We start from the raw sequence: 57,328 nt of genomic DNA, 5'->3' as shown, positions 1-57,328 counted from the left end.
GCCATGTTCGTTGGCGGCGCTCAGCACATTGACGCCGTCGGTGATTCCCTCAACTGATATTCCGCGGCCGGCGAAGCGTTTGACATTGTGGAGGCGAAGGGCGGTGAGTTTCATCGATCGATCGCCTCGCAATAGGAAAACAGGCGGATCAACGCTTGGCGCGCCACGTTCCTGTCGTCGCCGGAACGGGCCTCGTCGAGGCTTTCGGCAAGCAGCAAGTCCGCAGCATCGCGCAGTGCACCGGCTCGGTCGATGGTCTCGAGATCATCGCTCTCGCAGTCGGTCCCCAAAAGGTCGGTATCGATCTCCAGATGCGCAAATTCCGGCGCGACCTGCTCCAGCAGGCTGATCATTGCCGTCCGCCCGTTCAACCGGGCACGGCCGGAGAGCGCGACGCTCAACAGGGTTTGTCGCCGCGCGAACGGTTCCGGCAGCGCGGCCTTCAGCACTTCAACACCGTCTTCCGATGCCAGCAGAGGAAGGTGCAATGTCTGCCAGGAAAAGCTGGCGGTCGTCACGGCCGTAGTCGTCGGCATCGCCCCCTGCCCGGCAATGGAAACGACCATCGCCTGCCCCGGCCGGTCATGCTTGAAACGGTCCGGCTCGGGCGCGCCGCTATAATATGTTCTGGCGTCCACCGCCACCGATCCGTGCCAATCGCCAAGCGCCATGTAGTCGAGGCCGGCCAGCGCTGCGCGGTTCGGCGCAATCACGTTGGTGGCCGTGGCATCCTCGGAAAATTCCTGGATAGGGCCATGGGCGAGGCCGATGCGGATAGCGCCGTCCGGCGTGGCGGCGCCCGTCATCCATTCGGTCAGGTCGCGACCCGGCCTCCTGGTCGTGCAAGGCGCCGGCAGCAGGATGACATCAGGTCCAAGCGGAAGAGGCACCGCTTCCGTCGCCAGGATGACATTGTCGGGCACCACGCCGCGCGCAGCACTCCAGAGCTGATCGGCCAGAAGCGAGTCGTGATTGCCCGGAAGCAAGACCCAGCGCAGCGGTGAATTCCGGGCCATCTCGCCAAGCGCCTGACGAAGCACGGCAGGCGTCGGCGTCTCGGTATCGAAGGTGTCGCCGGCGAGCAGGATGACACCAGCGCCATGCTCTCGTGCCGCACCGGCAAGCCTGGCGATGACACCATGCCGCGCCTCGCGCAGGCGCCCTCTCAAATCCTCCGGAAGATTGCCAAATCGCTTGCCAATATGCAGGTCCGAACTGTGCAGGAAGGAAAACATTAATCAGCCATGTTTGCGATGCGCTGCGAGCTTTCGAACATGGCCAAAGACCTCTCGTCCGCAGTTCTGTGATTCGTTGTTCCGAGGCAGACCATGCCTCCCGGCTATGGGCGAGGCAAGTCCATCCTGGCCGAGCAAGCGGTTATCCAATGTTTGTCTAATTTTGAGCGGTGCACGACACCCATCCCGTCGCCGTACAGGAATTATGCAGGCGGGGTGATCGACCACGTCGGCGAAGGCATCGTCTATTATCCAAGGGTTTTACCTGCCGACGGAAATCGAACAGTTGATCCCATCATCACTGGCCCTAAGTCACCTGGTTGAACACTACCATCTTGTCGTCGGCCATCTCTTCCATCGTCCAGGGAATGCCGCCGACCCCGTATCCTGACTGCCTGCGTCCGGCGAAAGGCATCCAATCGGTGCGGAACGCGGTGTGGTCGTTGACGAGAACGGCCGCTGCATCCAGATGTTTTGCCGCCCTGAGAGCAATCGCTATGTCGGCGGAAAAGACGCTCGCCTGGAAGGCATAAGGCAGCGAGTTGGCAATGCGGATCGCTTCGTCGAGGTCGCGGTAGCCGTAGACGCAGGTCAGCGGTCCAAAGACCTCGAGCATGGATACTTTCGCCTCAGTAGGCGGGTCCAGCAAAACCGAAGGCAGAAGTGTCGTCTCGGACATCCGCCCGCCTCCGATCTGTCTGGCTCCGGCGTCCGTCGCCTCCTTGATCCAGGTCGTGACGCGGTCTGCCTCGCGTGGCAGGATGAGCGGACCTACCTCGGTTTGCGCAAGCTTGGGATCACCGACATGCAGGACTGCCACCCTGGCAGCGAGCGCCTCGGTGAAGGAAGCCAGAATATCTTCGTGCACGAAGAGACGCTGGGCCGACACGCAGACCTGCCCGGCGTGATAATAGCCGCCTTTGACGATGGTGCCGACGATCGCATCGACATTGGCGCTGCGGTCGACGATGACGGGTGCTGCTCCACCATGCTCAAGCGCGCATCGGGTGCCCGGCGGCAGCTTACCCTTGAGGTACCAGCCGACCTTGGCGGAACCGATGAAGCTCAAAAACGCGACGCGACGATCGGTCGCGAAGGCTTCGGCAAGCGCATTGTCCTCGGTGATGAGGGTCTGGCACCAGCGTTCGTCGAGACCGGCCTCCCAGAACAGCTTGACGATCTCGATGCAGGAAATCGGGGTTGTCGCTGCCGGCTTGATGATCACCGGGCAACCCACGGCGATCGCCGGCGCGATCTGATGGATGATGAGATTGAGCGGATGGTTGAAGGCCGATATCGCCGCCACGACGCCGATCGGCTCCTTGGTGGTGAAGGCCCATCGGTTCGCGCTGGCTGCAGTCAGCCCCATGGGGATTTCCTTGCCGCCGAAATTGCGCAGCTCGTCCGCCGCATTGAGGAGGCCGTCGATCCCGCGCGTCACCTCGATGATCGCATCCGTCAGCGGCTTGCCGCCTTCACGGGCGATCATCATCGCAAAACGATCGCGGTTCTCCTGCAAAAGCGCCGACGCCTTTCTGAGGATCGCCATCCGCTGATGCGCGGGCAGCCAGCCGTCGCGATCGGCGAAGGCGTTGGCGGCGATCTGAAGCTTGCGTTCGAGCGCGGCCGCGTCATCGGCCGGCAGCTCGGCAATCGGTTCGCGGTCGAACGCCTGGTAGACCTTCATGGCAAGCGGCATCTCAGACCTCCAATATCTGGGGGAGCCGTTCACGAAGCTCCTTCACCAGCACGCGTTCGTTCTCCGAATAGTCGACTGGCACATTCACCAGATGCACGCCGCCGCCGGCGAATGCCTCTTCGAGCACCTGTTTGAACCGACCGATATCGTCGACCCTGGTTCCCTTGGCGCCGTAGGATTCGGCATATTTCACGAAGTCGGGATTGCCGAAGGTCATCCCGAAATCCGGGAACTCGTCCACCGCCTGCTTCCAGCGGATCATGCCATAGGCATTGTCCTCGATCACGAGGACAACGAGATTGAGTTTCAGCCGGACGGCGGTCTCAAGTTCCTGGGAGTTCATCATGAAGCCACCGTCACCGCAGATCGCCATGACCCGTCGCTCGGGGTATAGCATCGAGGCAACCATCGCCGACGGCAGTCCGGCTCCCATCGTTGCAAGAGCGTTGTCGAGCAGCAGCGTGTTCGCCATCCGCGTCCGGTAGTTGCGGGCAAACCAGATCTTGTACATGCCGTTGTCGAGCGCCAGGATGCCGTCATGCGGCATCACTTCTCTTATATCGTGGACCAGCCGCTGTGGGGTGAAACGATCCTCCGTAGCCCGCGCGGCGATGCGCTCGAGAATGCGCTCCCGCAGGTGGAGAAGCGCCTGCGCATTCGGCAGCTTGCCCTCGAGGCGATCCGCCAGCGCCTTCAGCGAGGGGCCGATGTCGCCGATGACCTCGGATTGCGGGAAATAGACCTGCTCGACGGTCGCCGGCTGATATCCGATATGGACGACCTTCGGGCCGCCCTTGCCCATGATGAACGGTGGCTTCTCGATGGTGTCATGACCGATCGTGATGATGAGGTCGGCCTGTTCGATGGCCTCATGGACATAATCCCGCTCCGACAGCGCGGCGGTGCCCATGTAAAGTTCGGTTCCACCCGGCACCGTTCCCTTGCCCATCTGGGTCGTGAAGAACGGGATGCGTGTGCGGATCACGAATTGGGCGATGTCGGAGGTCGAGCGGGGACGGGAGGCGGCGGCCCCGAACATCAGAAGCGGACGTTTGGCTGCGGCAATGAGGGCGGCAGCGCGATCGAGGGCCGCATCGCTTGCCGTCGGCAGTTCGAGCTGATGCGGCGCAATCAGCGCCACCTCCTGGCACTCTTCGGCCGCGATATCTTCCGGAAGCTCGAGATGCACCGGCCCCGGTCTTTCCTCCTGGGCGATGCGGAACGCCTCCCTGACCGTCGTCGGGATCATCTGCGGCGACACGATCTGCCTTGCGAGCTTGGTCAGCGGCTTCATCGACGCGACAACGTCGACCACCTGGAACCGCGCTTGGCGGGACGAGAGGATGCCTTTCTGACCGGTAATCATCACCATCGGCATCGCGCCGAGCAGGGCGTATGCGGCACCCGTCGAGAGGTTCAGGGCGCCGGGCCCGAGCGTCGTCAGGCAGACGCCGGGCTTTCCTGTCAGGCGGCCATAGGTCGCGGCCATGAAAGCGGCTGCCTGCTCGTGTCGGGTGAGCACGAGCTCAATCGACGACTTGCGGATGGATTCGACAACGTCGAGGTTCTCTTCGCCGGGGATGCCGAAGATGCGATCGACACCTTCGTTCTCAAGCGCTGCCACTAGAAGATCGGAGCCTTTGGTCATGGATGTGTGCCTGTGCTGTTTGGTTTGAGGCTTCAAGAAAGGAAGGACCCCTCGAAGATATGTTCTTTTTCGCGCTCGTCCATGCGTTCGACGTCATCGGTGGTTGCCCTCAATCCTGGTAACCGAGAATTTGCAGATAGGATTTGCCGCGGGAATAAAAAAGCTCTCCGCAGTTCTGCCGGCAAACAGCTCTGACTGATGATGTGAGATGTTGCCGTTAGGCCGGCATCTCACGCGGTTGCCGGCAAGAGATCAGGTCCCTCGCTGTAAATTGCGAGCACCGCCTATAGCTGAAACGACCACTCTCGCGACCCGTCGCTTTCTCGCTGATACCGAAACGCCCCAAGTCCGTTCGCGCCGCATCGACTGTGGGCGCGATAGGCCTGTCTTCTGTGCGAGCTGATAAAACAGATTTTGCTGAAAACGATCGTGAATGCGAAGGGGCTCTTGCGAGGAAGTTCTGTCGACGCCGGGTCACCGTAGCTGCAGTTGCTGTCGGATAATGGGCAAGGCCAAGGTGATGAGCGCGGCGAATACCATGACGACGCCATACGGAATCTTCCGGCTCGCCCGAATTTCCTCGATGCGCATGAAAAAAGCGAGGTGTGCGACGGGCAATGGCACCGGCAGCCGCAGGGCCAGCAGTGTGACGATGCCAAGGACGAGGAGGAAAAACGAAAACGGCAGCATTCCATGCCATCCGACAAAAAGGCCGATCGGCAGAAAAAGCTTGGCGTCCCCTGCACCAAACAGCCGGAACGCCCAGAGCGCCACTCCGAGCATAAACATCAGCAGACCGGCCCCGACGTCGCCGCCAATTCCGCTCGAGGCAAAGAGAGCAGCGCCGACGTCCTCGGAGCCAAGCATCACGGCCACCGCGCGCAGGGCATAAAGTGTCACGAGCGCAAGCACGATCGTGTTGGGGATCTTCCATGTGCGGAAATCGGTCCAGGCGGCGTAGAGAAAAAGTAATACTGAAATCGAACTAATAACATCGAACATTTTCAGCATAGTATCCAACCTTTTTGGGTTATTATACCCTGATTTAAAGTTGAGTTCCAATAAAATCCGATGAATTAGTCGGTTTTTACGAATGGACCCGGGACTTTCGTCTTAACCATAAAAGTATAGATGCCGATCGCCAGCGTATAAAACAATTGACTAAATTAGAGTTAAGAGATTACTAATGTTCCCAGTCGAAGAGGCGGTCTCGACGACAGGGCGGCCGGGGGAAATTACGGCGCACTACTTACCTGGGAGGTAAAATCTCGATGAAAGCACTTGTAAACTGCGTACGCGCTTTCGCGCGGGAAGAAGACGGCGTCGCACTCACTGAATACCTCATTCTGCTTGCCTTGCTGGTCGGCGGCGTGATTACGGCGGTGACATTGGCCGGCACCAATCTGGCTGCCGTTTGGACGGGATGGGCAGGGTGGTTCACCACCAAACTGGCTGTCCCAGCCTGATATTGGCGTTCTAAGAAGGGAGGGGTCTTTGTTAACCCCTCTCCTCTAAATTAGCAAAAATGAATGGATGCACTCCGTCCAGTGTAGCGAGTAACCGCGATGCGTTCTTCAACGATTTTAAGTCTCGTTATTGCGTTTGTACTTGCCGCCGCAGCAGTTTTCGGCATGCGCGAGTATCTCTCCGATCAGAAGGCCCGGCTGCTGGCGATGAACGGCGTGAAGGCCGAGGAACGGACACTCGTTGTCGCCGCCAAACCGATGCGCTTCGGTGACCGGATCCGGCCCGAAAATCTCAGAGCCATCCCATGGCCCTCCAATGAAACACCCGCAGGCTCGTTCGTCAGCATCGAGACGGTCGTCGGCAGCGATGCCCAGCCGCGCTATGCCATGGCGGCGATCGACCCCGGCGAGCCGGTGCTATCCTCGAAAATCACCGGTACCGGCGAACGCGCCACGCTGTCGGCGGCCCTCGACCAGGGCATGAAGGCCGTTTCCATCCGCGTCAACGACGTGCTCGGCGTTGCCGGCTTCGTCAGGCCTTCCGATCGCGTCGACGTGCTTCTGACGCGGGTCGTACGCGAGCCGGCCGGCAACGACCAGACCTTCGTCGACGTGCTGCTGCAGGGCGTCAAGGTCCTGGCGGTGGACCAGACGGCCGACGAGCGCAAGGACGAACCATCAGTCGTGAAAACCGTGACCTTCGAGGTTACGACCGATGAGGCGCAGCGCCTTACCCTCGGCTCCAGCATCGGCACGCTCTCGCTGGCGCTTCGCAATATTGCCTCCGCGTCTATCGAGCAAACCCGGCCGATCACCGTCGCCGACCTTGGTGGCGGGGCGATGGCGACGGAACTAGGCAATGATCTGGAAAAGAATAAGTTGCCAGAACCTGAAAAACAAGTGCAGATTGTGGAGCCAAAGGTCGAACCGGTATTGCCGGTCGAGCCGAAGTGGGTGACGGTGGGGGTCTGGAACACGACGAAGCGCGAGGAGCACAGAGTCGGCCTGGTCCAGTGATGTTTAGGCGGCATGCCGCAGATGCGGCCAGCCGAATGAGGGGGCAACAGCAGGCATGGCGGATGGCAAGAGAAGAATCGCAAGTACGAAAAGCCTTGCGGCACTGGCGGCAGTGTTTTCGGCCTGTGTGTGTTTAGGTCCCGGATTTGCCGGCTGCGCCAACGCACAGGAAAAGTCGGTCACCTTAGGCAAATCGGTCCAGCGTGTGACGTTGCCTCCGAACGCGACGCTGACGCTCAACACCGGCCAGCCCTTCGGCGATCTCGTCATCGGCAGCGCCGATATGATTGACGTGGTGCCGCTTTCCGACAAGTCGCTGTTCATTCGCGGTAAGAAGGTCGGCGCCACCAATATCTCTGTCTATGGCGACGACAAGTCGCTTCTCGGCGTCATCGATGTCCGCGTTGCCAGCGATTTCAGCGAAGTCGCCGCCGCCATTCGCTCTGCCGCGCCCTCGGCCCGGGTTATAGTGGCCAATTCCAACGACCGCATTCGCCTGACGGGTATGGTTCGTGACGGCGTCGAATTGCAGCGGGTGATCGAAATTGCCCAGTCCTATTCCGATCAACCAGTGCTGAACCAGTTGCGCGTCAGTGACAGCCAGCAGGTGATGCTGGAGGTCCGTGTCATCGAAGCGTCGCGCCAGACGGGTCGTGACCTCGGGATCGGTTGGTCCGGGCGCGGCAACAACGGCATCGGCAAGGCAACGACCAGCCAGGGTATCAGCGTGGACGATGATGGCAGCCTCGTCCGTACCCTCGTCGACCCCAAGGGTGCGGCAACCGGTATGGTGCCCTTCGGCCAACTGATCGCCAAGGTTCTGGAAATTTCGGGCGGCCGCATCGACGTGGTCATCAACGCGCTCGAGCAGAAGGGTTTGGTGCGTCGCCTGGCTCAGCCGAACCTGATCGCGATGAGCGGCTCGACCGCCAGTTTCCATGCCGGCGGTGAAGTGCCGATCCTGAAGACGACCAACAACGGCACGACAGTGGCCACCGAGACGGATTATCGCCCCTTCGGTGTGCGGCTGACCTTCAAACCGGTGGTGCTTGACGACGGTGTCATCAATCTGGAAATCGAGCCTGAGGTTTCCGAGCTTGATACGTCGATCAACGTCAACGGCAATCCGGGTTTCATCTCGCGCGCGGCCAGCACCACGGTCGCACTTCGCGACGGCCAGAGCTTTGCCATGGCGGGCCTGCTGCAGTCGATCAATGCCAAGGACATCCAGCAATTGCCGGGCCTCGGGAAAATACCGATCCTCGGCGCACTGTTCCGTTCGACGAGTTTCCAGAAGAAGGAATCCGACCTGGTTATCGTCGTCACCCCGCACATCGTGCGGCCGGCCCGCCCGGGTGAGGACCTCTATAGTCCGCTCGATCAGACGCGGTCGTCCAACGACGTCGAGCTTTTCGCGCTCGGTGTCCTGGAAGTCGACAAGGACATGCTCCGGCGCTTTCGCAACGGCGAAGGTGTGACCGGGCCTTATGGCCATCGTCTCGACCTGAACCAGGGAGGGCAGGTTGTTGCTACAAAACGCTAAGCGCGCCCTTCTCGTCCTTGCCGCCGCCGGCCTGGTTTCCGGCTGCGCCGACTACATGAACCATCGCGACTCGATTACCTTCGGGGCCGGGAACGCCATGGAAGCAAACAAGGCCATCCATACCGAGGACCCGTTCCCGCCGGAAGCCCAGCGAACCCGTATCGCAAGCGACGGCAAGGTGATCCGCAGGGTGATGACCGAGTACCAGAACGGTGGGGTGGGGGTCATTCAGCCGTCGCCCGCTATGGAGGCCAACGGTGCGTCCAATGGGGCCACCATCAGCCAGTAGCGGTTCGAAAGGCATGAACGGCGGCAGCGCGCCGGAAGGGAAATGCACGAAACAGGGTCGTCACGACGAAAGCCGTGATGGGGGTAGGCCAATGCTGAGCAGGGTTGTCAGACGGTTCTGGAACGATCATCGTGGCTATGTCATCGCCCTGACGCTCATTGCCATGCCTATGCTTCTCGGCTTTTCGCTGCTGGTCATCGATGTCGGCCGCAGCAGCAACCTGCACACCGATCTCCAGAACGCGGTCGATGCAATGGCGCTCGCCGGAGCCCGCGAACTCGACGGCCGCGACGATGCCATTTCGAGGGCGCAGACGGCGATCGAGAAAATCGCCAATAGCGCGGCTTTTTCCGGGGGCGGGGCCGGCATGTCGCTTGGCTCGCATATGACCTTGACCTATGACGCCGGAAACGACGCCGGGAGCACTGTAAACGTGCTTTTTCTGAAGAGCATCCCGGCCAACGACGACACGCCCATTCCGTCTTCGATGGAAACGACAGGGGCCAGCGAAGCGTCCTACGCCTGGGTCATCGCCAAACCGCAGGCGATGCAGACGATCTTTCCGGTCCCGGTTGGCTTCACCCGCAATACGATCAATATCGCTGCCGATGCCGTGGCGGTATACCACGCCAGCGCCTGCGACGTGACGCCGATCTTTATCTGCAATCCGTTCGAGCCCGCGGGGAACACGAGTGAAAGCGCCAGCGACGTTGCGGCCGCGGCCTTGCACACCAATTTTGCCGCCGGCAATCTCTACGGGCGGCAGATCGAGCTTCACAGCACCTCGGTGTCCAATCCCGGTCCCGGCAATTTCGGGTTCCTGCGCACTCCCTTGGGCAATGGCGCATCCGTGCTGGCGGAGGCTCTTGCGACGGGCAATCCCGGCACCTGCTACACACAGGATAGCCTCGATACGGAGACCGGCGCAAAGGCGGGGCCGGTCGAGGACGGCGTGAATACGCGCTTCGGCTTTTATTCCTCATCGTTCAACAAGGCGAACGGAGATTATCGTTACAGACCTGCGCAAAATGTGCGCTCCGCCCAGTCAATCACCGGCAAGAAGGGCTGCGATACTTACGATCCGGTCACAGTCGGAGCCGTTGTCGGCGATGCCACGAAGGCACTGCCGCTTGGCTACGGAGCTGCCATGACCTCGCTTTCCGGCGGCAAGATCAGCAGCGGCAACAATTGGCAGTATACGACCTATTGGAATGTCGCTCAGGGAACGGCCGTGCCCTCGGTGAGCACGGTGCTTAGCAACTACTCCAGTTATCCCCCGCAGGCGACCGGAGCACCAAGCCAGCCCTCCGCTTACGATGTTTATCGCTACGAGCTTGCAAGCCCGTCTCTCATCAGCCATGCCTCGGCGAATGGTGAGACCGGAACACCGGCAACGGGCGGCCAGTGCTATAGCGGTCCGGACCTTTCGAACTATACGGCGGCCGAATATGGTGATCGCCGCGAGATCTTCTCAGCCGTCGTCAATTGTGGCTACGAAGCCTCGGTCGGCCACCTGAACGGTCACAAGGCGACGCGCGCCGTGGCCTTCGCGCGCATGTTCCTGACCAAGCCGGCGATAAAGGATTCCGGCGAACGTTACCTTTCCCTGGAGATGATCGACATCAGCGGCAAGGGTGGCCGTGGTACGCTTGACGAATTCCTGCGGGAAGAAGCGGAACTGGTCAGATGATGGCGCTCCGCAATTTTATCCGGCATCGGCTTTGCCTCGGCTTCTGGCGGCGGCAGGAAGGCGCGGTGCTTGCCGAAGCGCTGCTCGCGATCCCCTTTGTGACGATCTTTGCGGCGGGGATACTCGAGTTTGGCAGCATCTTCTGGCAGCGCATGCAGATCGACGCAGGCTTGCGCGATGCCGGACGTTACCTTTCGCGGTGCCGACCGGTGTCGGGAACCTATGTGCCGACATGCAATCAGGCGACTGCGAAGACGATCGCCTTTTACGGAACGCAAACACCCGCGGCAGGCGCCATACCCCGCGTCCCCGGCTGGAATAACCCTGCCGACATCACCATCACTGCGCCGGATGCGGACGGGGACATCACCATTTCCACCGCTCATCTCTACCAGACCTCGCCGGTGTTCGGCTTTCTGGGAATCGGCGCCATCACCATCAGTTCCTTCCATGAAGAGAGATACATCGGATGGTGACCTCTAGGGCAATCAAGGCATTCTGGCAGGATAGCAGTGGTGTCAGCCTTGTCGAAGCATTGCTGACCTTTCCGATCGTCATGCTGGTATTCGCCGCCTTCATCGAGTTCGGCTATGCCATGTCGCAGTGGAATCAGACGGTCAAGGCACTGCAATATGGCGCCCGTCTGGCGGCGGTATCCGATCCGCTGACCACGAATTTCAATGCCGTTTTCCCAACAGATGCCGCCGATCCACTCAACAACGGCAAAGCGGCGCCGAACGATGCAACAATATCTTCGACCTGCGGACCGGCTCTTGCAAACTGCACGGCGGCATTGAACCGGATTGTCCGGGGAAGCGACGGCGTTTGCAACGCGGGTACTGATCCTCGCCCCGGCATTTGCGACCTAAATTGGCGCATCACGCCGGATAAGCTGATGGTCACCTATCAGCGATCGGGGCTCGGCTATTGGGGGCGGCCGGACGGGCCTGTGCTGACGATGCGGCTGGAGGTGCGCAACATCACCTTCGATCTGCCGGTTCTCGGCGGCCTGTTGGGACTGAACGACGTCACCATCCCGGCCCATCCGGTGACGATCACGACGGAAGATCTGAAGACGTGCTCAACCTGCTGACTCCTTAAATTACGCGTAGGAAAGCGAAAATGACAGCGCACATGAACATTGCCGCATCTACCAAGATCCTGGTCCTCTCCGACGATCAGGCTGCAGCGAGCTTCATGCTCGATACGTTCGGGTCGCTTTCGCGGTACGATGTCCGCCATCTCGCGCTGAAGGCGCTCGCGGAAAAGGGCCGGTTCGATCCGGCGCAGTTCGATCTGATCGTTCTCGACGTCGACAATGGGACATTGCTGCAGCAGCCGGAGCTTTTCACGTTTCGCACCAGCTATCGGGACATTCCGCTCGTCGTGGTTTCCGAAGACCTGCCTGATGACATGCTGCGGCTGCTCTTCCGCCTGAACGGCAATGACTGGCTGAAGAAGCCACTCGAGCGCCGGGCACTGATCGACATGATTTCGACCCATGCGCCGGGCACCGGAGCGAGCGACAGCCGGGTGCATGCAGTGGTCTCGGCCGTCGGCGGCGCCGGCGCCAGCGTGATCGCTTCGTCGCTTGCTCATGTACTGGCCCAGCCGACCAAGAATTCCACGCCGCGGATTGACCTGTTCGACACGGATTTTTGCTCCGGGGCGCTTGGCTATTATCTCAACCTTGTCAACGACTACGACTTGAAACCCGTCATCGCCAATCCTTCCCGGGTCGATCTGGAATTCATCGATCTGGTCCGAAAGCGGCATTCGGGGGGCTTTTCACTGCTGTCTTTCAAGCAGCCATCCGTCCTGCTGGCGCCGAGGGGCCGTGAACTCGTGTTGCGTATGCTCGACGTGGCCGCCTTCGAAAGCGACCATACCATCATCGACGTTCCCTACTATGACACGCCATGGAAATACGAGGTGCTCACTTCGGTCAACAGCATCTGCATCGTCACCGAAATGACGGTCCCGGCGCTTTCTCAAGCCAAGGATCTGTTTGCCAATCTGGTACGGTTGCGCGGCAGTTCGGATCAGATGTTCATCGTCATCAACAAATACCGCGCCAAACTTTTCGGCCTCGGCCTGCGTCGACAACAAACGGAGAAGATATTCAAGGATATCCCGACGCATGTCATTGCGGATGACTGGGAGACTTTGAGCGAGGCGGTCAACCGCGGTGTGCTGCCATTTCAGGTGAATTCCCGAGCGCGCTTCTGCGGCGCGGTCGGTAAACTTGGAGCATTGGTGCGATGAAGGCAGTTGACAGTGGGCGCATAAGGTCCTGCGTCGGCCTTGCGGTTCTGGTCGTTCTGACGGTTGCCGGGGATGCCGCGGCAGGCGGTCTTGTACCACGAAGCCTTGGGCCGACGACAAGCACCGTAGTGACGATCGAAAAAACCTACGCGGCTGGAACGATCGTCGTCGTCAGCGCGAATCGGACGCTGGATCTCGTCATCTCCGAAGGACGCGCGATCCGTTACAAGATCGGAGTCGGGCGAGACGGATTTCGCTGGAGCGGCACCGTCAAGGTTGGACGCAAGGCAGAGTGGCCCGACTGGCGCCCGCCTGCCGAGATGAAGGCGCGCTCGGCTGGACTTCCGGACCTGGTACCCGCCGGACCGCTCAATCCTTTGGGTGCTCGCGGGATCTATCTCTACAAGGGTGGGACAGACACGCTCTACCGCATTCATGGAACGAACGAGCAGTCGACGGTCGGCGGTTTCGCGTCATCGGGCTGTTTTCGCATGAGCAATGCCGACGTCATCGATCTCTACAAGAGGGTGAAAGTCGGTTCCACGGTCATTGTAAATTAATCGTTCAGGGGTGGGCACATGGCGAGCGGTATCATGGGGCGTTTTTACAAGCAGGGGGAGCCGGAAAGCCGGGAACTGGAGGCGGCCAAACCGTCTTTGGTCGGCGCAGTTCAGAACATGCCCGCCCAACCGGCCTCTGATAACGCCGCGGCGAGTGGAGAAGAGGCTTCGCTCGGGCCGGACATGGTTTCCGAGCGGGTCAATCTGCACCGCTACCTGCTCGATCGCATCAACCTCGGGATCCTCGACACGCTCGACAACGAGGAGATCGCCACCGAGATCCGGCCGTTGGTCAAGGACTATATCCGGACGAACAACTTTCCGCTGAACGCCAAGGAAATCAATGATCTGATCCGCGACATCACCGACGAGATGCTCGGGCTGGGACCGATCGAGCCGCTGCTGGCCGACGACACAATCGCAGATATTCTCATCAACGGCTACAACAGCGTCTATGTCGAGCGGAGCGGCAAGCTCGAGAGCACCGCCGTGCGGTTCAAAGACGAGGACCATCTCCTGCGGGTGATCAACAAGATCGTCTCGGCGGTTGGCCGCCGCGTCGACGAGTCAACGCCGATGGTTGACGCCCGCCTCAAGGATGGCTCGCGTGTCAACGTCGCCATCCGACCGATCTCGGTCGATGGACCGCTCGTTTCCATCCGCAAATTCACGCGCAAGCCGCTGACAATGGAGCGCCTGGTGCAATACGGCGCCATGGCCGATGCAATGCGCATCCTTCTCAGCGCCGCGGTCAAGGGCAAGGTATCGATGGTCATTTCAGGCGGCACCGGTTCTGGCAAGACCACCTTGCTCAACGCCCTCTCGTCGCAGATTTCTCCAAGGGAGCGCCTGATCACCATCGAGGATGCGGCCGAGCTTCAACTGCAACAGCCGCATGTCGGGCGCTTGGAAACCCGACCGCCGACACTCGACGGACGCAACGAGATCCGTCAACGCGAACTTTTGAAAAACGCCCTGCGCATGCGCCCCGACCGCATCATCGTCGGCGAAGTCCGCGGCGACGAGGCGTTCGACATGCTGCAGGCAATGAATACCGGCCACGAGGGGTCGATGACGACCATTCACGCCAACACGCCCCGCGACGCGGTCGGCCGACTTGAGCAGATGGTGGGCATGGCAGGGATGCCGATGTCGCAGTTGAGCATTCGCTCGCAGATATCGTCCGCCATCACCATGATCGTGCAGGTCCAGCGCCTGAGCGACGGCAGCCGCAAGGTTGTCTCGATCTCCGAGATCACCGGCATGGAGGGCGAAGTCGTGCAGATGCAGGAGATTATGAAATTCAAGAAACTCGGCACCGATGAAGGCGGGCGAATCCATGGAGAATTCCGCGCCACCGGCATTCGGCCGCGGTTCGTCGAGGAATTTGCCGAACTCGGGATCGAGATCCCTGTGACGATTTTTGATCCCGGCAAACCGCTGCAGACGGGACCTGTCCAATGATCCTGCTTCTCCTTTACGCGGCCGTTTTTACCGCCGCCCTTGTTGCTGTCGAAGCGATCATGCGCGGCTATTTCAAGACATCCGAACGCCACCGCGCTGTAAACCATCGGCTGAGCTTGCTCGAGGTCAGCGATGATCATCGCAAGACCTATAGTGATATGCTCAAGGAGCGCGGGGCCGGCGGCAGTTGGCGGCAGACCCCCCTGATGCAGCGGCTGCTGCAGTTCTACGCCCAGTCGGGAATCAAGTTCGATGCCAAGCGATTTGCTCTCTTCGCGATCGCGGGCGCTCTTTTGACGTGGCTGGTCGTTCAGGTCCTCCTGCCGAGCACTCTGTTCAGAGTGCCCGCCTTTCTGCTGATCTGCCTTCTCATCCCCGCACTCGTCGTCTGGCGCGCCCGGGTGCGCCGCATGAGGAAATTCGAACAGAAGCTTCCTGAAGCGCTCGATGTCGCCAATCGCAGTTTGGCCGCCGGCCATCCGTTGCCGGCGGCGATTTCCCTGGTGGCACGAGAGATGCCTGATCCAATCGGCACCGAGTTCGGCATCCTCACCGATGAACTCACCTACGGCGTGACGCTTGACGATGCTCTCGTCAACTTGGCGGACCGGGTCGGCGTCGAGGATCTGAACCTGCTTGCGATATCGCTGAGCGTACAGGCGGGAACCGGCGGCAATCTGGTGGAGATCTTGCAGAACCTTTCGAAGACGCTGCGAGACCGGACGCTGCTGAGGGCAAAGGTCAGGGCGATTTCCTCGGAAGGACGCATCACGGCGATCTTCATGTCAATGTATCCGTTTCTGCTCTACGTGATGATCAAGATATTGTCGCCGACCTACTTCGATCCCGTCTGGGAGAGCGGCCACGGAGCCATTGTGGTGAGCGTGCTGCTCGCCGTCATGGCGATCGGGAATATCATTCTCTACAAGATGGTAAACTTCGAGTACTGAGGCGGTCATGTCGAGTGAGTATGGAATTTACCTCATCGTCTTCTTTGCAGTGCTGATATTTTCTGCAGCAGCGTCGGAATTGTTTTTTCGACAGCGCGAGGTCTCGGTTCGGGTGTCGAAGAGCTCGGCGGCAACAGGCGAGGAGTTCCACCTTGGCGATACGACGATCGCCGATCTAGGCGAGGCGGAAAACCGCCTGATCCGTCGCTATTTCGAGATTACGCGACGTGACACCAATGCGAACTCCACCCAGAACCGGCTGATCAGGGCAGGCTATTTCGCCGCCGGCGCCGTGACCACCTTCCAGGTGGTTCGCGCGGTGGTCTGTATCAGCGTCCTGGTCGCGGCGGTCTGGGCTCTGAACTGGGCCATACCGGACATGTCACGGTTCGCTACGCTGATCGTTGCGATGTTTGCTGCGGGCATGACCTTTATTCTGGTCAACATCTATATCGACCGGCGCGGCGCCGCCAAGGAGAGGGAATACCGCCGCCTCTTTCCCGATTTCATGGATATGCTGATCGTCTGCCTCGACGCAGGCATGAGCATTGAGGCGGCGGCGAACCGTGTTGCCCGGGAATTCGTCGACAAGCGGCAGGACTTCGGCCTGCACCTCTCGATCATGATGCTGGAAGTACGAGGTGGCCGGCGATTGCGCGAAGCGCTCGCCAACCTTGCCGTCCGCCTGAGGATTGATGAAGCCCGGGCGCTATCCGTTCTGTTCCGCCAATCGGAGGAGCTCGGGACCAGCGTAACGCAGACGTTGCGGGTCTACTGCAAGGAAATGCGCGACCTCCGCATTATTCGCGCGGAGGAAAAGGCAAACGCCCTGCCGGTCAAGATGCTGCTGCCGCTCGGCGCGTTCCTTTTTCCGGTAAGCCTCATCATCGTTCTCGTTCCCGTTGTTATCCGTGTCATCAGTCTTCTTCTCAGCATGAACCCCGGCGGTTGAGCCAAGCGAGGTCGTATGCAGTATTCGCTCGAACAGGATCGTAACGATGCCATCATCTCTGTCGATCCGCGCATGCCGATGGCACCGACAAGCCTGGAGCAAGCCGGACTGGATCCGTCGTTCCTCCTTCGGCTGGCGTCAAAATGTGCAGCCGAGCAGGATACGACCACGGCATCTCATCTGGCCGACCGGATGAAATTGCCGAAAGTGGTCGTCAATATCCTGATCAAGGAACTCGTGAAACTCGCATACCTCGAGGCGCGCGGCCTGGCTGGCGAGGATGTCAGATCCGATATTCGATATGCGCTTTCCATGAAGGGGTTCGAATATGCCCACGCGGCGTCCCGTCAAAGCCAATATGTCGGGCCGGCGCCGGTGTCGCTGGACGCGTTCTGCCGGCAAGTCGGTTTGCAGTCCATCCATGACGAGCGTGTAACGCCAGAGCGGCTGACCGAGAGCCTTGACGGGCTGGTGCTCTCAGACGCCTTGGTCGAAAAGCTCGGCCCGGCCATCAACTCCGGTCGCTCTATCCTGCTTTACGGACCACCCGGAAACGGAAAGACGAGCATTGCCGAGCGGACGTCGCAACTGTTTCGTCAAACAATCTGGGTGCCCTATGCCATCGAGGTCGGCGGCCATGTCATTAGTTTCTATGACGAAGCCGTGCATCATCCTGTATCGGAGGCCGACACACAATCCCATCCGAAAGCGGATCAACGATGGATCGAATGCCGCCGTCCGGTGATCAAGACGGGCGGGGAATTGACCCTCGATCAGCTCGATCTCACCTTCAACGCAGGGCCAAATGTCTATGAAGCGCCCATCCACTTGAAGGCATCAGGCGGCGTTTTCATCATCGACGACTTCGGGCGTCAACAAGTGGCGCCGCAGGCGCTTATCAATCGCTGGATTGTGCCGCTCGAGCGCGGATATGATTTCCTGACGCTGCACACCGGCAAGAAGTTCAAGGTTCCCTTTGACGAGCTGGTGGTATTTTCGACGAATATCGCACCGAAGGATCTTTCTGATGAGGCGGGCTTGCGGCGCCTCAAATACAAGATCTTTGTGAACACTCCGTCGCGCGACGAATATATCAGAATCTTCAAATCGTATGCCAGCGGCACCGGATTGGTTGTCTGTGATCCAGACCTGAATCTGTTCTACGATCGCAAGTATAAAGGTGATGTGCAAGCGTCTTGCTATCATCCCAAATATCTTCTGGATTTCGTCAGTTCTTACTGCGAGTTCAACGGCATAGCCGGAATCGCGTCGCTCGGTATGCTCGAACGGGCGTGGGAAGGTGTATTTACGTCGGAATGATGCGGGCTTGTCACTGGCACGGCGTGTTCGTGGACAATGTGTCCAACGCAGATTTGATGACTTACGGGGGAGTAAACGAATGACCAGCATTCCGGGTATTGAGGTTGAAGCAGACCGCCCAAAACCAAACAATTTGCGAGAGATAGAGCAGCGGGGCTCAAAAAGCCCCCTACTCGTCGGTTTGCTGCTGATGCTCTTGCCTGTGAATGCTGGCGTTCTCATCTATACCGCCAAAAACTCGGCGGATGTTCGCGAGAGCCGCGAGACCATCGCCGCGCTTAAAAGGTCCATCGATGGCCTGAGGGGACAAATGGAAAAGCAGTCGCGCAACATCGCGGATAATGCCAAGGCTGACGAAGTCGCACTTATCCGCCAGGGGATGGATGGGCTGCAAAAGACTATGATGAACGAACGGCGAAACGACACAAGCGGTCTTCGCATGGGTTCAGCTTTGGTCCTTCGCGCACCCGGCAAGGAGCCAGCACAATTTTTCGCACCCCGTGCCGCCCCAGCGGAAACTCTAACTCCGGATAGCAGTCTTGCGTCGATGGCGGCCGGGGGCATTGCAGTCAACGACCTGCCGCGTTACGAACGAACACTCTCGCCGGAAGGCCAGCTCATCCTTCGGAAGGCACGGTAAAACAACGACTTCACCCAAAGAACGTCGCATCACACGTGCTTCATGTGACGTGCTTTAGGTCTTTGTGTTCCGTATGTCCTGTCGCGAAACCGCTGCACAATTTTGCGCGACATGTTTAAAGCAGTCGCTGGACGCAGCCAGAGGCGCCGCGCCGATGCTCGCAACGCGGCAAGGGCACTCTCGTCTCGATGCAGATCGCTGAAAGCCCTATCACCGCTGAGCGTAATTCACGCTGTTCTTCATCAATTCGAGATTACGGGCAGTGACTTCGTTTCCGGGATCAAGCTCATAGGCTTTCAGGAAATACCGTCTGGCAGTGCGCAAGTCACCGCGCAACAGGTGAGAATATCCAATATTGTTGTAGTAGACCGGGGTGTTGCCGATCATGCGCGAGAGTTGCTGATAGGCGCGGTCTGATGTATCGAAGCGGGCAACCATGTCGGCGGAGGCTGCCAAGCCTAGCCAGGCGGCCGGATCTTCCGGAAAAACGTCAACCGCTCGCTTGTAAATGGCGTAAGATTTTCCGTAGTTCTTTTCCTGAAACTGCAGTTTGCCGGTCGTTATCAACTCGTCGTTCTTATAGAAGGCGACGGCTGAGTCATCCTCGAGGGTCTTTGCGCTGTCGCCATAAGCAGCCAGACCATCAAAGCTGGACGACTGGCAACCAGCTAAGATCACGCCAGTCGCTATCAAAAACGCAATGCATTTAGTCCCAGCTCTGATTTGCAACATTGGCAACTTGATCCCCCATCAGACATTCTTACCCAACATTCGGATGCGTTCACCGGAAATCATCGTAAAAAAAAGCTAACAACTCAAGAATTTGAGCAAATAGTCGCAAAAAAGCGACAGATACCGTCCTCGCGCGGAACGCGCCAAGGTGATAAACGCCAACTATCCAAAGTTGGTATCGTGTCCCCAGTGATTCTCAGAGTAGAAAATTAATCAACGTCGCCTACCCTGCTCGTCAGATCAAAGGATGGAACGCTGTATGCGGATCGCTATTTCCACGCTGATGCGACTTGCGCCATCACTGGCCTACGCGATAGCATCGATCTTCGTTCTCAGCATACCACTGTTGGAAAGCCACCCATCAAGTGCGTCCGCCTGGTGGCTGCATATGACGATACTTCCGGTCATGCGCGAGCCCATCTATCTGCTTTTGGCGGTACCCGGCGTTGGAATATGGAGCGCTACGGTCCTGTTGATGCTCGCATCGATTTTCGGGATTCGAGTGGCCCTGCAGCCGCAAAGACACCACCGGTCTGGATTCATCCATGCGCATATCGCGCTGATTGCGACCGGTCTAACTATGGGGCAGGCAGCAGTTGCGCAAGCCGGCCTTTCCAACTTGGCGATGCCTCAGTTTCAGCAAGGCGACTGGTCGTTCCTGCCGCTATCCCACTCACCGCTTGGGACCTTCCTTTTCATGTCCGTATTTTCGGCCTGCATTTGCTGCCATTTAACAATCATCAATCGTATAAAATCGGCGTAATAACAAAGAGGGCGAACCGCCCCCGCCTGATCCTGGATGTGACTGGCACTTGCGACGTCATTGAGCGCAATTGGCTGATTTCGACGTGCCCAAGCGGTCCGCGAGGATGAGGTTCGCGGGAACATTGCGGGAATTTGTTGCGGCTAGCCAGCGCTCAGTCGAAAAATACGTCTTGGTCCTCTCCTGCGAACCTGACGTCGCCTTAAGACCAAGAACAAAATTGAAGTTATTGTCGCCCCCGGCTTCGCGCGTGAAGCTGAGATAAGAGCCGAACCGTTCGTATTCGACATTTCGAAGGTTTTGGATCGACGCAAGAGTATCCTCGAAATCATGCCAGCACGCCTGCTTCACAATGATCTCGAAAATGCGCAGGATGGCCGGGGCGAGACGCCCCTGGGCGTCTGTCGTCGGCCCAATGATCTTGGCGCGGATCTCAAGAATATTGCCCATTTCATCTCCACGAACCTTAAGGAAGGTTGAACTGATGGGACGCACCTCGTCCCGTTCGTAGATGCGCTGAAAATAACATTCATAGCTGCGATTGCGCATCGACGCGGCTTTCCACTCGCTCATCTCAATGCCGGCCTCTCGAAGAGCGCCGCACATATTCCGCCCCGAGACGCGCCACACCCGCATAAACTGACTTGCCAGCTCCAGCTTCGGGACTTCGATCAGCAGCAGCGATATCGACGTCGACGGGAGAGGAGAAGGAACCGCCGGATCCGGGCGGACGGCTATGCGAGATGATTGTGCAGCCTTATCGAGAGCGCGATTTTCAACGCGCCCGAGATCTTCGCGGTCGTGGATTTCATGGTAAAAAACAACGATGCCTGCAAGAAGCAAAATTGATATCAAAAGCCCTGGCCAAAAGAGGGACCAGCGGTTCCTCGGCATTGCGAAAATCCGCTGCCAACGCGAACTTTCGCGAGGAGGATCGACTGCTGATGGCACTTTATCCACGGCGCGACCTCACAAGCAAATAGGAGCGGCTGCGAGTTCGAACTCAATCAATCTCGATCCTATGTGCGATCAACCGGTGTCGGTCGGGGCGCGGACCAAGCAACCCTGCTGACGCCTCCCTCTGAGATGAGCAACGGATGCGAAAAACGGTACAGTCTGTCCGACTCACCTTCAACGCTGTAACTGTGAAGTCGCGTGTGTGGAGCGTCAAGCAACAACCCCAGTGGACAGCGTTCGCTCCCTACAATTGAGGTGGAAAAGCGGACTGGCGGCTCTAAAGACAATCACATCCGCTGGACAAGCGTGCGTGAAGATATTGTCATTGCACATTCGCGTCCCGTTATATTGTCGCAGGACCTGAATCTACACCTGTCGGGAATGACTATTTTCCGTTCGTATTTCCTGATTCTTTTGTGGCTGCCTTTAGCACGCCTTCCTGCAAATCCGCCTCGTCGGCAAGAATGGCGACGGTCTCGTCGAGCAAGACGTCTTTTGCATTCTTGCGGGCATTCTCGATGGCAATATCAGCGCTCAGGCTGCGCTCGCCTGCCTCCAGGCCATCATCTCCAAGATCCTCGCCATCCCCTGCTTCCGCTCGATCCTTGAACCGTTTCTCGCGAGCAGCCGCTTCTTTGCGACGTTCGGCCTCATTGAGGGAAACAATCCCTTTCTCGCGCTGCGCCTTCAGGTCGGCAATGTCTTTTAGCAGGCGTTGGAAGTCCGGATTGCTCTCAATCCGCGCATCATGGCGGCTTTGCAATGTCGGCAGCAACGTCGTGATCGTGTCGGCGGGCGTGTAGTTCGCGGGCTTGATCTGCGCCCACGGCAGGGCATTGTCATAACTGGTCTCGCCGAAGCTTGTCGGATCGGAAAGTCCGGGCAAGCTGATATCAGGCGTCACGCCGTGCAACTGCGTCGTACCACCGTCGACCCGGAAAAACTGGGCAATTGTCACCTTTAGCTCCCCGAACTCCGGTTTGCTGTTGCGAACAATCTGGTCAAGATCGACGACGGTTTGAACGGTGCCTTTCCCGAAACTAGGTTCGCCGACGATCACGCCTCGACCATAGTCCTGGATTGCCGCGGCAAAGATCTCCGAAGCCGAGGCCGAGCCGCGATTGATCAGGACACCCATCGGGCCTGTCCAGACAGGCGCTGCAAGCTCAGCACTTTTGACCTCGATCTTGCCGTCGCTGCCACGTTGCTGAACGACCGGTCCATTGCCGATGAAGAGACCGGTCAAATCAATCGCCTCGTCCAATGAGCCGCCGCCATTGTTGCGCAGATCAATGAGAACGCTGTCGACCTTTTCTTCCTTCAGTTCGTCGAGAAGCTTGGCGACATCGCGGCTTGCGCTTTTGTAATCCTGGTCTCCTTTGCGCTTGGCTTCAAAATCCTCATAGAATACCGGCAGCGTGATGATCCCGATTTTACGCGTGGCGTCGCCCGCCTTCACGGACAGCACAGTCTTCCTGGCAGCCTGCTTGTCGAGACTGATTTTATCGCGCACCAGGCTAATGACGCGATGCGTGCCATCTGCTCCGGCATCTGCCGGCAGGATGTCCAGCCGCACGACGGAGTCTTTTTTTCCGCGTATCATCTGCACGACTTCATCAAGGCGCGTGCCCACCACTTCTTTGATCGCCCCATCCTTGCCTTGACCAACGCCGGTAATGCGGTCTCCGACCGCGAGCTTGCCGGACAGCTGCGCCGGCCCGCCAGGCACGAGCTCACGGATCGTCGTGTAGTCGTCGCGTTCCTGCAGCACAGCACCGATACCAAACAGCGAAAGCTTCATCGAGACATTGAAGTCGGCTGAAGCGGCGGCGCCGAAATAGTCCGTGTGCGGATCGATCGACGTTGAATAGGCGTCCATGAACGACTGGAAAACGTCGTCGCTTTTAAATTTGTAAGCGCGCTCGAGGGTGTTTTCATAACGTTTGTCGAGTGTTTCGCGAATCGCCGCGTCGTTTTTGCCGCCCAGTTTCAACCGCAACCAGTCGCTCTTGACGCGCTTGCGCCAAAGCTCATTGCTCTCGGCTTTCGACTGCGGCCACGGCGCTTTATCGCGCAGCACCGAATAATTTTCCTGCGCACTGAAATCGAAGTCCTGCTTCAGCAGGCTGCGCGCATAGTTCATGCGGTCGACAACGCGCTGTTCATAGGCGTTGAAAATCGCAAACGGGATCTTCAAGTCCTTCCGTTCTATCGCATCGTCGATCTCGCTGCGATCGGACATGAACTTGTCGATATCAGTCTGCAGGAAGAGCATGCGGTCCGGATCAAGCGACTTGATGAACTGATCCATGATCCTGGCCGACAAGGCGTCGTCAAGTGGAACGGGCTTGTAGCTATACCGCGAAAGAAATTGCGCGCTCAACTCAGCGGCTTGCGCTTGTCGCTTTAGCGGCGCCAAAACAGGCGGTGATGCGACTTCAGCATATGCGGACTGTGCAATTGCAAGAAATGCACCAAAGAAAACGTAGGCTATGCGCATTCAGCGTTGATCCAATTCTTAATGCCGAGTGTCGATGTGCGATCTATGTGACGCAATCATGGTTTTTTGGCAACCAAATGGCAAACGACATAGTTTGCAAAGTCGCGAAAACATATCCGGCGCGTGGTCGGCGTCTCCGCAGTCGGCGCTCAATCCGCCTGCACGTCTTGCCAGGAATCGAATGTCGCAGCTTGACCGCGACGGCATCCGCTGCGGTCGACGAGATCCCAGACGATGGCGTTCTCGATATAGAAACGCCGCCCTGACTTGGCAATGCGAAGTCCGCGGTAGTCGGCGATAAAGCCGTTGGCCGCCACGGTATTCAACAGCCTGTCACGTTCCGCGCGATCAGGTGCCCCCGCCGAAAGGCGCGATGGCAAAGTGATGAACTCTTCCCATGAATATTCAAAACAGGCCTGGGCGGCGCGGTTTGCGTAGATAAAGCGCGGATCGGCGGCGGTGTTGTGAGCAAGGACAACGGCCGGCGACTGGTCGTAAAGCCATTCAGCACCCCGGCCTTCCGGCGTCAGGCGGCGTCCCACGCTTCGTTCGAAGCTGTCCTCCATCAATGCGTAAAATTCGAGATCGTAAGACAAGTCGAGTCCGGCGTCGTTGTAGTTGGCAATCATGCTGCGCATCCTGGATTGCGGCGAGATGTTGAAGTGATGTTCTCGCTACAAAATCCTTTTGCGCTACAGAAAGTGCAAGCTCCAAATGCGACGCGGTCAAGCTGGCGACCGGGACTTCAGGCGTCATCCTGGAGGTAGCGTTCCGCGAGCCTTGCCCACATGGCTGCGCCAACCGTCAGGCTGGCATCGGCGAAATCATATTTGGGGCTATGCAGGATGGCGGAATTCATGCCGTTGCCGAGACGCAGGAAGCTGCCCGGCTTGTGCTCGAGAAAGTGCGAGAAATCCTCGCTGCCGGGAATGAGCGGGCAGGTCGCGACCTTGTCTTCGCCGATCAGTTCCGCCGCAACGATCCGGGCAAAATCTGTCTCATCAGGCGAATTGACGACGACAGGATTGCCGCGATCGTAGTCGATCTCGATCGAAGCATTGTGCCCTTCTGCCACCGAGCGGGCGAGCTTGGTGATGCGTTCCTGCAGGAGGTCGCGAATGCCGGGCTCGAAGGAGCGCACGCTCAATGCGAGCTTGGCATACTCAGGAATGACGTTGACTGCATCGCCGGCATGGATCGTGCCGACGGTAATGACCGCGGTCTGGGTCGGGTCGAGGTTGCGCGAGATGATCGTCTGCAGCGAGACGACGAGGTTGCACGCCACGACCACGGGATCGACGGTCAGGTGTGGCCGCGAGGCATGGCCGCCTTTGCCCTTGATGGTAATCTCGACGGTATCCGACGCCGCCATCATCGGACCGGATCGCAGCAGAATGGTGCCTTCCGGAGCACCGGGGTGGTTGTGGAGGCCAAAGATTGCGTCGAACGGAAACCGGTCGAACAGGCCGTCGGCAATCATCGCCTGAGCGCCGCTATTCTTGCCCGCCTCTTCCGCGGGCTGGAAGATCAGCGTCACCGTGCCGTTGAAGCGGCGGGTACGGGCGAGATAGTCGGCCGCGCCGAGCAGCACGGTCGTGTGGCCGTCATGGCCGCAGGCATGCATCTTGCCGGGGGTGCCGCTGGCATAGGCAAGTCCGGTTTCTTCAGCGATCGGCAGCGCATCCATATCGGCGCGGATGGCGATGCCCTTGCTGCCCTTGCCGGCGCTGAGGCGAGCGACAACGCCGTGACCGCCGACATTGCGGGTCACGTCATAACCCCAGCCTTCCAGCTTTTCCGCGACAAAACGCGCCGTTTCCGCTTCTTCGAAGGAAAGTTCCGGATGGGCATGCAGGTGCTGGCGGGTCGCCTTCAGCTCCGCCTCCATGGCTTCGAAATCGGAAAGGCGGGCATAGGCATTGTCGAGCGTGGGCATGAAAACATCCAGTTTTGATCGAAAAGGGCATGGCTCCGGCCCGACGGTCGAAGCAGCGAGCTGACACCGGTCAGAGAAAACGGGCGAGAAAAGCCTGGGTCCGGGGATGTTGCGGATTGCCGATGACATCCTCGGGCTTGCCCATTTCGACGACATTGCCGCCGTCCATGAACACGACCCGATCGGCCGCCTCACGGGCGAAACCGATCTCGTGGGTCACGACGATCATCGTGAGGCCCTGTTTGGCGAGATCGCGCATGGTGGCCAGCACTTCGCCGACGAGTTCTGGGTCGAGCGCAGATGTCGGCTCGTCGAACAGCATCAGCTTCGGTTTGATCGCCAGGGCGCGGGCGATGGCGACGCGCTGCTGCTGACCGCCGGAGAGCTGGCGGGGATAGCTCCCCGCCTTTTCCGACAGGCCCACCCGCTCCAAAAGCCGCATCGCGTTCTCGGTCGCGGCCTTGCGATTTTCTCCGTGCACGCCGATCGGGGCCTCGACGATATTTTGCAGCACCGTCATATGCGGGTAGAGATTGAACTGCTGGAACACCATGCCGATCTTGCGCCGCTGGCTGGCGATCTTGTTGCTGGACAGCTTTTCCAGCCGGTCCTTGCGGAGGCGATAGCCGATCTGCTCGCCATCGACTTCGATGAACCCCTTATTAATCGCTTCGAGATGGTTGATGCAGCGCAGGAAGGTCGACTTTCCCGACCCGGACGGGCCAAGCACCACGACGACTTCACCCGGCATGACGTCGAGGTCGATCCCTTTCAGCACTTCGAGCTGGTCGAAGGACTTGTGGACGTTGCGGGCTCTGACGAGAGGCTTTGCAATTTCGGCACCGGTCAATGGCTTGCCTCCTCGGCAAGGGTCTCGGATTTGGCGGCAGCGGCATTGTTGCGCCGCTCGCTACGGCCGTAATAGGCTTCGATATAGCTCTGGCCGAGATTGAGGATGGAAGTGATGAAGAGGTACCAGAGGACCGCGACCAGTAGCATCGGCACGATCTCGAAGGTGCGATTATAGATCGACTGGACGGAATAGAGCAGATCGGCCATGGCGATGACGCTGACGAGCGAGGTTGCCTTGATCATGCTGATCAACTGGTTGCCCGTTGGCGGCACGATCGAGCGCATCGCCTGCGGAATGATGATCCGCCACAGCGCCCTCGCCTTGGTCATGCCGAACGCTTCCGCCGTCTCGAACTGGCCGCGATCGACCGAGAGCAGGCCGCCGCGAATGATTTCGGCCATGTAGGCCGCTTCGTTCAAGGCGAGGCCGACGATTGCCGCCGTCATCGGCGTGATCACCGAATTGGTCTCCCAGCTGGCGAGCGTCGGGCCGAACGGAATGGTAATCGAAAGTTCGGGAAAGAGGGTCGAGAGATTGTACCAGAAGATCAACTGTACCAGGAGCGGCGTGCCGCGAAAGAACCAGATGAACAGCGATGCTAGCGACCGAGCGAGCCGGTCATTCGACAGCCGGGCGATCGCCAGTCCGAGGCCGAGCACGATGCCGATGGCCATCGCGACCACTGTCAGGCCCAGGCTGACGTAAAGGCCGTTGATAACAGTCGGATCGAAGAAATAAGCCGCGACGACAGGCCAGCCGAAATTCTCGTTATGGGCGACGATCCACAGGAAGTTCGCAGCAATCAGGAGCACGACCACCCACAAGAGGAGCCGACCCGTTTGAAAGGGCTTGTGGGCATGAGCAACATCGCGGAAGTCCGCACCGCCAGACGACGATGCGGCAGTCGTGCGGTCATTGCTCATTTCGGCAGAGCTCCACCAAGATTGAGACCGGGCTGCTTGATCATGTTGTTCTCAAGACCCCACTTCTTCATGATGGCGGCATAGGCGCCGTTATCCATCAACGCCTTGATCGAGTCGAGCAGAACGGGGCCGAGCGGCGAGCCCTTCGGCACGACGGCGCCCTGATAGAGGTCGTCGAAGCCATTCTTTTGGCCGACGCCGCTCAGTTCCAACTGGCCGTTTGCCTGAGACACGAAATAGGTCAGCGGCGCCTGCGAGGAGAAGAAGGCATCGGCGCGTTTGGAGCGGACCGCCAGGATCGAGCTCGGCTGGTCGGTATAGGACTGCACTTCGAGTGCAGGCTTGCCGTCCGTCTTGCACTTTTCGACCTGGGCCTGGATCACCTTTTCGGCGGAGCCGCCGGCCATGACGGCAATGCGATTGCCGCAGGCGCTGTCGAGCGAAGCGATGGCCCTCGGATTGCCCTTCTGAACGGAGAAGACCACGTATTCCTGAACCCAATCGACGAAATCGTTGGCCTCTTCACGGGTTTTGAAGTCACCGATCGGGCCGAAGGCGAACTGGTATCGGCCGGAATTGATGCCGGCGAGCAATGCGGTCAGTCCACTGACGGTTTCGTGCTCGATCTCGACGCCGAGCATCTGGCCGATCGCATCAGTCAGGTCGGCGCTGGCGCCGGTCAGTTTCGTGCCGGTGACGATCTCATAGGGAGGAAAGGAACCGTTGTTGACGGAGACCATCTTGCCGTCCGTGCGGATCTTCTCCGGCAGGCGGGCGCGAAGCGCGTCGTTGACGGTCTGTTTTGGCACGGCCGTTTCCTCAGCGAAGACCGACGTCGTCATCATCAGACCCAGCAGGGCGGCGGAAGCGATCAGTTTCGAATGCATGTCATTCCCCTTTTTTTGGTTTGCAAAAATGGTGATTCAACGATGAGGCCTGCGAAGAGTTTCCCCTGGCCTTGGTCATCGCGCCTCGGCGTGCCACGGAAACAACTCGGCGGGCGTCAGAAGGCGCGGCATGATTTTCTGTTCGTAAAGTTCTTCGGCAAAATCGGCGATCATTGCCTCGTTCTGGGGAAGCCCGCTGATGTTCCAGCTTGGCGGCAGGTCGGCCGCGCAGCGGCGCAGTTCGTCGATCATCCAGGGCGTGGTGTCGGCGTATTTCTCACGCTTTTCCAGCCACAGACGCTGGGACTCGTCGATCAGCTCGCTGAGTTCATCCATGATCCAGGGATGCTCCTGGACGATATCAGCCTTGAAGCCGATCAGATGCATGCCTGGGACATAACCAACCTCATTGAGGTAAGTGACTTCAGCGGCGCGAAAATCATCCAGCACCTGGCGGAGCGGCGATTCCTGATCGAAGAAACCCTTCGGCATGAAAGGCGTGAACACGGCATCGAGCCCGCCATCCAGCAAAAGATCGACCATCGGGCGCTCGCCGGGAGCAGCCTCGATGCGGCCGGGCCGTCCGAAACCATCGAGCCGGTCGGCGATCGGATGAGCTTCCGTCAGGCGCCCGGCATACCACATGGCATCCTCGACGCCGACACCTTCCCGGCGCAAAGCGGCACGGGTCCAGATATTTCCGGAATCGCGCCAGCCGGTCACGCCGATATTCTTGCCGGCCAGATCAGACAGCGTGCGGATCGGACTGTCCTTGGTGGTGATGATGCAGCGATGGCGGAAGCCGCGCATGATGAAGTTCGGCATGCCGACGATCCGATCATCGCCATCATGACGCATCTGCGAATAGCGGCTGAAGGACAGTTCCGCGGCGTCATGCGCCGCATCATCGGCGAGGCTGGAGACCAGCGTGCTCACGCGATCCACTTTGATATCGAGACGGGTAGAACTGACGTCACCGAGCACAAGCGGTGTCATGTAATCCCAGTCTCGAAGGGCGATGCGAAGCGTCACAGGCATGCAAAAACTCACTGAAATGGCTCGACGAGGGGCAAATTAAATGTTCAAAATAGAGAGCACAAATGTTATTACGTTATTGAACATTTAAAGTGAGAAAAAAATGGGCGACACAGTCGAAGCCTCCTGGTTTGCCGAAAAAATAGCCGACCGCAGCATCCGGGGGATCGCTCTCGAAACGAGCGCGCTGATCCGTGCCGGCGTCCTGCCGATTGGGACGCGCCTGCCGGCGATCCGCGATATCGCTTACGAATTGCATGTCAGTCCGGCGACGATCTCCGAAGCCTGGAGCGATTTGCGGCGGCAGAAGATCATCAGCGGCCGGGGACGCAACGGCACCTGGGTCAGTGGCGACCGCTTTGTCGCCAAGCCGGAACGCCTCGCCAGCTCGGGAAACTATAGGGCAGGTGTGCTCGACCTTACCTTGGCCGGGCCGGATGCAGCACTTCTTCCGCGCCTGGCCGAAGCAATGGCCTATGGTGCGTCCGTCGATGACCTCAACAGCTATGAGCGCAGCCGGATCGTGCCTGAGTTGAAGGACGCCGTTTCAGAGCGATGGCCCTATGAGGCGGAAGCCTTTCTGGCCACCAATGGCGGTTACAACGCCGTCTATACGATATTGCATGCGCTGGTCTCCCCGGGCTCCTCGGTCGCGATCGAACATCCCACAGCCATGCGACTGCTCGATATTCTGGAAGATCTCGGCGTGAAAATCATCCCTGTTGCCTGCGACGGCGACGGCCCCCTGCCGGCTTCGCTCAGCGAGGCATTGCGGCAACGTCCGGCGGCTTTTCTGTTCCAGCCGCGGCTGCATTCGGTGACCGGCGTTACGGTCAGTTCATCCCGCCTCGATCAGCTCGGCGATGTGCTGGAAGACAGCGATACGCTTATCATCGAGGACGACGGCGTCGGTGACGTGTCGACGGCGGCTCCGCAGTCGCTCGGCGGCCGATTTGCGGAGCGGACGATCCATATCCTGTCACTCTCGAAAAGCCTCGGCCCGGATCTGCGTCTCGCGGTCCTGTCGAGTTCCGCGCCAATCGTCGACCAGATCCAGTCTTACCGTTCCTTCAGCGCCGGCTGGACCAGCCGTATCCTGCAAGGTGCCGCCGCCTGGCTATTGCGCGATCCGGCAACCTGGCAGCTTATCGGCGAGGCGCGCGCGATCTATCAGCAGAGGCGGGACGCTCTTGCCGATGCCCTCAGCGAACGGGGAATACCCATACCGGCTGGCCAGGGCCTGTGCCTCTGGGTGCCCGTCGTCTCCGAACCATTCGCGATGGTGACGCTCGCCGCCCGCAATATTGCCGTCAATCCGGGCAGCAAATTCTCCGTCTTGCCAAGCAGTCATATTCGAGTGGCGACCAGCACGCTCAGCCATCGCTGTGAGGAAGCCGCCGATGCGATCGCGCTGGCTCATACGCCGTGAAAGGCGGGGACCGCAGCCCATGTCTCTGATCCCCAGCCATTCCGCGCAGGTCCGGAACTACTTTCCATCAAGCCACTCCTGCAGCTCTGCCTCCGCCCGCTCCAGGGCGCTGTAGTTCAGGAGTTTGCGCAGGAAAGCGACGGTGACGGCGCGGGCGCGCAGATTGAAGCGGCCGTCCTCGTGGTCGTCGCCGGCGCTCTGGTAGACGTCGAGCTTGTCGTAGAGCTGCTGCAGGCGGTTCTGCACGCTGCGCAGCGAAAGGCCCCGACGTTTGGCGATGGCCCGGTCGGTGAGGCCGAGGGCGATATCGACGAGGATCTCGTATTCGGAATCGGTAAAGCCGTTCGTCTGGCCGAGGCTCTTCTGCTGCAGGCCCCGCACCTCGCGGTCGATGACGCACTGGCTCTCGATGAAGATCGAACGCAGCGCAAGCTTCAACCGCTCGTCGGAGGCGGATTTCAGCACATAGCCATAGGCGGCGCCATCCGGCACGATGCGGGAGACCCCGCGCACATAGGCCTCGTCCGAATAATTCGACCAGAACAGGATGCGGGTCTCCGGCCGCTCCTTCCAGATGGTGCGCGCCGCCTCGATGCCGTTGCGGTTTGCCATCTGCAGGTCCATGACGATATGCGCCGACTTGTGGTCGCGGGCGAGCTTCTCGCCGACGGTCCCATTCTCCGCCTCGATCACCGTATCGCATTCCGGCAGGGCCGCATTAACAGCCTCGTGCAGATAGGACCGGTGCAGCGGGTCGTCCTCGACGATCAGAACCTTCATGGCGCCCTTCTCCTCAGTTTGGCCCGATTGCCGGGTCGTGCGGTGCGAGCGGCAGCACGACGCGCACTGCAGTCCCGTGATTGTTGTGGCCAGGCCCGGTCGTGAACCGCGCCGAAATCAGCCGCGCACGGGTCTTCATGTTGTCGATGCCGCCGCCGATCCGTCCCCGCGCCTTGGTGAGCCCGGTCCCGTCGTCGGAGATTTCGATCGACAGCCGCTCCTCGTCGGCCTCGAGCCGCACCGTGACGGCCAGGGGCGCGGCATGACGCACCGCATTGTTGATCGCTTCCTGGGCGATCCGAAACAGCGCGACGCTGACGGTCGGTTCCAGTCGCTCCAGTGCGCCGTGCGTCTCGTCGACAAGGCCCCATTCGATCCCCGATCCGCTGTCGCGGGTCGATCGGTCCAGATGATGTTCGATCGCTTGGGCGAGGCCGAAGAGCTGGAGCACGGAGGGTTTTGCCTGCTCGATGATCTGCCGCAGATCCTGCATGCAATGCTGCAGGGAACGGGAGATCGGCTCCAGCGTCTCGGGCGCCACCTCGCCGTGGCGCGACAGCCGATCGATCCGGCGGGCGAGCCGCGTCAGGTCGGCGAGCGTCTGGTCGTGCAGGTCCATGCCGATGCGCTGGCGTTCCTGCTCCAGGGCTTCGGTAAGCTTCAGTGCACCTTGCCGCAAGCCCTCCTCGCGGGCGCGGGCCTCTGCCTCGACAATGGCCGAGCGTTGCGCCTGCTCGGCCGCCTGCAGCGCAAAGAAATAGGGCGTCAGCAGGTCGGCGATGATGCGGGCGCGTTCGATATCCTCCATCGTATAGACGCCCGCCCGGTGCGACGAGCAGGAAAGCGCCGCGATGATCGTGCCCTGCACCTTCATCGGCACATGCAAGCGGCTCCTCAGCGACTGTTCGACGATCGGCCGCTTGAACGCGCCCTCGAAGTGGAAACGCGGGTCGGTCATGGCGTCGTCCGCCAGCAGAAAGTCCACCTCGCCCCAGAGCAGCGCGCGGATGGGGCTGTTGACAACAGGCGCACCGGCAAGCCCGCCCCAGGCGGTCTCGATGCCCGTCTCGTAGGCCGTGTGATAGTTGCCGCCCTCAAGCAGCACGCAGACATCGAGGTGGTCGTGCGGGATGATATGGGCGACCTCGGCCGCGACGGAACGGATAGCCGAGCGGAAGTCGAGCTGGCCCGCGAGCAGCCGGGAAATGCCGAGATAATGGTCGAACATGGCTGCGGGTACGAGATGCAGCATCGTCAGTTCCTCCCCGAGGCGGCAGCAGGCTCCTCAACCCGCCGCGACCCTTCGCAGTAAGCGCCCGCGGAAGCGCCGCCGTCTTGCGTAAACCCGCAGCTTGTTGCGCAAATCCCGCAAACGGATTGCCGCCTTGCCCCTGTACAGGCCGATCGATCTCCCGCATCCTGCCCTTACTGAGAGGAGGAAGCTCAGTGCAAGAACAATTTTCACTCGGACCCAATTGGGCCGGCAGGAGTGAAGCGATCCGCCGACCAGCGCGATCATCAGGGAGGAAGACATGACAATCCGTAAGATGCTTCTGGCATCGGCCGCTATTGCTTGCGCCGCGATGCCCGTTTCCGCCTTCGCCGAGACATCGGCCAAGAAAATCGCCCTTTCCAACAACTATGCCGGCAACTCATGGCGCCAGGCCATGCTGACGAGTTGGGGCAAGGTGACGGGGGAAGCCGTGAAGGCCGGCACCGTTGCCGCAGCCGACCCTTTCACCACCGCCGAGAACCAGGCGACGGAACAGGCCGCGCAGATCCAGAACATGATCCTGCAGGGTTATGACGCCATTGTGCTGAACGCCGCCTCGCCGACGGCGCTGAACGGTGCGGTCAAGGAAGCCTGCGATGCCGGCATCACCGTCGTGTCCTTCGACGGTATCGTCACCGAACCCTGCGCCTGGCGTATCGCCGTCAACTTCAAGGAAATGGGCCGCAGTGAGGTCGAGTACTTGTCGAAGAAACTTCCGGACGGCGGCAACCTGCTCGAGATCCGCGGCCTTGCCGGTGTCTTCGTCGATGACGAAATCTCGGCCGGCATCCATGAGGGTGTCAAGCAGTTCCCGCAGTTCAAGATTGTCGGCTCCGTTCACGGCGACTGGGCGCAGGACGTGGCGCAGAAGGCTGTTGCCGGTATCCTGCCCAGCCTGCCCGACATCGCCGGCGTGGTAACGCAGGGCGGCGACGGCTATGGCGCCGCACAGGCGATTGCCGCAACCGACCGGAAGATGCCGATCATTATCATGGGCAACCGCGAGGACGAACTGAAGTGGTGGAAGGAGCAGAAGGACGCGAAGAGTTACGAGACCATGTCCGTATCCATCGCGCCAGGCGTCTCCACACTCGCTTTCTGGGTGGCACAGCAGATCCTCGACGGCAAGGAAGTCAAGAAGGACCTCGTCGTGCCCTTCCTGCGCATCGACCAGGACAATCTCGAAACCAACCTCGCCAATACCCAGGCCGGCGGCGTCGCCAACGTGGAATACACGCAGGCAGACGCAATCAAGGTCATCGAGTCGGCAAAGTAATTCTCCCGGCGACTGCCGCGCGGCCGCAGAAGGTCGCGCGGCATTTTTTTCAAGCAGGCATGGCGGGCAGCATGGATGACGTTTTGAAGGCGGTGATCGCCGTCGATGGCGCCAAGGTAAGTTTCGGCGCGGTCAGGGCGCTCGATGGCGTGACCCTTCGCGTCATGCCGGGCGAATGCGTCGGGCTTGTCGGACACAATGGCGCCGGCAAGTCCACCATCGTCAGCGTCATCAACGGCGGTCTCACGCCGCATGAAGGAAGTGTGGCGAGCGACGGCGAGCGGCTGGAGCGCTACGGCATCAACGCGGCGCGTGCCCGCGGCGTGCGCTGCGTCTTCCAGGAGCTTTCGCTCTGCCCCAACCTTTCGATCGTCGAGAACACGCGCATCATGCATCGCCATCTCGGCGGCTTCGGCTGGCGCAGGCGTGCTGCAAACATCATCGAGACGAGCCTCGACGCGGTCTTTCCCGGCCACGGCATCGACAGCAGCCGGGCCGTCGGAGATCTTTCGATCGCCGAGCGGCAGATGGTCGAGATATCAATGGCCTTTTCCGACGCCGACATTCCCCCGCGGCTGGTGATCCTCGATGAACCAACTTCGTCGCTCGATGCAAGCCTTGCCCGCCAGATGCTCGACCATGTCCGCCGCTTCATTGCCACGGGCGGGTCCGTCATCTTCATCTCGCATATCCTGCATGAGATCCTCGAAACCTCCGATCGCATCGTCGTCATGAAGGACGGCCGCGTCGTCGCCGAACGTCCGGCGCACGGCTTCGACCATCACGGCCTCGTCGAAACCATGGGCACCGTCGCGAAGGAGGAGACCGGGCAGCGATCAGTGCGCGAACAATCCACCGCTCCGCTCATTCTGTCCCATCAGGCGAAGGGCCTTTCCTTTGCGGCCCGCAAGGGTGAGATCATCGGACTGGCGGGGCTGGCGGGCCATGGGCAGACCGAACTCCTGCTTGCCCTGCATGCCACCCAGTCCGGCAACTGGCTGCCCGAGCGCGATCCGCTCGTCACCTTCGTCGCCGGCGACCGCCGCCTCAACGGCGTCTTCGAACTCTGGAGCATCCTGCGCAACTTCTCCATCGCCTCGCTCGGCGACCTGTCGCGGCGAGGCCTCATCCTCGCGGACGAAGAGGAGACGAAAGGCGCCGACTGGAAGCGCAGGATCGAGATCCGCACCCCCGATATGGACAACCGCATTCTGTCGCTGTCAGGCGGCAACCAGCAGAAGGTCCTCTTTGCCCGCGCGCTTGCGACGCGCGCACCTGTTGTCCTGATGGACGATCCGATGCGCGGCGTCGATGTTGGCACCAAGCAGGAGGTCTATGCGATCATCCGCGAGGAAGCGGCGCGTGGCCGCACCTTTATCTGGTATTCGACCGAAATGGACGAGGTCCGCCTCTGCGACCGCGTCTACGTCTTCCGCGAAGGCCGCATCACCACCGAACTCGCCGGTGATGCCGTCAACGAGACGAGTATCATCGCCGCCTCCTTCGAGGGGGCCGCCGCATGACGTTCCGGCTGTCGTCCGACGCCCTGCGACTTGCCATTCCCGCCCTGTCGCTGACGCTGCTGCTCGCCGCCGTCTTCTGGCTGCAGCCGCGCGCCATGAGCTATGTCGGGCTCAACCTGCTGTTCAACCTGGCTGTGCCGATCGCGCTTGCGACGATCGCCCAGATGATCGTGATGGCGGTGAACGATCTCGATCTCTCGATGGGCGCCTTCGTCAGCTTCATCGCCTGCGTCACCGCGACCTTTCTGCGGGATGCCCCGGTGACCGGCGTGCTGATCCTTGCCGGCGCGATCGCAACCTATGCAGCGCTCGGCGTCGTCATCTATCTGCGCGACCTGCCGTCCATCGTCGTGACCCTTGGCATGAGCTTCGTCTGGGGCGGCCTCGCCGTCCTGCTGCTGCCGGCACCGGGCGGGCAGGCGCCGGACTGGGTGCGCTGGCTGATGACCGTGAAGCCGCCGCTGGCGCCGATGGCGATCGTCGCCAGCATCGTCATCGCCGCCGTCGCTCATCTTCTCGTCATGCGGTCGTCGCTCGGCGTGCTGATGCGCGGCATCGGCGGTAACCAGCGTTCGGTCGAGCGCGCCGGCTGGTCGATTGTCGGGGCGCGCGCTGCCGCCTACGGTCTTGCCGGCCTCTTTGCGGTGCTCGCCGGCATCGCCCTCGTCGGCCTGACCACCTCGGCCGATGCCAATATCGCGCTGCGTTACACGCTGCTGTCGATCGCCGGCGTGATTCTCGGCGGCGGCGAGTTCATTGGCGGCCGCGTCTCCCCGATCGGCGCCGTCATCGGCGCGCTGACGCTGACGCTCGCCGGCTCGTTCCTGTCCTTCCTGCGCATCTCACCGGACTGGCAGATCGGGGCTCAGGGCGCGATCCTGATCATCGTGCTGGCACTCCGCCTGATGCTGAACCGCCTGGAGAAGCGGGAGAAACGCCGATGACCCCGCTTCTGCGCCTATTCCGCAAACCCTGGATCTGGTCGTGGCTTGCCGCCTTTGTCGTCTGGTTCCTGACGATCATGGTGACGCTCGGCGCCAGCACGCTTGGCCTGTCGCAGGCAGCACTCACTTTCGCGGCCTTCTCGGTCATTGTCGGCATTGGCCAGATGTTCGTGATCACGCTCGGCCCCGGCAACATCGATCTCTCGGTTCCCGCCACCATGACGCTTGCCGGCACGGTGGCGCTGAAGCTGATGAATGTCGAAAACGGCATGATCCTGCCGGGTCTTCTCGTCGCCATCGTCATCGGTCTTGTCGTTGGTCTCGGCAACTATGCGCTCATCAAGGCGCTGCGCATTCCGCCGATCATCGCCACGCTGTCCATGAGCTTCATCGTGCAGTCCGCCGCGATCTGGACGAACCGGGGCTTGCGCATCAAGCCTCCGAGCGTGCTGGCGGAATTCACCACGTCGAAAACGCTCGGCGTGCCGAATGTGGCAATCGTCGCATTCCTCATCTCGCTGCTTGCCTGGTTCCTGCTCGAGAAGACGATCTACGGACGCTGGATCTCGGCGATCGGCCAGAGCATGCCGGCAGCGCGCATGGCCGGCATACCGGTCGACGGCACGCGTTTCGTCACTTATCTCTTCTGCGCCGTGCTCGCTTCGGTCGCGGGCTATCTGCTCGCCTGCTTCTCCGGCGGCGCAGCGCTCAACATGGGCTCGGAATATCTGCTGATGTCGATCGCTGTCGTCGTGATCGGCGGCACGGCAGTCGCCGGCGGCGATTCCAACGTGCCGGGGATCTGGGGCGCATCGCTCTTCATGTTCCTGGTCGTCTCCATGCTCAATACTTATGGGTTCGGCGCGGGCATTCGCCTGATCATGACCGGCCTCATCATCATCAGCGTCATCATGCTCGCCGGCGGTCGCCGGGCCGGCATGCGATAAACGGGAAGACCGCCATGGCCGAGGCCAGCATTTACGAAATCCACGACCCGCGCTTCCGGCAGATGATCGTGACCAGCGCCGGTCTCGACGAACTCTATTCGGGCTGCCGCTGGGCGGAGGGCCCCGTCTGGTTCAACGACGCCAACCAGCTGCTGTGGAGCGACATACCCAACCAGCGCATGCTGCGATGGACGCCGGAGAACGGCGTCTCCGTCTATCGGCAACCCTCCAACTTCACCAACGGCCATACGCGCGACCGGCAGGGACGGCTGATCTCCTGCGAGCATGGGACGCGCCGCGTCACCCGCACCGAGGTCGACGGCTCGATCACCGTGCTCGCCGATCGTTTCGAGGGCGCCAGGCTCAATTCGCCGAACGACGTGGTGGTGAAGTCAGACGGCTCGATCTGGTTCACCGACCCGACCTACGGCATCATGTCGGACTATGAAGGCTTTCGCGCCGAGCCGGAACAGGCGACGCGCAACGTTTACCGGCTCGATCCGACGACCGGCGCGCTTGCTGCTGTCGTCACGGATTTCACACAGCCGAACGGCCTCGCCTTCTCGCCCGACGAGACCATCCTCTATGTGGCGGATTCGGCAGCCAGCCATGACGAAAGCCTGCCACGTCACATCCGCGCTTTCGACGTGATCGACGGCATCAGGCTGACGAACGGCCGCGTCTTCTGCCTCATCGACAAAGGCATCCCGGACGGCATTCGCACAGACGTGAACGGGAACCTCTGGTCAAGTGCGGCCGATGGCGTGCATTGCTTCGACCCGACCGGCAAACTGATCGGCAAGATCCGCGTACCCCAGACCGTCGCCAACCTCACCTTTGGCGGCCCCCAACGCAACCGGCTGTTCATTGCGGCGACGCGGTCGGTTTATTCGGTCTATGTCGCGGTGAGCGGGGCGCAGGTGCCGTGAGGTGGTGGTGGTTGGGTTGATGAGCAACCAACAGTACTATCTTCAAACTTTGCAGATGCTTGGCAGAAAAAACGCCGGCCGAAACAATCAAGCTCAAATTGCATAATTCAGTAGAATTGAATGCTCGAAATATCGAAATCGTTGGAAGTACTTGCCTGATTTCCGCATCGAACATCTTTAAACCTATAGGCGCAATTCCTACGTGCTTCATCGTCATGTCTATCAAGGCAACTCCGATGTGAGACACTCACGACCACGCCGTTCCTCGGTGGGGACTCGGGACGCGCGGTCATTTTCCCAGACAATGAGCAGCCCAAACGTTCGACACGCACTTCGTGCGTCGTACGTATAGGCGCGCAATCTCCCCGTCTTAGCAACCAACACCAACCGGGTGGCCGTCGGGTGGACGAACCCGTGCGCCCAGTGGAGAGAGAATATGGACACCGCACAATATCTTAGTCCGATGGAATGGCTGGCGATCGAAATCGTCGCCCTCATCATCGTGCTTGCAATTCTGTTCTGGTGGAGCGGCGTGATCCGCTATATCCCCAACGACAGGCTTGGCATCCTCGAGAAGCTGTGGAGCTTCCGTGGCTCCGTAAACAATGGCTTCATCGCACTTGGCGGTGAGGCCGGTTTCCAGCCGGACGTCGTGCGCGGCGGCCTGCATTTCTTCATGCCGTTCCAATATTCGATGCATCGCGCCAATCTGGTGACCATTCCGCAGGGCCAGATCGGCTATGTCTTCGCCCGCGATGGCATGTCGCTACCGCCAACCCAGACATTGGCGTCGAATACCGAGGCTGACGACTTCCAGGACGTGCGCGCTTTTCTTGAAAAGGGCGGCCAAAAAGGTCCGCAGCTCAAGATCCTGCGCGAAGGCACCTATGCCATCAACCTCGCACAATTCATCGTGCTCACTGCGCAATCGAACTATGCCGTGAACTTGAACGCCTCCGAACAGAAGCTGTTTTCGGAGATGTCGGAGATGATCGCAGAGCGGGATGGTTTCGAGCCGGTCGTCATTCGTGATGCCGATGACATGATCGGCATCGTCACCATCCATGATGGCCCGGCGCTGCCGGATGGCGAGATCATTGCGCCGACTGTTGCCAATGATCCCAAGGACCCGAACTTTCATAACAATTTCCAGGATCCCGAGAAATTCCTCAACGGCGGCGGTTATCGCGGCCGGCAGTTGCAGGTGCTTGCTGACGGCAGCTACTTCCTCAACCGCATTTTCGCGACTGTCGAACTGGTCGAAAAGACGATCATCGGCGTCGGCACCGTGGGTGTCGTCGTCTCCTATACCGGCCGCCGTAGCGCGGATGTCTCCGGCCAGTCCTACAGGCACGGCGAACTGGTCGAACAGGGTTCGCGCGGTGTCTGGTCGACACCGCTTCTGCCGGGCAAATACGCGTTCAACACCTATGCGGGCAACATCGTCATCGTGCCGACGACCAACTTCGTGCTGAAGTGGACGAAGGAGCAGTTCGGCGAACATCGTCTCGATGAGAACCTTTCGGAAGTGTCGCTGATCACCAGGGACGCATTCGAGCCGGTCCTGCCGCTCTCGGTCGTCGTGCATATCGACTATATGAAGGCGCCGCTGGTGGTGCAGCGCTTCGGCGATATCAAACGGCTGGTCGAGCAGACGCTCGATCCGATGGTCTCGGCCTATTTCAAAAACATCGCCCAGACCAAGACCCTGATTGAACTCCTGCAGGAACGCAGCGAAATCCAGCGCAAGTCCGGCGACGAAATGCGCGCTAAGTTCGCCTCCTACAGTCTCGAATTGCAGGAAGTGCTGATCGGTACGCCGCGCGCCGGCAATGGCCAGAACAGTATCGAGCAGATTTTGATCCAGCTACGCGAACGCCAGATCGCGGTCGAAAAGGTCGAGACCTACAGGCTGCAGGAAGCTGCAGCGATCCAGGAGCGGACGCTGCGCGAGAAGGAGGCGCTGGCCGAGCAGCAGGCCAAGATCACGACGTCGGCGCTCGCCATCGAGATCAGCGAAAACGAGGGTAAGGCGCAGCTCGCCCGCACCCGCCAGCAGGCAGAGACCATTCAGGTCACCGCCAAGGCCGAAGCAGAAAAGGTCCGGCTCGCCGGCCTGGGCGAGGCCGACCGGATCAAGGCGATCGCGCTTGCCGATGCCGAGCGTATCAAGGCGACCGGTTTCGCCGATGCCCAGAAGGTGCGTGCCGTCGGTCTGGCGGAAGCGGAAGCCACGGAGAAGAAGGTCGCGGCCTTCGGTGGCCCGGACTACCAGCTCAACTCGCAGGTGCTGATGCGGTTTGCCGAAGCGATCGAGAATGGCAGGCTGCCGCTCGTGCCGCAGATCCAGGTCGGAGGCGGCGGCGAGAAGGGCGGCGCAAACGGATTGGTGGAAATGATGTTGTCGATGCTGGTAGCCGACCGGCTTGGACGACAGAGCTCGCCGGCTGCGTTACCGGCGCCGGTCGAGCAGCATTGATTGTGGATGGGCCGGCTATGCCGGCCCGTTTTGCATCCTGCCTATAAACTCCGTTTCCGCTTGAGCCTCCTGCGCCGTTCCTTTCTATCGCCCACCCGGCTACTGCGCCGGCTCCAGCATCGCGCAGTCTTCCCCGCCGGTGCACTCTCCCGAAAGTGTACGCTGACCGAGCGCAATGATAAGGACGGTCGCTGCCCCGGCGGCCGCAGACACCCAGAATCCGCTCTGGGGACCGTAGGTGTCGACGACCCAGCCCGAGACAAAGGCGCCAAGCGCCATACCGATGCCGATGCCGGTCATCACCCAGGTGACGCCCTCCGTCAGCACCGATTCCGGCACGCGACGCTCAATCAGTCCGAAGGCAGTTATAAAGGTCGGCGAGATCGCGATGCCGCTGACGAAGACGGCGACAGCAAGCAGGGTTACCGAACTGCCGGCGACGAGCAACGGCAGCGAGGTTACTGCGAGAGTCGCAACAGCGATCAGCAACTGACGGTGCAAGGGGATGCGCAGATTAAGCGCGCCGAGGGTCAAACCCAATAGGAAGGAACCGAGGGCATAGACGCTGATGACCAGGCTGGCCGCATTCGGCTGACCAAGCTCCTTGGTGATGGCGACAACACTCACTTCCGCGGTTGCGAAGATCGCGCCGACGAAGATTAGCGCGAGTGTGATGATCTGCACCGGACGCTGCCGGATCGCGGAGCCGACCGAAGCCGCGCCGGCGACATAACGCACCTTCGGCTCGGTGCCGCGCTGCACGATGAAGGCCGCGGTCCCGAGCGCCAGAAAAGCTGTGCTCACCATCATGCCGGCTTCGGGGAATAGGGCGACGGACAGCCCGACGGACAGCGAGGCGCCGGCGATATAGACCAGTTCGTCCGCGGCACTTTCGAACGCGAAGGCCGTGTTGAGCTCTGGCTGGTTGCGAAACAGTTCCGTCCAGCGCGCCCGCATCAGCGCCGGGATGCTCGGCATGGCTGCAGCAAGGAAGGCTGAGGCGAAGAGCGTCCACACCGGCCAGTTCTGATTGGCCGCGGAGATCAGCGCGATGAACGCCAGCACTGATACGATGGTTGTCGGAACGACCACTGCCGTCTGGCCCAGCCGGTCGACTGCTCGCGAAATCTGCGGTGAAATCACCGCATTGGTGAGCGCATAGGTCGCCGACACGGCGCCCGCCAGCCAATATTCGCCATGTGCCTGGGAGAGCATGGCGACGATGCCGATCGGCGCCATGGCGATGGGAAGGCGTGCGAAAAAGCCGGCGACGGAGAAGCCCTTGGCCCCAGGTGCCGCGAATATTTGTCTATACGGATTTGACATGGGACGATCCTTCCAGCTATCGGATAGAACACTTATATACGGAGCGTATGTGTTTAGATAATGCATACGCCACGTATGTCAATGAAAAAGATACGCGGCGTATGCCAATGGAGAAGCCATGCGCAAACCGCGCCAGGAGATGATCGCAGAGACCCGCGGCAAACTTATCGCAGCCGGGCGGCGTGCCTTTGGCACGATCGGCTACGCGGAAGCCTCGATGGACGATTTCACCGGCGAGGCGGGACTGACGCGCGGCGCCCTCTATCACCATTTCGGTGACAAGAGGGGTCTGCTCCAGGCCGTGATCATCGAAATCGACGCGGAAATGACTGAACGGCTGAACGAGGTCTCGGCCGCCGCTCCCACGCGCTGGCAGGGCTTTGTCGACGAGTGCTCCGCTTATATCGAAATGGCGCTCGAGCCCGAAATCCAGCGTATCATGTTTCGCGATGGCCCGGCTGTCCTCGGCGATATCTCGCAATGGCAGAACACCCCCGGCTGTATCGCCGCCCTCTCCCGCAGCCTCGACCGTCTCAAGGCCGATGGCGAGATCATCGACATCGACACCGAAACCGCAGCTCGCCTCATCAATGGCGCCAGCAGCCATATGGCGCTGTGGATCGCCAATGCCGAGAATCCGGAGGCGGTTTCGAAGCGGGCGGTCGCGGGATTCAAAGCTATGCTGGGCAGCCTCCGCAGGCAGGAATAGGTGTTTGATTTCCTATTCAGGCGCCGTAGGGCCAGGTCGTTCCCTGACGATCGCGTTCCCGCCGCTGTGTAGCCACCACTCCACACTCTGATACGTTTTTGGCATTTCTTGAAACATGCCAGATACGCACACCCGTCAAACATCACTCCGTCACGAAATGTCGCCCCGGGCGACAAGAACATGGAGTGCCTCATGAAGAAGTTTGACAATATTCTCGCCTGGCGCCGGCTTGTCCGCGGAGCAATGGTGATGGCGGTTGGATCAATGTTGCTGTTCCCAGCCGGTTATCTTGTGCCAGCGAGTGCCGCCGACGTCACATCGGACGGGCCGGCGACGCCGATCGAGGCGGACGAAACGATCCGCCCGTTCCAGATCCACGTTCCGCAGTCACAGCTTGACGACCTGCGCAAGCGCATTGCCGAAACGCGTTGGCCAGACAAGGAAACCGTGAGCGACGCCTCGCAAGGCATTCAGCTTTCGCGCGTCCAGGATCTGGTCCGTTACTGGGGCACAGATTACGACTGGCGCAAGGCCGAGGCTGAGCTCAATGCACTTCCGGAATTCATCACGACGATCGACGGGGTCGATATCCAGTTCATCCATGTGCGGTCGCGTCATCCCAACGCCCTTCCGGTCATTCTGACCCATGGTTGGCCGGGTTCGACCTTCGAGTTCATCAAGGCGATCGGCCCTCTTACAGATCCGACTGCTTATGGCGGTAAAGCGGAGGACGCATTTGATGTCGTCATCCCTTCCATCCCCGGCTACGGCTTTTCGGGTAAGCCGACGGAGCTTGGCTGGGGGCCTGACCGCGTTGCACGGGCATGGGACATCCTGATGAAGCGACTCGGCTACGCGCACTACGTTTCCCAGGGTGGCGACCATGGTTCCGTTATCTCCGACGCGCTGGCGCGCCAGGCACCGAAGGGCTTGCTTGGTATCCATCTCAACATGCCGGCGACCGTTCCGGGCAATCTCACCAAGGCGATCAACAGTGGAGACCCGGCTCCTGCGGGACTGTCGGCGCCCGAGCGGGATGCCTATGAATCGTTGAGCGCCTTCTTCGGCCGGAATGCCGCCTATGGAGCCGTGATGGTGACGCGTCCGCAGACGATCGGCTACTCGCTTTCCGACTCGCCGTCGGGTCTGGCTGCCTGGATCTACGAAAAATTTGCTCAATGGAGCGACAGCGAGGGCATTCCCGAGCGCGTTTTTTCCAAGGACGAAATGCTGAATGACATCACATTATACTGGCTGACCAACACTGGGGCATCCTCGTCGCGGTTCTATTGGGAAAACAATAATAACAACTTCAGCTCAGACGCGCAGAAGACCAAAGAGATCAAGATCCCGGTGGCAATCAGCGTATTCCCGAAGGAGATCTACCAGGCGCCGGAGAGTTGGAGCAAGCAGGCCTATCCCACGCTGCATTATTACCACCGTGTCGATATGGGCGGTCACTTCGCCGCCTGGGAACAGCCCAGGCTTTTCGCTGAGGAACTGCGAGAGGCATTCAGGTCGGTGCGTTGATCCATCGGCTGCGGAATGACGGCTTGGCATATCCACGGCTGAGAGTGGCGAATTCAAAGCCGCGGAGAATGCAGTTCGAACCATTTCATCAAATGGTTCTCACCTCGCGTCTTGTCCGCAGGTCAGTTCATTGCGCCATCGGCGGCCAATGCCCGCGCGTCGACATTCAGTGGGCGGTTTCGCCCACTGGATTGTGATCCGTCTTCGCTGTACAGCCAGGATGTATTTGTTGCCGAGCCCATCCCTTTAGGTGCGATTTTATGACAAAAAAAGTTTATCTCGCCGGTCCGGAGGTCTTCCTTCCCAACGCCCGCGAAATGCTCGACCGCAAGGCGGCACTTGCCCGTGAGGCGGGACTTATCCCGCTCTCGCCGGGCGATCTGGAAATCCCGCACACGAACTCGAAGCGCGAGCGGGCGGCAGCGATAAACGCGGTGGACGAGAAGATGATGATTGAGGCTGACGCGATCATCGCCAATCTGACGCCCTTTCGCGGCATTGCCGCCGATACAGGGACAGCCTTCGAACTCGGCTTTATGTGCGCAAGCGGTAAGCCTGTATTCGCCTACACGAATGTGGCCCGCGATCACAGCGGACGAGTGAGCGATCTTTATGGCGGGGCCGTCGCCTATGATGGCGAAGGTCGACTGCGGGACCCGAACGGAATTGCGGTCGAGGATTTCGGCCTGGCCGACAATCTCATGCTGCACGCCGGGATTGAGCGGCGCGGTGGCGTCCTGATCATCGGCGACGCGGCGCGGGATGCGCTCTATACGGATCTTGCCGCGTTCAAGGCCTGTCTTGCCGTCGCCGTTGAGAAACTGCGCTAAGGCGCTCAACAATCAGCGGTCCCTCGGGTCGACGGCTTGCAGCCCGCTTCAAGCCGCCCGAGGGGATCGCCGCTCCAGTCGCGCGTTGTGTGAGTGGACGAGTTTGAGGGTTAGCCGGACGGCGACCAATGATCGGTATCATGATCAGGATGCTGATGGTTGGTGCTCCTGATCCGGTGCAACATCTGGGGATTGTCGGCGTAGGTCGGTCGCTCGCCCGGCACTTGGACCAGGTTGGCGTACCAGGACACCCGGCTCTCGTTGCCGTATTGGTTTTCGGGCGGCGCGCGATCGGGCTGGTCGAGGGTGCCGACCAAAACTCCTATGTCGTCACCATCGGGATAGTCGAAGGTGAGTGGGGTGCCACAGTCACGGCAAAAACCACGTCGGCCGACGTCCGAGCTGCGAAAATAGCTGATCGCGCCACGCGTCAGGCGAAATGCGGGCTTCATCACCGGGCAGATGATCGCGAACGGACCGCCCACAGCCTTTTGGCACATCCGGCAGTGGCAGATATGGACGTTTTGCGGGGGCTCCTCCAGCGCGTACCGCACGGCGCCACATTGGCAGCCACCAGTTAGAACGACTGTCTGCATGCCGACAAACCATGGAAGGATCGCGCTAGAGCATTTCCGTTTTTCTCCGAATCACGGAAATGCTCTATCTCTTTGTTTTCACGCAATTCCGGACGCAAAACCGCTGCGCACTTTTGCTGGAATTGCTCTAGCTCAAAAGCGCGTGAGTCCAAGGCGGAGGCGCCTTGCCGGTACAAAAAAGTAGCGTCTTGGGTGAGCAAAGAGCACGTCCCCACTTCTACATTGCGGCACGGTGACGAATGCTCGCCAACTGGCTCTGCGAACTATGCATCTGCGAGGCCCGAGACGTCAATCTCCGGCAGCAGACTGTCATGAGGGGGCGACGAACGCCGTCGGAGAGGCTCGGTTCGAAGCGAGCCGTTGATCCTGCTTGAAAACGTTTTCTCAGTGATCGGGTCTCAACGGTCTCCAAGTGTACCGAACAGGGCTCGGTACACTTGGGAGCAGCCGCCAGCCGTCAGACCAGCCCGGGCACGACGAACACCAGCCAGGCAACGATCGGGCCGATGATAGCGATCAGCGCGCTGTAGATCAGCAGCTGTCGCAGCACCTGCTCTCTGTTGTCATCCGGTGCGTTGGCGACGACAAGCGCGCCATTGGTGGAGAATGGACTGGTGTCGACGATCGTCGTCGAGATGGCGATAGCGGCGACCACGCCGACGGCGCTGATGTGCCCTTGCAGGAGGAACGGAACGGCGAGCGGGATGATCGCGCCGAGCAGCGCGGTCGAGGATGCAAAGGCCGAGACGATGGCACCGGTAAAGCAGAGCAGCAGCGCCACCAGCAGCGGCATGCCGAGACTGGATATGCCGTTCGCCACGTAGTCGACCGTACCGGCTTTTTCCATCACGCCGACATAGGTGATGATCCCAGCAATCAGCAGCACGGTCGACCAGCTAACCTTGTCGATTGCTGCCTTCTGAGCCTTTGGTGACAGCAGCGCGAGGACGACGGCGACGGTCATTGCGACGAGGCCGACGTTAAACTTGAAAACCAGGGCCCCGATTCCGAGCGCCGTCAGGCCGATCAAGGTGGTAATTCTCTCATTGTTCAGGCGCAAGGTCGTCGCGGTATCTGCCGCCGTACCATAGGCATGCTCCCTGATCGGTTTTGCCGGCGTGCCGCCGTGACCTCTGATCGACGCCGATACGCCCTCGGGATGGAGTTCGGGCAGGGGGCCAAGTGATGCGGGATCTTGCTTCATCACCCTCGCGCCGCCGAAAACGAAGAAGACCAGCACCGCGATCGCCAGGTTGAAGAAGAAGCTGGAGAGAAACAGCGACGTCGGGGCGAAAGGCAGGCCGGCCTTCTCAACGATCTGGTTGGTGATTCCGCCATAAATGCTGATCGGCGAAAAGCCGCCCGCCTGCGCGCCATGGATCACCATCAGGCCCATCATGACCGGATGAATGCGGTACTGCACGGCAAAACTCAACGCGACGGGCGCCAGAATGGCGACCGCAGCAGGCCCAAGAGCACCGAAACCGGTAATGACAGCAGCGACCAGGAACATCACCCAGGGAATCAAGCCGATCCGCCCGCGAACCAGGCGGACGGCACATTCGACGAGCCAGTCGATCGTGCCGTTGATCTGCGCAATGGCAAAGAGGTAGGTGACGGCGACGAGCGTCAGGAATAGATCGCTCGGAAAGCCGGCAAAAATGTCGCTGGTTTTCATCCCGATGATCATCGAGCCGAGAAGAAATGCGCCGGCAAAGGCGAGCGCACCCATGTTGATTGGCTGGATCGTCGCAATGATGAACATGGCGACCAGCAGGCCTATGGCCAGTAATTCGATACCCATGATTCCCCTCCCTCCGACGCCTCCAGCGTCGTAGTTGTTGTTTCCAAAATTTGATGCAAGACGCCGACGCACCCTCCTCCCAGAGGGCGCGGTTGCCTTACGATCTTGCGTACAGATCGGCGTATTGCTGCCGCAGGATGTTTTTCTGAACCTTACCCATCGTGTTGCGCGGCAAGTCCTCGGCAAAGATGATGCGCTTGGGTTGTTTGTAGCGCGCGAGACGGTCCTGGAGCGCGCTGACGATGGCCTTTTCATCGAGGACGGCGCCGGGCTTGCGTACGACGATAGCGGTCACGCCTTCTCCGAAATCGGGATGCGGCACACCGATCACAGCGCTCTCAACCACACCGTCGATCTGGTCGATCTCGCCTTCGACCTCCTTCGGATAGATGTTGTATCCACCCGAAATCACCAGGTCCTTGCCGCGGCCGACGATGTGGACATAGCCGTCCCGGTCGATCTTGCCGAGATCGCCGCTGATGAAGAAACCGTCGGCGGTGAATTCGGCCGCGGTTTTTTCCGGCATGCGCCAATAACCCTTGAAGACGTTCGGCCCCTTGATCTCGATCATGCCGGTTTCTTCAGGCGGCAGCACGAGCCCAGTGGCGGGGTCGGTTACGCGCACCGTCACATCAGGCAGCGGGAAGCCGACCGTTCCGGCAATCCGTTTCCCCTCATAGGGGTTGGACGTGTTCATATTGGTTTCCGTCATGCCGTAGCGCTCGAGAATGGCGTGACCGGTGCGGGCCTGGAACTCGGTATGTGTTTCTGCAAGCAGTGGAGCCGAACCAGAGATGAAGAGGCGGATGCTGGCGACCGCTTGCTCGTCGAGGCGCGGGCTTTGCAGGAGGCGCACGTAGAAGGTCGGCACGCCCATCAGCATCGTTGCCTGCGGCATCAGCGACAGGATCTCCTCCGGGTCGAACTTCGACAGCAGGAACATCGAGGCGCCGGCGAGCAGCGTGACGTTGGTGGCGACGAACAGCCCATGGGTGTGGAAGATCGGCAAGGCATGGATCAGTCGATCATCGGCGGTGACGCACCAATAATCTCGCAAGGTCAGGGCGTTCGAGAGCAGGTTCCCATGCGTAAGCATCGCCCCCTTGGAGCGTCCCGTCGTTCCCGACGTGTAGAGGATCGCAGCCAGATCATCGGCGGAGCGCGAGGCATCGACAAAGTCGGCGGGCTCATCGCGTGCGAGATCCAGCAACGAACCGCTGCCATCGGCGTCGAGCGTTTCGATGATCGCGCCGTGGGGCTTGGCAATTGTCTCCACGCCCGCTCGAGCCGCTGACGCAACCACCACCAAACGCGGCTCCGCATCGCCGATAAAGTAATCGAGCTCAGCCAGCGTATAGGCGGTGTTGAGCGGCAGGTAGACCGCACCGCTTCGAAGACAGGCGAGATAAAGGATCAATGCCTCGGCACTTTTCTCGACCTGCACCGCCACCCGGTCGCCGGGGCGAATGCCGAGCGTGTCCATCGCGCTGGCAATGCGGCCGGAAAGAGCGAAAGCGTCGTCATAGGTCCATGTGCGCGTGCTATCGATCCGGATGAACGGTGCGTTGCCGGGCGCGGCGGCCCGCATGGCGTCGAAAAGATGGTTGCTCACTTTCGCCCTCCTCCAAGCGTCGAGTTCATTATCTGTGCGAATGGCCGGGAGCCTTGCTGGCCATTGCCGCCGCTGCGGCTTTCGTCGTTCTGGTTGAGCAAGCTTTTGACAGCAGGTGAGGCAATCACTTCGCCGCGCTGCGCTAAGGCCTCATGGTTGGCCACGATATCGTCGAGCTTGTAGAGATAATTGACCATCAGGCCGTGTGCCTGCTGCATCGCCTTGGTCGAGCGGTCGCCAAGAAAATTCAATCTCTCAAGTCGAGCGCCGTTGCCGAGATGGAAACGGGCAACAGGATCGACGGGGCGGCCCTCCGGCGTCCGTTCGACCAGGAAATAGCGCGCCGCAAGCGGCAGCAACACGCGCTCCACTTCGGCCGCCGTCTTCTCGTTGTCAGACCATTTGAGATCGTCCAGCAACATCAGCGTTTCGCGGGCCGCTTCGGATAAGAGCCGGTTGGTGGTTGAGGCGCGTGCCTTGGCAAGCCAACGGGCAAAGCCTGGAACGGGCGACAGCGTGACGAAATTCTTCAGGCCAGGCAGGTCTCTGCGCAGGTCTTCCACGACCTGTTTGATCAGGAAGTTGCCAAACGAGATCCCACGCAAGCCATCCTGGCAGTTGGAGATCGAATAGAAGACAGCCGTCGTCGCCTCGTCGGCGTTGATCTGCTCCCTCCCTTCGTCGAGCACATCTCCGATCGCGCTGGGCACCGATCGTGTCAGCGCCACCTCGACGAACACCAGCGGCTCGTCGGCCAGTCGGGGGTGGAAGAAGGCAAAGCAACGGCGGTCGGCCGGTGCCAAACGACGGCGCAACTCCTCCCAGCCGGCAATCTCGTGCACGGCCTCGTATTTGATGATCTTCTCGAGGATGTAAGCCGGCGTCGACCAGTCGATGGGCCGCAGCGTCAGAAAACCGCGATTGAACCAGGAGCCGAACAGATGCGTGAAGTCGGCGTCAAGCGCGTTATATTCTGCGGATTGATCTTTGGAAGCGAGCAACTGGTGGCGCATCTGGACGAGCTTGGCGGTGCCGTTCGGCGCGTGGTTCAATCGGCGAAGAAGTTCCTGTCGCCGTGGCTCGGCTGCCTGATGAAGGGTAATGATCGCGGCAGAGCTTTTGTCGGCGCGGTAATTTTCAATCGCCTGGTCGAGCTTGGTCGTGTCGGCCCCGAACTTTTCATGCAGCATAAGGAGGAATTTCTGCGCGCCTTCGCTGTCGAGTGCGCCCCAGCGATCGAGTATCTCGGCCGCAAGCGCCATGCCAGAGGCCTCGCCCCGGCTCGACAGCAGCATTTCACAGAGTGTCTGGAGATCGACCTTGGCTGCGACCTGCGTGGCGCGCGGGCCGGAAAACAAAAGCTGGCGTCCGCGATCCGTGATGCTCTGCAGCATGTCGGTGAAGAAGGAAGCCTCAGACATGCCATTTCTCCTCTCTTCTGCCGGCCCGCCGGGTGACCGTTTTTGACGGCTGCTTCCCATCGTCGGGTTTCACCGGTAGTATGTAGAATGCCACTCTTCGTACACGAGGTCAATGATCGTGTATACAAGAATAGCATTTGTGTATGAGGAAAGCGAAACGAAATGTCCGAGAATGTCGGCCGATGGCTGCGGGATGAGATTGAAAATTCAATTCTTTCCAACGAGTTCTCCCCCGGTGAGCGGCTCGACGAAACGGTGCTTGCGACGCGTTTCGGGGTCTCCCGCACGCCGGTGCGTGAGGCGCTGATGCAACTCGATGCGATCGGCCTCATCGAAATTCGACCGCGCAGAGGCGCAATCGTCATCGATCCGGGGCCGCACCGCGTCTATGAAATGTTCGAGGTTATGGCAGAGCTGGAGGGCTTGGCCGGCTCGCTTGCCGCACGGCGGCTGGACAAGGCCTCCCGAGAAGCGATCACGGCTACCCACGCCCGCTGTGAGCAATCAGCCGCTGCCGGTGACAGCGACGCCTATTATTACGACAATGAGGAGTTCCATAAGGCCATCTACGCAGCCGGCCGAAGCGATTTCCTTCAGGAGCAATGTCTGCAATTGCATCGGCGCCTACGGCCTTATCGCCGCCTCCAACTGCGCGTGCGCAACCGCCTGTCCACGTCCTTCTTGGAACATTGCGCCATCGTCGATGCGATCTTTGCCGGAGATGGAGATGAGGCCCGCCGGCTGCTGCGGGGGCATGTCGGCATTCAGGGCGAGAGGTTCAGCGATCTGGTCGCGAGCATGGCGGCCAGATGAGGCTATCGGCGTGGTGGTTCCAGATCGAATGCAACGGTCATCAGAATGGACATCTCGCTGCCATGCCCGCGAGTTAGTTCTTCATCGCGCCGCCAGCGGCCACGATATCGTCCGGCGTATCGACGTCGAGGCAAGCTGCATCGCCGACATCGACATCGAGCACGGGCAGACCTGACGTCGCAATGACGTCGCGCGCGCCGACGTCGCCCTCAAGTCTCAGCACTGCGTGATTGAGAGAACGTGGCAAGATAACGGGATTGCCGGGCTTGCCGCGTGAGACGGCGCGCACGACGGCCTCGCCGCCCGCGTTGCGAAAGGCGAAAATCAAGGCATTGAGGTGTGCGGTGGAAATGCCGGGCATATCGGCCAGCATGACGAGAATGCCGTCGGCGCCGTCCGCGCGCTTTGATGAGAATCCAGCCATGAGCGAGCTCGCCATGCCGCTGGCGTAATCGGGATTATCGACGAGAGTCAGCGCGAGGCCATCGAGCGCAGCCTCGATCTCGCTCCGACGATGACCCGTGACGACAATAACAGACGTTACATCCGCACCGAGCGCCGTCAATGCTGACCGCCGCACGAGCGGCACGCCGCCGAACTCGGCCAGCAGCTTGTGTTTCTCGCCTGCACCCATCCGGCTTGCCTTGCCGGCAGCGAGAATGACGATCGCGACCGACGCCTTAAGCATAAGCAACCAGTCTTGCCGCAGCGACATCAGCCAGAACCGACAGGGCGAGCGACGTTGCATCCCGCGTCGGGCCGAACATCCCGATGGGCGCCTTGATACGAGCGATGTCGTCCCGTCTGAAAGCCATGGCTCTCAGCCGCTCCACCCGTCGACGATGCGTCCGGGTGCTGCCGAGCGCGCCGATGTAGAACCCGGGCGAGGCAAGGGCGATCTCGAGAATGGCAGCTTCGGCGTCAAGCTCATGATGCAGGAGCACGACGGCCGTGAAGGGATCGATGATGTCGGCAACCGGCCGGACCCCGCCCGGCGCCATGGCAATCACGTCGTAGCCGGAAGCTTCGGCCAGCCGCGCGACGGCCTGCGCTTCGATCGTCTGCCCGGAAAGGACGACGCGGGTGCGGGGACGGTAGACGGTCACGAAATCTTGCTCGAGCCATTGGGCCCGTGGCAGTGGCTCTACCGGTTTGAGCGCCCGCTGCCCCGGCGAATATGCAAGACCGGCTGCCTGCCGCCGTTCGAGACAATCGAGAACATGCCGCAAAGCTCCGACATCCTTCAGGACATGGATTGCGACGGAGATTCCGCCGCCGCAGGGAAGGACGATGTCGAAGAAGGGCGAGCCGTCGCCGAACTTGACCGTGCGGTCGCGCCCTTGCGCCATTGCCAGGAGCGCTTCGGAAGCGACAGCGGCTTCGACACATCCGCCGGAGACATAGCCGCAGAACCGCCCGTCTGCAGCAACCGCCATATGAGCGCCGAGCGCGCGTGCAGCCCCGCCCCGGATGTCGACGAGGGTGGCCAGTGCCGCCGCGCCAAGACCATGGGCGTCTATCGCGAAGCGAAGCAGTTCCACAGGATCGTCGGTGGACGAGGCTCTGACGGGAATTGGCGCCGTGATGGGCGCAAGTGTGTGATGCATGGGAAATCCTACAGGAATTAAAGGCGGTCCGGCTTTCGGACCGCCATTGACGTGATCAGGCCACGTCCGGCAGGCCGCCGATGAGCTTGTCAAGCGTAAGCGGGTAATGCCGAACCCTGACGCCGGTCGCATTGTAAACGGCGTTGGCGATTGCTGCCGCGACGCCGCAAAGGCCGAGCTCACCGACGCCCTTGGCTTTCATCGGCGAGGACATCGGATCGGTCTCGTCCATGAAGATCACCTCCTGGCGCGGAATGTCGGCGTGCACCGCCACTTCGTAGCTGGCGAGGTCGTGGTTGACGAAGAAGCCGCGACGGGTATCGACCGCCAATTCCTCGGATAGCGCGCCGCCGGCCCCCATCGTCATTGCGCCGATGACCTGGCTGCGGGCAGTGATCGGATTGAGGATTCTTCCCGCCGCGCAGACTGCGAGCATCCTGCGAATGCGGCTTTCTCCGGTGGCAATGTCGACGCCAACCTCCACGAAGTGTGCTCCGAACGTCGATTGCTGATGCGTCTCGGTAAGCTCGCCCCACTTGATCGTGTCCTCGCCGACAAGACCATCCGGACCGGCGGCCTCGGCAAGAGGCACCGAACGATTGCCTGAGCGCACCTCTCCATTCTCGAAGACGATGTCTTCGGAGTTGAAGCCGAGCTTCTTGGCGATGGCCTCGCGTAGCTTGACGCAGGCTGCGTAGACGCCAGACGTGGAAGAGTTCGCACCGAACTGTCCGCCGGAACCCGCAGAAACCGGAAAACGCGAGTCGCCGAGTTGGACAGCGACCTTATCGATCGCGACCCCCATCATCTCGGCCGCCGTCTGCGCGATGATCGTGTAGCTGCCGGTTCCAATGTCCGTCATGTCGGTTTCCACCGTTACGACGCCTTCTCGGTCCAGTTTCACCCGTGCGCCGGAGGGAAGGACGAGGTTGTTGCGGAAGGCAACGGCAACACCCATGCCGACCAGCCAGTTGCCGTCCCGCCTGGAACCGGGCTTCCCCCGTTCACTCCAGCCAAACCGCTCTGCACCGAGCTTGAGGCAGCCGATGAGATTGCGCTGGGAAAAAGGCCGCTGCGGCTTCTCCGGATCGATCTGCGTGTCGTTGACGATGCGAAACTGGACAGGATCGATACCAACGTTCTCGGCAATCTCGTCGATGGCAATCTCGAGCGCCATCAGTCCGGGCGCTTCGCCCGGAGCGCGCATTGCATTGCCCTCGGGGAGGTGAAGCGTTGCCAGCCGCATCGCCGTCATCCGGTTCGCCCCGGCATAGAGAAGACGAGTCTGGTTGACTGCTGTCTCTAGGCCTCCGCCAGGAAGGTCTCCGGACCAGCTTTCGTGGGCAATGGCGGTTATCTTGCCGTCACCCTCGGTTCCAATGCGAATCCGCTGGATCGTCGCCGGCCGGTGGGTCGTGTTGTTTATCAGGAGGGGTCGCGGCAAGGCGACCTTGACGGGCCGTTTGACCGCACGCGCGCCGACAACGGCCAGCACGGCGTCGGCCCGCAGAAATAGCTTGCCACCGAAGCCGCCGCCGATGAAGGGCGACATGAGGTGGATCTTCTCCTTGTCGATATCGAGCGTCGTCGCAAGGTCGGAACGCCACCAGTCTATCATCTGACTGGAGGTCCAGACGGTCACCTCGTCCCCGTTCCAGGCTGCGATCGATGCGTGCGGCTCCATCATCGCGTGAGACTGGTCGGGCGTCGTGTAAGTCGCGTCCAGAGTAACGGGAGCCGACGTGAAGGCATCCTCGAAATTGCCGGTCGCAGTGTCGGGCTGCTGCGATTCATCCGGCTTGACGGCCGAATCCTTTGCCTGCCCGAGGTCGAACGCACCCTTTTCTTCGGCATAGTCGACCTTGACCAGAGCGGCTGCGGCGCGCGCCTGCTCGAACGTCTCGGCGACGACGACCGCGATTGCCTGGTGATAGTGCTGAACCTCGTCGCCACCGAAAAGCTTGGCGGTGTTGAACTTGCCCTTCTTCCGCTCGCCGACGTCGAGCGTCGTCACCACGGCAAGCACACCAGGAGCCCTCTTCGCGGCGGAGACGTCCATGGACGTGATGCGGCCCTTGGCGATCGCCGCACCAACGGGATAGCCATAGGCGTAGCGCATGTTCGGATCGTGCCACTCATAGGCGTACATCGCCCGGCCGGTCGTCTTGAGCTGGCCGTCGATGCGGTGGATCGGCCGGCCGACGACCTTCAGATTGTCGATCGGGTTGGTTGTTGCTGGCGTATCGAACTGCATGGCTCAACCCCTTGCTTCGGCAATGACCGCGCCGAGCGTGCGCTCGACCAGGTCGACCTTGAAACGGTTCTGTTCGGTCGGATGGGCGTCGGCAAGAAGCACGCTCGCCGCCGCCCGCGCGCCCTTCGGCAGCTCGGCTTCGGCTGCCTCGATGCGCCACGGCTTATGGGCGATGCCGCCGACGGCGATACGTCCTGTCCCGTCCGGCTGGATCACGGCTCCGACCGAGACGAGTGCGAAGGCATAGGAGGCGCGGTCCCGGACTTTACGATAGATGTGCTTGCCGCCGATCGGGGGCGGCAACAAGACCGCCGTGATGAACTCGCTGCGCTCGAGAACGGTCTCGATATCAGGCGTGGCGCCGGGCAACCGGTGAAGGTCGGCGATCGCAATCGTGCGACGACTGCCGTCGGCCTTGACCGTCTCTACGGCGGCGTCGAGTGCCCGCATCGCGATGGCCATGTCACTCGGATGAGTGGCGATGCAGCTGTCGCTTACCCCGACCACTGCATGCTGGCGACTGAAGCCGCCGATGGCGGAACAGCCGCTACCTGGCTGCCGCTTGTTGCACGGCTGGTTCGGGTCATAGAAATAAGGACAGCGCGTGCGCTGCAGAAGATTGCCGGCCGTCGTCGCCTTGTTGCGCAGTTGCCCGGAGGCGCCCGCGACAAGCGCCCTGGAAAGCAGGCCGTAGTCGCGGCGAACAGTTTCGTGAGCTGCTAGATCGGTGTTGCGGACCAAAGCGCCGATGCGCAGCCCACCCTCCGGCGTGGATTCGATCTTGTCGAGGCCAACGCCGTTGATGTCGATCAGATGCGTTGGTGTTTCGATATCGAGCTTCATCAGGTCGAGGAGATTGGTGCCGCCGGCGATGAACTTGGTTTCGGGATTGGAGGCCGCCGCCTTGGCCGCGGCCTCGACGGACGAGGCACGTTCATAGGTGAAGGCTCTCATGCTTTTATCCCCGCGACTTCCGAAATGGCATCGATAATGTTGGAGTAGGCGCCGCATCGACAGATATTGCCGCTCATGCGTTCGCGGATCTCGGCCGGAGTGACAGCCGCCTGAGCCGTAAGATCGCCGGTGACGTGGCTCGGTATATTCGCCCTGATCTCCTCGAGCACCGCCACGGAGGAACAGATCTGTCCCGGCGTGCAGTAGCCGCACTGGAAGCCGTCATGCTTGACGAAAGCCGTCTGCATCGGATGAAGGTTTCCAGGCTGGCCGAGGCCTTCGATCGTGGTGATTTGATCGCCTTCGTGCATGACCGCCAGCGTCAGGCAGGAGTTGATGCGGTAGCCGTCGACCATCACGGTGCATGCACCGCATTGGCCGTGGTCGCATCCCTTCTTCGTGCCTGTGAGATGAAGGTGCTCGCGCAGCGCGTCGAGCAGCGACGTTCTGTTGTCGACCTCGAGATCGCGGTTCTCGCCGTTAACCGCGAAAGAAACTTTCGATGTATAGGCCATTTCATTTCCTGGGGACTGTGCCGCCGCGGGAGCGACGGCTCCGGTTACCGCAATCGTTGCGGCCGACGAGATAAGCAGATCTCGACGGGAAAGTTCCAGTTGTGTCTGGCTTGGCATGAACTGTTCCACCTTGCTCGTTGGACATGGGCGCGCGTCAACGCCGTCTGCTGAGGTAGTGCAATTCCGCCCTCCGATTAGGCCCTTTCCGTTGCATACGGTTATCGATCTGGCTCATGAATTCCCCGAGCCGCGGTCGTATGATGCTGCGAGCCACATATTCAGTAAAATTGCCTTGGACGCGGAAGCGCCAGCGGAGTAACGCCCGCCGATGCGCGCGAAAAAAAGCAGCGCCATGCGCAAAAAATGATGCTTTTCCGGCTTATCTTTATTCCCTACTCCCTATCGAAGCAGGTGACGAAAAGGGATGACCGCATGCCCACGCCGTTTTACTGG

53 protein-coding genes (2 of these 53 cut by a window edge) are annotated in these 57,328 nt (G+C 60.5%); 27 read left to right on the top strand and 26 right to left on the bottom strand.

The window, feature by feature from the left end; all coding sequences use genetic code 11:
- From J3P73_RS26140 to J3P73_RS26120, 5 genes are all read right to left on the bottom strand, one after another.
- Window positions 1–114, bottom strand: partial view of an AAA family ATPase gene (locus J3P73_RS26140; RefSeq protein ID WP_130687364.1) — the start only. 2,514 nt of this gene lie to the left of the window's left edge; only the first 114 of its 2,628 coding nucleotides appear in the window; its start codon is at window positions 112–114; its stop codon lies off the left edge, out of view.
- Complete coding sequence (locus J3P73_RS26135; RefSeq protein WP_027688034.1) at window positions 111–1,235, bottom strand: metallophosphoesterase family protein; 1,125 nt, start codon at window positions 1,233–1,235, stop codon at window positions 111–113. Before J3P73_RS26135 ends, J3P73_RS26140 begins: the two co-directional genes overlap by 4 nt.
- A gap of 307 nt (window positions 1,236–1,542) precedes the next feature.
- Window positions 1,543–2,934, bottom strand: coding sequence for an aldehyde dehydrogenase family protein (locus tag J3P73_RS26130; RefSeq protein WP_130665662.1), 1,392 nt, complete (start codon window positions 2,932–2,934; stop codon window positions 1,543–1,545).
- Between the two features lies 1 nt (window position 2,935).
- Window positions 2,936–4,582: an acetolactate synthase large subunit gene (locus J3P73_RS26125; protein ID WP_130663205.1), complete on the bottom strand. Its 1,647-nt coding sequence runs from the start codon at window positions 4,580–4,582 to the stop codon at window positions 2,936–2,938.
- Window positions 4,583–5,056: 474 nt separating this feature from the next.
- A complete protein-coding gene (locus J3P73_RS26120; RefSeq protein ID WP_027688037.1) occupies window positions 5,057–5,593 on the bottom strand; it encodes an A24 family peptidase in 537 nt (178 codons plus the stop codon).
- A gap of 260 nt (window positions 5,594–5,853) precedes the next feature.
- Between J3P73_RS26120 and J3P73_RS26115 the strand changes: the two genes are divergently transcribed.
- From J3P73_RS26115 to J3P73_RS26050, 14 genes are all read left to right on the top strand, one after another.
- On the top strand, window positions 5,854–6,048 hold the full coding sequence (locus J3P73_RS26115) for a Flp family type IVb pilin (protein WP_130665663.1): 195 nt from the start codon (window positions 5,854–5,856) through the stop codon (window positions 6,046–6,048).
- A 99-nt stretch (window positions 6,049–6,147) separates the two neighbouring features.
- Entirely contained in the window at window positions 6,148–7,065 is a 918-nt protein-coding gene (cpaB, locus tag J3P73_RS26110; RefSeq protein ID WP_130665664.1) for a Flp pilus assembly protein CpaB, read from the top strand.
- 55 nt (window positions 7,066–7,120) lie between these two features.
- Window positions 7,121–8,608, top strand: a complete 1,488-nt coding sequence (locus J3P73_RS26105) for a type II and III secretion system protein family protein (protein WP_130665665.1) — start codon at window positions 7,121–7,123, stop codon at window positions 8,606–8,608.
- Complete coding sequence (locus J3P73_RS26100; protein ID WP_130665666.1) at window positions 8,592–8,897, top strand: hypothetical protein; 306 nt, start codon at window positions 8,592–8,594, stop codon at window positions 8,895–8,897. The genes J3P73_RS26105 and J3P73_RS26100 overlap by 17 nt, the downstream gene beginning before the upstream one ends.
- A 91-nt stretch (window positions 8,898–8,988) precedes the next feature.
- Window positions 8,989–10,587, top strand: coding sequence for a TadE/TadG family type IV pilus assembly protein (locus J3P73_RS26095; RefSeq protein ID WP_130665667.1), 1,599 nt, complete (start codon window positions 8,989–8,991; stop codon window positions 10,585–10,587).
- Window positions 10,584–11,063, top strand: coding sequence for a TadE/TadG family type IV pilus assembly protein (locus J3P73_RS26090; protein ID WP_130665668.1), 480 nt, complete (start codon window positions 10,584–10,586; stop codon window positions 11,061–11,063). The genes J3P73_RS26095 and J3P73_RS26090 overlap by 4 nt, the downstream gene beginning before the upstream one ends.
- A complete protein-coding gene (locus J3P73_RS26085; protein WP_027688044.1) occupies window positions 11,057–11,680 on the top strand; it encodes a TadE/TadG family type IV pilus assembly protein in 624 nt (207 codons plus the stop codon). Before J3P73_RS26090 ends, J3P73_RS26085 begins: the two co-directional genes overlap by 7 nt.
- 29 nt (window positions 11,681–11,709) lie before the next feature.
- Window positions 11,710–12,852, top strand: a complete 1,143-nt coding sequence (locus tag J3P73_RS26080; protein WP_207580034.1) for a pilus assembly protein — start codon at window positions 11,710–11,712, stop codon at window positions 12,850–12,852.
- Complete coding sequence (locus J3P73_RS26075) at window positions 12,849–13,412, top strand: L,D-transpeptidase (RefSeq protein ID WP_027688046.1); 564 nt, start codon at window positions 12,849–12,851, stop codon at window positions 13,410–13,412. Before J3P73_RS26080 ends, J3P73_RS26075 begins: the two co-directional genes overlap by 4 nt.
- A gap of 18 nt (window positions 13,413–13,430) precedes the next feature.
- Window positions 13,431–14,876, top strand: coding sequence for a TadA family conjugal transfer-associated ATPase (locus J3P73_RS26070; RefSeq protein ID WP_130665669.1), 1,446 nt, complete (start codon window positions 13,431–13,433; stop codon window positions 14,874–14,876).
- Entirely contained in the window at window positions 14,873–15,826 is a 954-nt protein-coding gene (locus J3P73_RS26065; RefSeq protein ID WP_130665670.1) for a type II secretion system F family protein, read from the top strand. The genes J3P73_RS26070 and J3P73_RS26065 overlap by 4 nt, the downstream gene beginning before the upstream one ends.
- Before the next feature lie 7 nt (window positions 15,827–15,833).
- Window positions 15,834–16,778 carry a type II secretion system F family protein gene (locus J3P73_RS26060; RefSeq protein ID WP_130665671.1) on the top strand — a complete coding sequence of 315 codons (945 nt, stop codon included), beginning with the start codon at window positions 15,834–15,836 and terminating at the stop codon, window positions 16,776–16,778.
- 15 nt (window positions 16,779–16,793) lie between these two features.
- Window positions 16,794–18,098, top strand: coding sequence for an ATP-binding protein (locus J3P73_RS26055; protein ID WP_207580033.1), 1,305 nt, complete (start codon window positions 16,794–16,796; stop codon window positions 18,096–18,098).
- 79 nt (window positions 18,099–18,177) lie between these two features.
- On the top strand, window positions 18,178–18,738 hold the full coding sequence (locus J3P73_RS26050) for a hypothetical protein (RefSeq protein WP_130665673.1): 561 nt from the start codon (window positions 18,178–18,180) through the stop codon (window positions 18,736–18,738).
- 210 nt (window positions 18,739–18,948) lie between these two features.
- On the opposite strand, the gene J3P73_RS26045 is transcribed toward J3P73_RS26050, so the two are convergent.
- On the bottom strand, window positions 18,949–19,470 hold the full coding sequence (locus J3P73_RS26045) for a tetratricopeptide repeat protein (RefSeq protein ID WP_130665674.1): 522 nt from the start codon (window positions 19,468–19,470) through the stop codon (window positions 18,949–18,951).
- Window positions 19,471–19,729: 259 nt separating this feature from the next.
- Between J3P73_RS26045 and J3P73_RS26040 the strand changes: the two genes are divergently transcribed.
- Window positions 19,730–20,233: a hypothetical protein gene (locus J3P73_RS26040; RefSeq protein WP_130665675.1), complete on the top strand. Its 504-nt coding sequence runs from the start codon at window positions 19,730–19,732 to the stop codon at window positions 20,231–20,233.
- Between the two features lie 57 nt (window positions 20,234–20,290).
- On the opposite strand, the gene J3P73_RS26035 is transcribed toward J3P73_RS26040, so the two are convergent.
- From J3P73_RS26035 to J3P73_RS26000, 8 genes are all read right to left on the bottom strand, one after another.
- On the bottom strand, window positions 20,291–21,127 hold the full coding sequence (locus tag J3P73_RS26035; RefSeq protein ID WP_168275482.1) for a DUF6030 family protein: 837 nt from the start codon (window positions 21,125–21,127) through the stop codon (window positions 20,291–20,293).
- A gap of 448 nt (window positions 21,128–21,575) precedes the next feature.
- On the bottom strand, window positions 21,576–23,690 hold the full coding sequence (locus tag J3P73_RS26030) for a carboxy terminal-processing peptidase (protein ID WP_130818212.1): 2,115 nt from the start codon (window positions 23,688–23,690) through the stop codon (window positions 21,576–21,578).
- A 149-nt stretch (window positions 23,691–23,839) separates the two neighbouring features.
- Entirely contained in the window at window positions 23,840–24,319 is a 480-nt protein-coding gene (locus tag J3P73_RS26025) for an MEKHLA domain-containing protein (RefSeq protein WP_130665677.1), read from the bottom strand.
- Between the two features lie 116 nt (window positions 24,320–24,435).
- A complete protein-coding gene (locus J3P73_RS26020; protein WP_130673711.1) occupies window positions 24,436–25,626 on the bottom strand; it encodes a M20 aminoacylase family protein in 1,191 nt (396 codons plus the stop codon).
- 70 nt (window positions 25,627–25,696) lie between these two features.
- A complete protein-coding gene (locus J3P73_RS26015; RefSeq protein WP_024321502.1) occupies window positions 25,697–26,476 on the bottom strand; it encodes an amino acid ABC transporter ATP-binding protein in 780 nt (259 codons plus the stop codon).
- Entirely contained in the window at window positions 26,473–27,402 is a 930-nt protein-coding gene (locus tag J3P73_RS26010) for an amino acid ABC transporter permease (protein WP_027688055.1), read from the bottom strand. The genes J3P73_RS26015 and J3P73_RS26010 overlap by 4 nt, the downstream gene beginning before the upstream one ends.
- A complete protein-coding gene (locus J3P73_RS26005) occupies window positions 27,399–28,289 on the bottom strand; it encodes an ABC transporter substrate-binding protein (RefSeq protein WP_130665679.1) in 891 nt (296 codons plus the stop codon). Before J3P73_RS26005 ends, J3P73_RS26010 begins: the two co-directional genes overlap by 4 nt.
- A 75-nt stretch (window positions 28,290–28,364) precedes the next feature.
- A complete protein-coding gene (locus tag J3P73_RS26000; RefSeq protein ID WP_130665680.1) occupies window positions 28,365–29,327 on the bottom strand; it encodes a substrate-binding domain-containing protein in 963 nt (320 codons plus the stop codon).
- 100 nt (window positions 29,328–29,427) lie between these two features.
- On the opposite strand from J3P73_RS26000, the gene J3P73_RS25995 reads away from it, so the two are divergent.
- Window positions 29,428–30,753, top strand: a complete 1,326-nt coding sequence (locus tag J3P73_RS25995; RefSeq protein ID WP_207580032.1) for an aminotransferase-like domain-containing protein — start codon at window positions 29,428–29,430, stop codon at window positions 30,751–30,753.
- A gap of 57 nt (window positions 30,754–30,810) precedes the next feature.
- Here the strand turns inward: J3P73_RS25995 and J3P73_RS25990 are convergent, their stop codons facing one another.
- Together J3P73_RS25990 and J3P73_RS25985 are read right to left on the bottom strand one after the other, a co-directional pair.
- Window positions 30,811–31,533 carry a response regulator transcription factor gene (locus J3P73_RS25990; protein ID WP_008536437.1) on the bottom strand — a complete coding sequence of 241 codons (723 nt, stop codon included), beginning with the start codon at window positions 31,531–31,533 and terminating at the stop codon, window positions 30,811–30,813.
- A 13-nt stretch (window positions 31,534–31,546) separates the two neighbouring features.
- On the bottom strand, window positions 31,547–32,785 hold the full coding sequence (locus J3P73_RS25985; RefSeq protein ID WP_024321507.1) for a GAF domain-containing sensor histidine kinase: 1,239 nt from the start codon (window positions 32,783–32,785) through the stop codon (window positions 31,547–31,549).
- A gap of 280 nt (window positions 32,786–33,065) precedes the next feature.
- Here J3P73_RS25985 and J3P73_RS25980 point away from each other — a divergent pair, with 280 nt between their 5' ends.
- The 6 genes from J3P73_RS25980 (at window position 33,066) to J3P73_RS25955 (ending at window position 40,904) form a co-directional block, all read left to right on the top strand.
- Window positions 33,066–34,082, top strand: a complete 1,017-nt coding sequence (locus tag J3P73_RS25980; protein ID WP_024321508.1) for an ABC transporter substrate-binding protein — start codon at window positions 33,066–33,068, stop codon at window positions 34,080–34,082.
- 71 nt (window positions 34,083–34,153) lie between these two features.
- Window positions 34,154–35,605, top strand: coding sequence for a sugar ABC transporter ATP-binding protein (locus J3P73_RS25975; protein WP_130665683.1), 1,452 nt, complete (start codon window positions 34,154–34,156; stop codon window positions 35,603–35,605).
- Window positions 35,602–36,549 (top strand): ABC transporter permease, encoded by a 948-nt coding sequence (locus J3P73_RS25970; RefSeq protein WP_130665684.1) that lies wholly within the window; start codon window positions 35,602–35,604, stop codon window positions 36,547–36,549. The genes J3P73_RS25975 and J3P73_RS25970 overlap by 4 nt, the downstream gene beginning before the upstream one ends.
- Window positions 36,546–37,496 (top strand): ABC transporter permease, encoded by a 951-nt coding sequence (locus tag J3P73_RS25965; protein WP_024321511.1) that lies wholly within the window; start codon window positions 36,546–36,548, stop codon window positions 37,494–37,496. Before J3P73_RS25970 ends, J3P73_RS25965 begins: the two co-directional genes overlap by 4 nt.
- Window positions 37,497–37,510: 14 nt before the next feature.
- On the top strand, window positions 37,511–38,425 hold the full coding sequence (locus J3P73_RS25960) for an SMP-30/gluconolactonase/LRE family protein (protein ID WP_018480358.1): 915 nt from the start codon (window positions 37,511–37,513) through the stop codon (window positions 38,423–38,425).
- 436 nt (window positions 38,426–38,861) lie between these two features.
- Window positions 38,862–40,904, top strand: coding sequence for a flotillin family protein (locus J3P73_RS25955; RefSeq protein WP_130687367.1), 2,043 nt, complete (start codon window positions 38,862–38,864; stop codon window positions 40,902–40,904).
- 99 nt (window positions 40,905–41,003) lie between these two features.
- On the opposite strand, the gene J3P73_RS25950 is transcribed toward J3P73_RS25955, so the two are convergent.
- A complete protein-coding gene (locus J3P73_RS25950) occupies window positions 41,004–42,230 on the bottom strand; it encodes an MFS transporter (protein ID WP_130687368.1) in 1,227 nt (408 codons plus the stop codon).
- Window positions 42,231–42,348: 118 nt separating this feature from the next.
- Between J3P73_RS25950 and J3P73_RS25945 the strand changes: the two genes are divergently transcribed.
- The 3 genes from J3P73_RS25945 (at window position 42,349) to J3P73_RS25935 (ending at window position 45,299) form a co-directional block, all read left to right on the top strand.
- The gene (locus tag J3P73_RS25945) at window positions 42,349–42,939 is read left to right on the top strand and encodes a TetR/AcrR family transcriptional regulator (protein ID WP_024321515.1); all 591 of its coding nucleotides are present in this window, start codon (window positions 42,349–42,351) and stop codon (window positions 42,937–42,939) included.
- A gap of 192 nt (window positions 42,940–43,131) precedes the next feature.
- Window positions 43,132–44,469: an epoxide hydrolase family protein gene (locus tag J3P73_RS25940; protein ID WP_130687369.1), complete on the top strand. Its 1,338-nt coding sequence runs from the start codon at window positions 43,132–43,134 to the stop codon at window positions 44,467–44,469.
- Window positions 44,470–44,729: 260 nt separating this feature from the next.
- Window positions 44,730–45,299, top strand: a complete 570-nt coding sequence (locus J3P73_RS25935) for a nucleoside 2-deoxyribosyltransferase (protein ID WP_130663225.1) — start codon at window positions 44,730–44,732, stop codon at window positions 45,297–45,299.
- Window positions 45,300–45,409: 110 nt separating this feature from the next.
- On the opposite strand, the gene J3P73_RS25930 is transcribed toward J3P73_RS25935, so the two are convergent.
- From J3P73_RS25930 to J3P73_RS25915, 4 genes are all read right to left on the bottom strand, one after another.
- Complete coding sequence (locus tag J3P73_RS25930; protein ID WP_130717252.1) at window positions 45,410–45,895, bottom strand: GFA family protein; 486 nt, start codon at window positions 45,893–45,895, stop codon at window positions 45,410–45,412.
- 457 nt (window positions 45,896–46,352) lie between these two features.
- A complete protein-coding gene (locus J3P73_RS25925) occupies window positions 46,353–47,699 on the bottom strand; it encodes an SLC13 family permease (RefSeq protein ID WP_018071334.1) in 1,347 nt (448 codons plus the stop codon).
- A 97-nt stretch (window positions 47,700–47,796) separates the two neighbouring features.
- Complete coding sequence (locus tag J3P73_RS25920; protein WP_024321520.1) at window positions 47,797–49,311, bottom strand: malonate--CoA ligase; 1,515 nt, start codon at window positions 49,309–49,311, stop codon at window positions 47,797–47,799.
- Complete coding sequence (locus J3P73_RS25915; RefSeq protein WP_207580031.1) at window positions 49,308–50,732, bottom strand: malonyl-CoA decarboxylase; 1,425 nt, start codon at window positions 50,730–50,732, stop codon at window positions 49,308–49,310. Before J3P73_RS25915 ends, J3P73_RS25920 begins: the two co-directional genes overlap by 4 nt.
- Window positions 50,733–50,894: 162 nt before the next feature.
- Here J3P73_RS25915 and J3P73_RS25910 point away from each other — a divergent pair, with 162 nt between their 5' ends.
- A complete protein-coding gene (locus tag J3P73_RS25910) occupies window positions 50,895–51,545 on the top strand; it encodes a GntR family transcriptional regulator (protein ID WP_130673700.1) in 651 nt (216 codons plus the stop codon).
- A 73-nt stretch (window positions 51,546–51,618) separates the two neighbouring features.
- Here the strand turns inward: J3P73_RS25910 and J3P73_RS25905 are convergent, their stop codons facing one another.
- Genes J3P73_RS25905 through paoA form a run of 5 tightly spaced genes read right to left on the bottom strand, consistent with a single transcriptional unit; the run spans window position 51,619 to window position 57,004 of the window.
- The gene (locus tag J3P73_RS25905; RefSeq protein WP_130673699.1) at window positions 51,619–52,233 is read right to left on the bottom strand and encodes a nucleotidyltransferase family protein; all 615 of its coding nucleotides are present in this window, start codon (window positions 52,231–52,233) and stop codon (window positions 51,619–51,621) included.
- Complete coding sequence (locus J3P73_RS25900) at window positions 52,226–53,152, bottom strand: XdhC family protein (RefSeq protein WP_130673698.1); 927 nt, start codon at window positions 53,150–53,152, stop codon at window positions 52,226–52,228. The genes J3P73_RS25905 and J3P73_RS25900 overlap by 8 nt, the downstream gene beginning before the upstream one ends.
- Before the next feature lie 55 nt (window positions 53,153–53,207).
- Complete coding sequence (gene paoC, locus J3P73_RS25895) at window positions 53,208–55,406, bottom strand: aldehyde oxidoreductase molybdenum-binding subunit PaoC (RefSeq protein WP_130673697.1); 2,199 nt, start codon at window positions 55,404–55,406, stop codon at window positions 53,208–53,210.
- 3 nt (window positions 55,407–55,409) lie between these two features.
- Window positions 55,410–56,360 (bottom strand): FAD binding domain-containing protein, encoded by a 951-nt coding sequence (locus J3P73_RS25890; RefSeq protein ID WP_130673696.1) that lies wholly within the window; start codon window positions 56,358–56,360, stop codon window positions 55,410–55,412.
- On the bottom strand, window positions 56,357–57,004 hold the full coding sequence (gene paoA, locus J3P73_RS25885; RefSeq protein ID WP_130673695.1) for an aldehyde dehydrogenase iron-sulfur subunit PaoA: 648 nt from the start codon (window positions 57,002–57,004) through the stop codon (window positions 56,357–56,359). The genes J3P73_RS25890 and paoA overlap by 4 nt, the downstream gene beginning before the upstream one ends.
- Window positions 57,005–57,238: 234 nt before the next feature.
- On the opposite strand from paoA, the gene J3P73_RS25880 reads away from it, so the two are divergent.
- Window positions 57,239–57,328, top strand: partial view of a creatininase family protein gene (locus tag J3P73_RS25880; RefSeq protein WP_174826992.1) — the 5' portion only. It continues 777 nt past the right edge of the window; the window shows 90 of its 867 coding nt (coding positions 1–90); its start codon is at window positions 57,239–57,241; its stop codon lies beyond the right edge, outside the window.

This window comes from Rhizobium ruizarguesonis, assembly GCF_017357285.1.
In the GTDB taxonomy this organism is placed as follows: Bacteria; Pseudomonadota; Alphaproteobacteria; order Rhizobiales; family Rhizobiaceae; genus Rhizobium; species Rhizobium ruizarguesonis.
The sequence above is the reverse complement of the archived record's forward strand: the minus strand, read 5'-3'. Positions and strand labels throughout refer to the sequence as shown.

Excerpts from the sequence above, each read along its gene's own strand:
- J3P73_RS26135 (WP_027688034.1), bottom strand. The coding sequence starts at position 1,235 with ATGTTTTCCTTCCTGCACAGTTCGGACCTGCATATTGGCAAGCGATTT.
- J3P73_RS26130 (WP_130665662.1), bottom strand. The coding sequence starts at position 2,934 with ATGCCGCTTGCCATGAAGGTCTACCAGGCGTTCGACCGCGAACCGATT.
- J3P73_RS26125 (WP_130663205.1), bottom strand. The coding sequence starts at position 4,582 with ATGACCAAAGGCTCCGATCTTCTAGTGGCAGCGCTTGAGAACGAAGGT.
- J3P73_RS26120 (WP_027688037.1), bottom strand. The coding sequence starts at position 5,593 with ATGCTGAAAATGTTCGATGTTATTAGTTCGATTTCAGTATTACTTTTT.
- J3P73_RS26115 (WP_130665663.1), top strand. The coding sequence starts at position 5,854 with ATGAAAGCACTTGTAAACTGCGTACGCGCTTTCGCGCGGGAAGAAGAC.
- cpaB (WP_130665664.1), top strand. The coding sequence starts at position 6,148 with ATGCGTTCTTCAACGATTTTAAGTCTCGTTATTGCGTTTGTACTTGCC.
- J3P73_RS26105 (WP_130665665.1), top strand. The coding sequence starts at position 7,121 with ATGGCGGATGGCAAGAGAAGAATCGCAAGTACGAAAAGCCTTGCGGCA.
- J3P73_RS26095 (WP_130665667.1), top strand. The coding sequence starts at position 8,989 with ATGCTGAGCAGGGTTGTCAGACGGTTCTGGAACGATCATCGTGGCTAT.
- J3P73_RS26090 (WP_130665668.1), top strand. The coding sequence starts at position 10,584 with ATGATGGCGCTCCGCAATTTTATCCGGCATCGGCTTTGCCTCGGCTTC.
- J3P73_RS26085 (WP_027688044.1), top strand. The coding sequence starts at position 11,057 with ATGGTGACCTCTAGGGCAATCAAGGCATTCTGGCAGGATAGCAGTGGT.
- J3P73_RS26080 (WP_207580034.1), top strand. The coding sequence starts at position 11,710 with ATGACAGCGCACATGAACATTGCCGCATCTACCAAGATCCTGGTCCTC.
- J3P73_RS26075 (WP_027688046.1), top strand. The coding sequence starts at position 12,849 with ATGAAGGCAGTTGACAGTGGGCGCATAAGGTCCTGCGTCGGCCTTGCG.
- J3P73_RS26070 (WP_130665669.1), top strand. The coding sequence starts at position 13,431 with ATGGCGAGCGGTATCATGGGGCGTTTTTACAAGCAGGGGGAGCCGGAA.
- J3P73_RS26065 (WP_130665670.1), top strand. The coding sequence starts at position 14,873 with ATGATCCTGCTTCTCCTTTACGCGGCCGTTTTTACCGCCGCCCTTGTT.
- J3P73_RS26060 (WP_130665671.1), top strand. The coding sequence starts at position 15,834 with ATGTCGAGTGAGTATGGAATTTACCTCATCGTCTTCTTTGCAGTGCTG.
- J3P73_RS26055 (WP_207580033.1), top strand. The coding sequence starts at position 16,794 with ATGCAGTATTCGCTCGAACAGGATCGTAACGATGCCATCATCTCTGTC.
- J3P73_RS26050 (WP_130665673.1), top strand. The coding sequence starts at position 18,178 with ATGACCAGCATTCCGGGTATTGAGGTTGAAGCAGACCGCCCAAAACCA.
- J3P73_RS26045 (WP_130665674.1), bottom strand. The coding sequence starts at position 19,470 with ATGTTGCAAATCAGAGCTGGGACTAAATGCATTGCGTTTTTGATAGCG.
- J3P73_RS26040 (WP_130665675.1), top strand. The coding sequence starts at position 19,730 with ATGCGGATCGCTATTTCCACGCTGATGCGACTTGCGCCATCACTGGCC.
- J3P73_RS26035 (WP_168275482.1), bottom strand. The coding sequence starts at position 21,127 with ATGCCGAGGAACCGCTGGTCCCTCTTTTGGCCAGGGCTTTTGATATCA.
- J3P73_RS26030 (WP_130818212.1), bottom strand. The coding sequence starts at position 23,690 with ATGCGCATAGCCTACGTTTTCTTTGGTGCATTTCTTGCAATTGCACAG.
- J3P73_RS26025 (WP_130665677.1), bottom strand. The coding sequence starts at position 24,319 with ATGATTGCCAACTACAACGACGCCGGACTCGACTTGTCTTACGATCTC.
- J3P73_RS26020 (WP_130673711.1), bottom strand. The coding sequence starts at position 25,626 with ATGCCCACGCTCGACAATGCCTATGCCCGCCTTTCCGATTTCGAAGCC.
- J3P73_RS26010 (WP_027688055.1), bottom strand. The coding sequence starts at position 27,402 with ATGAGCAATGACCGCACGACTGCCGCATCGTCGTCTGGCGGTGCGGAC.
- J3P73_RS26005 (WP_130665679.1), bottom strand. The coding sequence starts at position 28,289 with ATGCATTCGAAACTGATCGCTTCCGCCGCCCTGCTGGGTCTGATGATG.
- J3P73_RS26000 (WP_130665680.1), bottom strand. The coding sequence starts at position 29,327 with ATGCCTGTGACGCTTCGCATCGCCCTTCGAGACTGGGATTACATGACA.
- J3P73_RS25995 (WP_207580032.1), top strand. The coding sequence starts at position 29,428 with ATGGGCGACACAGTCGAAGCCTCCTGGTTTGCCGAAAAAATAGCCGAC.
- J3P73_RS25990 (WP_008536437.1), bottom strand. The coding sequence starts at position 31,533 with ATGAAGGTTCTGATCGTCGAGGACGACCCGCTGCACCGGTCCTATCTG.
- J3P73_RS25985 (WP_024321507.1), bottom strand. The coding sequence starts at position 32,785 with ATGCTGCATCTCGTACCCGCAGCCATGTTCGACCATTATCTCGGCATT.
- J3P73_RS25980 (WP_024321508.1), top strand. The coding sequence starts at position 33,066 with ATGACAATCCGTAAGATGCTTCTGGCATCGGCCGCTATTGCTTGCGCC.
- J3P73_RS25975 (WP_130665683.1), top strand. The coding sequence starts at position 34,154 with ATGGATGACGTTTTGAAGGCGGTGATCGCCGTCGATGGCGCCAAGGTA.
- J3P73_RS25970 (WP_130665684.1), top strand. The coding sequence starts at position 35,602 with ATGACGTTCCGGCTGTCGTCCGACGCCCTGCGACTTGCCATTCCCGCC.
- J3P73_RS25965 (WP_024321511.1), top strand. The coding sequence starts at position 36,546 with ATGACCCCGCTTCTGCGCCTATTCCGCAAACCCTGGATCTGGTCGTGG.
- J3P73_RS25960 (WP_018480358.1), top strand. The coding sequence starts at position 37,511 with ATGGCCGAGGCCAGCATTTACGAAATCCACGACCCGCGCTTCCGGCAG.
- J3P73_RS25955 (WP_130687367.1), top strand. The coding sequence starts at position 38,862 with ATGGACACCGCACAATATCTTAGTCCGATGGAATGGCTGGCGATCGAA.
- J3P73_RS25950 (WP_130687368.1), bottom strand. The coding sequence starts at position 42,230 with ATGTCAAATCCGTATAGACAAATATTCGCGGCACCTGGGGCCAAGGGC.
- J3P73_RS25945 (WP_024321515.1), top strand. The coding sequence starts at position 42,349 with ATGCGCAAACCGCGCCAGGAGATGATCGCAGAGACCCGCGGCAAACTT.
- J3P73_RS25940 (WP_130687369.1), top strand. The coding sequence starts at position 43,132 with ATGAAGAAGTTTGACAATATTCTCGCCTGGCGCCGGCTTGTCCGCGGA.
- J3P73_RS25935 (WP_130663225.1), top strand. The coding sequence starts at position 44,730 with ATGACAAAAAAAGTTTATCTCGCCGGTCCGGAGGTCTTCCTTCCCAAC.
- J3P73_RS25930 (WP_130717252.1), bottom strand. The coding sequence starts at position 45,895 with ATGCAGACAGTCGTTCTAACTGGTGGCTGCCAATGTGGCGCCGTGCGG.
- J3P73_RS25925 (WP_018071334.1), bottom strand. The coding sequence starts at position 47,699 with ATGGGTATCGAATTACTGGCCATAGGCCTGCTGGTCGCCATGTTCATC.
- J3P73_RS25915 (WP_207580031.1), bottom strand. The coding sequence starts at position 50,732 with ATGTCTGAGGCTTCCTTCTTCACCGACATGCTGCAGAGCATCACGGAT.
- J3P73_RS25910 (WP_130673700.1), top strand. The coding sequence starts at position 50,895 with ATGTCCGAGAATGTCGGCCGATGGCTGCGGGATGAGATTGAAAATTCA.
- J3P73_RS25905 (WP_130673699.1), bottom strand. The coding sequence starts at position 52,233 with ATGCTTAAGGCGTCGGTCGCGATCGTCATTCTCGCTGCCGGCAAGGCA.
- J3P73_RS25900 (WP_130673698.1), bottom strand. The coding sequence starts at position 53,152 with ATGCATCACACACTTGCGCCCATCACGGCGCCAATTCCCGTCAGAGCC.
- paoC (WP_130673697.1), bottom strand. The coding sequence starts at position 55,406 with ATGCAGTTCGATACGCCAGCAACAACCAACCCGATCGACAATCTGAAG.
- J3P73_RS25890 (WP_130673696.1), bottom strand. The coding sequence starts at position 56,360 with ATGAGAGCCTTCACCTATGAACGTGCCTCGTCCGTCGAGGCCGCGGCC.